The organism is Streptomyces diversicolor (genome assembly GCF_057537855.1).
Genome location: NZ_BAAJXA010000053.1, coordinates 1 through 55,708, shown reverse-complemented (window position 1 = coordinate 55,708; position 55,708 = coordinate 1). Strand labels below are relative to the sequence as shown.

Here is a 55,708-nt window from a genome sequence, read left to right as displayed (position 1 = left end):
TCCGGGACATAGCGGGCAGCGGTCTCGACGACCAGTCAGGAGGTTTCCGCGATGTCCGAAGCACCCGCCGCACCGCCCGCCGCGTCGGCTGACGGCGCCCCGGACGCGGGGGCCCTGCTGCTGCGCCCGCCCGAGCCCCGGGCCGGCTGGCGGCTGCTGCCCGCCCGGGTCGTCGCGATGTGCGCCGTCGAACTGCAAAAGCTGCGCCACGACCGCACCGAGCTGTACACGAGGGCGGTCCAGCCCGCGCTGTGGCTGCTGATCTTCGGTCAGACCTTCACCCGGATCCGGGCGATACCCACCGGCGGCATCCCCTACATCGACTACCTCGCGCCCGGCATCATCGCCCAGTCCGCGATGTTCATCGCCATCTTCTACGGCATCCAGATCATCTGGGAACGCGATGCCGGCATCCTGAACAAGCTCCTGGTCACGCCGACCCCGCGGTCGGCGCTCATCACCGGCAAGGCGTTCGCCGCCGGCGTGAAAGCGCTGATCCAGGCCGTCGTCGTCATCGTCATCGCCGCGCTGCTCGGGGTCGCGCTCAGCTGGAACCCGCTGAAGCTGCTCGGCGTCGCGCTGGCCGTGGTCCTCGCGTCCGCCTTCTTCTCCTGCCTGTCGATGACCATCGCGGGCATCGTGCTCAGCCGCGACCGTCTGATGGGCTTCGGGCAGGCGATCACCATGCCGCTGTTCTTCGGCTCCAACGCCCTCTATCCGCTGTCCGTCATGCCCGGCTGGCTCCAGGCGGTCAGCAAGGTGAACCCGCTGAGCTACGAGGTGGACGCCCTGCGCGGGCTGCTCCTGGACACTCCGGCGCACCCGGGACTCGACTTCGGCGTCCTCGCCGTGGCCGCCGCCCTCGGCATCGCCGCGGCCTCCTCCCTGCTCGGCCGGCTGGCTCGCTGATCGTGCCGCGGACGTGATGTGCGGCACGCGCCGCACCCCGCCTCGACGGCCCCTGAACGGATTCCCGCTGCGCAACGCTTGATCAGCGATCAAAGGGGGCGAATCACCTGCCCATGGCGTATTCCGCTCATTTGACAGTGCGCTGAGCGCACAGATAGACAGCAGCTCTCCGAGGCCGAAAGGGGCGCTGTGTACGAGCCGAACGTGGTCGGTGACTGGCAGGAGTACGACGAGCATGCCGGTCTGCGGGTCCGCGTCCACCGTCTGGAGAGGGCGCAGCCGCCGCGCGGGCGCGACGACGCCGCCGACGGACTGACGTACTTCAGCGTCCGGGTGACCGTCGAGAACCGGGGCGCGCGGCACTGCTCCGTGCAGCTGGAGGACGGCCAGATCGATGTCCGGGTCGGCCCCGACGGGGAGGGCGCGTTCATCGACTGGCGCAACTCCCAGTTCATCGAGGGCTTCGACGTCTACCCGCTGCGCCGGGTCACCGCCGTGCTGTACGCGGCGGGCGGCGAGGCGTCCCTGTCGCAGGTGGACGTCCAGGTGCAGCTGCGCGTCGACGAGGAGTGGACCGACCGCCGGCTGTGGGCGGGCGGCATCGGGCTGGCCGAGGGCCCGGCCGCGGCGGCCCCGGCGGGCGCCTGCCAGGGCGGCCTGGCCCACCAGGTGAGCACATTCCTGCGGGACCAGGCGGAGCCGGAGGGTGCCTGAGCGCCGCGGGTGTCAGTGCGGGATGCCGTCGATGATCTCGCGGGCGCCCTGCCGCAGCAGGGACACCGCCACCGAGGTGCCCAGGGTGGCGGCATCGAGCCGGCCCGCCCATTCGTGGGCGTTCAGCCGCGTCTTGCCGTCGGGGGTGAACACACACGCCCGCAGGGACAGCTCGCCGCCGCGGTCCACGCGGGCGTAACCGGCGATGGGGCTGTTGCAGTGCCCCTGCAGGACGTGCAGGAACATGCGTTCCGCCGTCGCCTCGCGATGGGTGTCGGGATCGCCGAGACCGCTGACGGCGTCGATCAGTTCGGCGTCGTCCTCGCGGCACTGCAGGGCGAGGATGCCCGCGCCGATCGGCGGCATCATCGTCTCCGGCGACAGCACCTCGCTGATCATGTCGGGCCGCCCGATGCGCTCAAGACCGGAGACCGCCAGCAGCAGCGCGTCCGCCTCGCCCGCGGCGAGCTTCGCCAGCCGCCGGTTGGCGTTGCCGCGCAGCGGCACGCACTCCAGGCGCGGATGGGTGGCGGCCAGCTGGGCGACGCGGCGCACCGCGGAGGTGCCGACGCGGCTGCCCGCCGGCAGTTCGTCCAGGGTGAGACCGCCCGGGTGCACGAGCGCGTCGCGGATGTCGTCGCGCTTCAGGAACGCGGCGAACACGGTGCCCGCGGGCAGCGGCCGGTCGGCCGGCACGTCCTTCACACAGTGCACCGCGAGATCCGCCCGGCCGGCCAGCAGCGCGGCGTCCACCTCCTTGGTGAACGCGCCCTTGCCCTCGACCAGGGAGAGGTCGCCCAGCCACTTGTCACCGGTCGTCTTCACCGGCACGACCTCGGTGCGCACCTGCGGGTACAGCGCCGTCAGCTCGGTGCGGACGCGCTCGACCTGGGCGAGGGCCATGGGCGAATCACGGGAGACGATACGGACGAGTTCCGGGACGGCCATGGACATACGATAGACCTTCTTCCCCCTCTCGCCGGCCCACCGCCGGGCGGTTCCCGGCCACCGCGCGGCCCGGTGCCGGTGGTGCCTCCGCGGCCACCGGGCGGCGGCCGGTCCGGACGGGGCCACGCCCCGCCGCGGCGGGGCGTGGCCCCGTCGGCTCAGGCGTACGGGTCGAAGGCGATGCCCGACGGCTTGGCCGAGGCGAGGTGGGAGGCGAAACTCGCGTCCTTCAGGCCGAAGTTGGCGCTGCCGAAGTCGTACGCGCTCAACTTGTCACGCAGCCCCGCCGGGTAGCCGTTCCAGCCGACCAGCGGCGGGTACTGCCAGGTGCCCTTGTGGTTCTCCGGCGGTTCGTCGTTGGAGTTGGCCAGCCGGAAGCAGTGCGTGCTGACGCCGTCCTTGTGGTACACGATCTTGGCGTGGGTGCCCTCGAAGCGCACCGAGGAGGCCGCGTGCACGGTGAACGAGCCGTGGTTGGACGTCGACACGTACTGCACCTGGCCGTTCTGCACCCACACCGCGACGTGCTCCCAGTCGTGCCGGTGGCCGCCGAGGCTGATGCCGGGTATCGCCTGGTCCTTCTCGAAGTACAGGCCGTACAGATAGGCGCACCAGCCGTTGTTGCACTTGTAGCGCGAGTAGGTGTTGGTGTCGTCCAGGTCGGAGGCGTCGCGGCAGTTGCCGTTGAGGGCACCGGTCGGGTTCAGACCCGGGTTGACGGTGCCGTCCGGCCCGATGGCGGCCGTCGAGTAGCAGCCGTCGGTGTCGTAGTCGAAGGCGGGCTGGTACGTCAGCTCCGCCGCCTCGGCGTTGACGGGCAGCGCCGGCGGCGGGGCGGCGAAGGCGACGGCGGGGAAGGCGATGACGAGGGCGGCGGCACCGGCCAGCCCGGTGAGCCAGCGCCCGGGCCGGATACGGAACGTCCGTGACGACACTGCGTCCTCCAACGACGGTTGGGGGTGGGGGAGTTCAGGATCGCGGGCGATCAGTACGTTGCCAAGAAGGCCCGGGCGTCCCACCGGTGAAGCCGCGCCCAACACTTGGCTCCCGGCACGCGCGTCACACGGCGTCGTCGGGCAGGTCGGCGGCCGACTCCTCGGGCGTGAGGTCCGGCCGCAGCCGGTACCAGGACGGCTGACGCAGCAGCCCCGCCCGGGTACGGGTGCTGTAGCCGACCTCGCCGACCAGCCGGGGCAGCACCCAGCGGGCCCCGGCGATCCGCGGGACGGGGTCGAAGGGGCACACGCCGGTCGCGGCGGCCCGCAGCAGCGCCGCCAGCTCCGCACGCTCGGACTCGCTCCAGCCGGTGCCCACCCCGCCGACGTACCGCAGCCGGCCGGCGGCGCGCTGGCCGACCAGCACCGCGCCGGGCAGCCCCGCGAGCCGCCCCTTGCCCGGCAGCCAGCCGCCGACGACGACGTCCGCGGTGCGCATGTTGCGGATCTTGATCCAGGCGCGGGAGCGCACACCCGGTTCGTACACCGAGTCCAGTCGCTTGCACACCAGACCCTCCAGGCCGTGCTCCCGGGTGGCCCGCAGCGCCTCGGCGCCGTGCCCGACCACGGCGGCCGGGGTGGACCAGTGGGGGCCGTCGAGCCCCAGGTCCTCCAGCCGTGTCCGGCGCCGTGCGTACGGCAGTGCGAGCAGCGGGCGGCCGAGGTGCGGCACGTCGAACAGCACGAGGTGGACGGGGATCCGGGCCGCCCGGCGCGCCGCCCGTTCGGGGGCGTGCGCCAGGCCCATGCGGCTCTGCAGCAACTGGAAGTCGGAGCGTCCGCGGTCGTCCAGGGCCAGCACCTCACCGTCCAGGATCGCGGGCGTGCCGCCCAGGGCGCCGCCCAGCGCGCGCAGTTCGGGGTAGGCGCCGGTGATGTCCTCGCCCGAGCGGGCGCGCAGCAGCAGGCTGCCGTCGCCGGGCAGATAGGCCATGACACGCTGGCCGTCCTGTTTCGTCTCGTAGGCCCACCGGGCGTCCTGGGCGGCGGGCGGCAGCGTGCCGGGGGTGGCGAGCATCGGCGGGATCGTCGCAAGGGTCGCGGTCACGGCAGAAGGTGTCGACCGCCTCCGGCCTGCTCACGCGCCTTTGCCCGCCGGTTCCCCTGAACGGGCCCGTCCCGGCGGCCGGCACACGGCGACGCCCGGCGTCCTCCGACTGGCGTGCCGGCGGGCCGAGTTGGGCCCGCGGGAGGCCGGGCCCGCGCCTCGCGCCGCCCCGCCCGGCCGGCCGGGCCGGAAGGCCCGGCACACGGCGTCCGACGGACCACGCGAACTCCTCGCGCTGCGCGAGGAGTTCCGCGGCACGGAAGCGACGGCTGCGCGGAGGCGATGGCTGCGCGGAGGCGATGGCGGCACGGTCGTGGGCGGGTACGCCGTCGGGCGCGGGGTCGTGGGTGGCGGGGCGGTTGTCGGGTGCGGGGCCGTGCGCATCGGGGCGGCTGTCGGGTACAGGGCGGCGCTTGGCGGGGCGGTGCGCATCGGGGCGGCGGCCGTCGGGCGCGGGATCATGCGTGGCGGGGAGGTTGTCGGGTGCGGGGCGGTGCGGGCGGGGCTGTGCGCATCGGGGCGGCTGTCGGGTGCGGGATCATGCGTGCCGGGGCGGCCCCCGGGCCGGTGCCGGGGGCGCACCGCCCCGGCGTCCGGGCCCGAGGGTGGCGCCGGTCCCCGTCCCCACGGGTCCGGCGCGCGGGGCCGCCTCCGCTCAAGGGCGGCCCCGGCTTGGAACGCCCCTCCACACACCGGGGAGGCGTCATGCTTGAGTTAGGCAACCATATGCGCCTTACTTGACTTACGCAAGCGAATGCCCCGCCCCTGGGCCGGGGCGCGACCCCCTGAACGCCACCCCTTCGGACACCCGGTTTCCGGCCCGTGGCGCGGGACGGCGGGCCCTCGTCCGGGCGGACGAGTCGGAGACCAGCGAACCGCCCGCCGCCTCAACGGAGTTGGCGGGCTACCGGGCGGGGGGCGCGGCCCTTGGGGCGGAGAGGGTGCGGCAGCCGGCGGAGCACCGGAGCCCGGGCGCTCGCCGTGGGCATGCCAGACATGGCGCTCCACCCATGGGGCAGGCCGCCGCGACCCGGCTCGCTGGGAAGTCGCCGCCTGACGGGCCCGGGGTGGGCGGCCGGTCGGGCCGAAGGTGCTGTCAGGCCGGTTCGATGGAGTGGGGCCGTCGACGGGCGGGGCGCCGGTCACCGCCCCGCACCGGCTCCCGCGGCCTCGTCGGAGGCGTCGATGTACAGGCCCGTGCAGGCCAGCCTGCCCTCCACCGCCGCGCACGCCTCCACGCCCCGGGACGAGGGCACCGCGAGCATCGGGCTGGTGTACCCGGTGGGGTCCGCGGCGGAATAGGTCGCCGACAGCACGTCCTGGCCGGCCCGCACGGACACCTCACGGGCCCGCGGCGAGCGCACCCGCACCTCCGACCAGACGGTTCCGCAGGCGGGCGAGTAGCGCAGCCTGACGTCGTACCCGGTGTCCGAAACGGCGCTCTCGGTGCGCGCGTCCCGGGCGCAGGCCGACGCGTCCGGCAGGGCGCCCCGGCATGACGCGGCGTGGCAGCGGGGTGCCGCCACGACGTTCTGCGCCCCCTGCGGCCCGTGCCGGTCGAAGACCGCGAAGGCGGCGGCCGTCGCGGCGGCCACGGCCAGCAGCGCGAGCGCCGACAGCGGCAGCCGCGGCAGTCGTGGCAGCCGGGGCCGCGGCGGGCGGGGCCGGCCGGCCGCCACGGGCGCCCCCGGGCACGGCGGGCCGTCGGCGGCGTCCCACAGCGCCACGACCGGGCCGGGATCGACGTCGGCGAGCCGGGCGAGCGCCTCGACGGCCGAGCGGGGCGGGCGCTGGAGGCCGGTCAGATACCGGTGCCAGGCGGACTTGCTGTACGGGGTGCGGGCGGCCAGTGCCGCCAGGCTCAGTCCCGTACGGTCCTTGAGTGCGCGCAGCCGCACCGCCAGCGGCTCGTCGGCAGAGGTGGGTCCGGGGGGTGGCGGCTGCCGCATGGTGCGTCCCTCGACTCCTTTTCCGCTATGGGCACTTCGCCCCTGATGTCGCCATGGCTTCCCGGCCGCATGGCGGCCCAACCGGTCTGGGGCACAAGAGGGGTGAGGTGGCGACAGACCGAAGGCCCGTTCGGGAACGCGGGGTTTCCGAACGGGCCTTCGGTGGTCAGGGCGTGCGGCGGGCCGGAGCCGTCAGCACCACGGCACGGCGGTGCCGACCCGCACATAGCGCGCGGAGACGTAGCCCTTGTGGTGCGCCAGCCGGTACCAGGTCCGGTTGCCCGAGACCCGCGAACCGTGCGTCTTGCAGGTGATCGTCACGAGCCGGTTGACGTGCCGGTGGCCGACCACGCGGTACCCGGTGCCCGGTCCGGAGCGGACGTTCAGCCGGACGTGGTGGGTGGCCACCCGTCCGTGGTGGGTGGTCACCCGTCCCGTGGTGGACAGGCCCTGCCGGTACGCGGTCCGCAGGGCGATGCCGTGCACCCGGTGCGTGGCGTGGTGCCGGTGGTGTCCGTGGTGCGAGTGGTGCCAGTGGTGGTGCCGGTGCTCGGCGCCGTGCCGCGCCGGGTTGTGCCGGGCGGGGGCGGGCAGCACTGACGAGAGGGCGGACTGGGCCGCGGCGGCCGGCGCGGGCAGCGGTGCCGTCCCGCCCGCGTCGGCGGCCGACGCCGCCGTGGGCAGCAGCGCGAGCACCGCGACGGTGGCCAGCAGGCCGCTCTTCACGGTCCGTCGGATCATGGAAACCTCCGGGCTGTCGTTCTCGTGACCACGAGCCGTGATCACGACAGCCAGCGTTTCCGTGACGGCCGGTCAGAATGCCGTTCCCGCGTCCCGCGGGACGCCCGGGACGTGCCCGGGACGGACCGCCCGCCCCCGCCGCGGCCACGGGTGCCGTGCGGGCCCTCCGAATTACTTGAGTTACGCAACGACATGGTAAAGTGCGAGCATGTCCACGAAACCGCCGCCCGGCGCTCCCGCCGCCTCCGCCGAGGTCGTCGAGATCGAGCGCGCGCTCTCGCGCATCACGTATCTGAGCACCCGGGCCCGGCAGCACGACCGGCTGATGGCGCTGGCCGGGGTGCCGCTGGACCGCGCCGCGGTGGCGCTGCTGCGGCAGATCGTGGACGCCGAGCCGCTGCGGCCCGGCGAACTGGCCCAGCGGCTCGGCGTCGAGGCGTCCCATGTGACGCGCACGGTGCAGCAACTCCAGAAGGCCGGCTATGTCAGCCGTGTCCCCGACCCGGACGACCGCCGCGCCCAGCGGATCGAGCTGACCGACGCCGGCCGGGAGGCCGTCGGCCGGGTCCGGGACGCCGGGGCACGGGGCATGCAGGTCGCGCTGGCCGACTGGACGCCCGAGGAACTGCGGCAACTCGCCACTCTGTTCCACCGCATGGTCGACGACTTCCTCGCCCACTCCGCCGACGACGACCCCACCGAACCAGGCGCCCCCCTGCCGCCACCCTGACGCGCCACCGCCACGAGGGCCGCGCCCCCGAAGGGACGCGGGAAACGGCGCGACCACCCCCGACGGCGCGGTAGACGAAGGGCGTGCCCGGCTCGCTGTCCCACCCGGCCGACCGCGCCGTGCGCCGTCACGAGGGTGGCGCCCCGAAGGGGCGCGGGGAACTGCGCGACCAGCCACGACGGCGCGGCAGACGAACGGCGTCCCCGCCCCGCTGTCGGCCGCGCCCAGCGCCCCGCTTGATGCGGGGCGCCGATGGGATCATCCTGGGGCATATGGAACACCTCGTGGCCACGGCGGTGATCGATGCCCTCGGGATCGTCACGGCGTGGAGCGAGGGCGCGCAGAAGCTGACCGGTCACCGGGCCGAGGAGATCGTGGGCAGGCCGGCGGCCCGACTGCTCGCCGAGCGGATGCCACCGGGGACCTTCGAGACGCAGACCGGGGTCGTCGCCCTGCGGCACCGCGACGGCCACCGCATGGAGCTGGCCCTGACGGCGTGCCCCGTGCTCGGCCCGGCCGGGCGGCCCGGCGGGCACGTGGTCACCGCGGCCCGGCCCGGACCCGCTCTGGCCGAGCACGCCTTCCAGCAGGCGTCCATGTCCATGTCGGTCTTCGACACCCGCCAGCGCTACCTCCGCCTCAACGAGAAGGCATGCCAGGTGCTCGGCATCCCCGAGGAGGCACTGCTCGGCCGGTACTACCCGGACACCCTGGAGGACACCGAGCACACCCGCGGCTTCCTCAGCCAGCTGCGCCGGGTCGCCGAGACCGGCGCGCCCGTCCGCTACGAGACCTTCACGGGCGCGCCCGCCCTGGACCGGGAGCAGGCCTGGGACATCGAGATGTGGCCGCTCAGGGACGCCTCGGGCGAGCTGACCGGCGTCGCCCTGGCCGCGTTCGACAGCAGCGAGCAGTACTGGGCCCGCCGGCGGCTGGCCCTGCTGAACGAGGCGGCGACCGGCATCGGCACCACCCTGGACGTCGTACGCACCGCCCAGGAACTGGTCGCCATCCTGGTCCCGCGGTACGCCGACTTCGCCAGCGTCGATCTGCTGGACTGGGTGCTCGGCACCGACGAGCAGCCCCCGCGGGTGCCGCACACGGACCTGGTGCTGCGCCGCGTCGCCCACGGCTCCGCCACACACGGCACCCCGGAGGCCGCCGTGCGCGTCGGGGACCAGGACCCCTGCCCGTCGTTCTCCCCGCCGGCCCGGGCCCTGCGCGAGGGCCGGGTGGTGTTCAGCAAGGGCGGCGACCCGGAGCTCGCCCGGTGGGTCGACGAACGCAACGCGCGCTCCCCCGAGGGCAGGCCGCACCGCAAGGGCGTCCACTCGATGCTGGCGGTGCCGCTGCGGGCCCGCGGCATCACACTCGGCGTCGCGGTTGCCGTACGCATGGGCCACCCGGAGGACTACGGCGGTGACGACGCCGCGTTCGCCGAGGAACTGGCCAGCCGCGCCGCGGTCTGCATCGACAACGCCCGCCGCTTCGCCCGCGAACGCCACACCGCACTCGCCCTCCAGCACAGCCTGCTGCCCAGCGGACTGCCCCCACAGGCCGCGGTGGACGTGGCCCACCGCTATCTGCCCTGCGGGTCGCTGGCGGGCATCGGCGGTGACTGGTTCGACGTGATACCCCTGTCGGGCAGCAGGGTCGCGCTGGTCGTCGGCGACGTCGTGGGGCACGGCATCCAGTCCTCGGCGACCATGGGACGGCTGCGCACGGCCGTACGGACGCTGGCCGACGTGGACCTCGCCCCCGACGAACTGCTGACCCACCTGGACGACCTGGTCACCCACCTCGCCGCGGACGGCGACGGCGGCGAGGTCGCCGAGTTGGGCGCCACCTGCCTGTACGCGGTCTACGACCCGGTCTCGCGCCGGCTGTCGCTGGCCGCCGCGGGCCACCCGGCGCCGGCCGTCGTACGGCCCGGCGCCGCCGCGGAACTCGTAGCACTGCGGGCCGGGCCGCCGCTGGGCGTCGGCGGTCTGCCGTTCGAGGCGACGGAGCTGGAACTGCCGGAGGGCTCGCTCGTCGCCCTGTACACCGACGGCCTCGTCGAGGGCCGCGACCTCGACGTGGACCGGGCGACCGGCAGGCTGCTGCGGGCCCTGACCACGCCCGCGGACACGACCGACGCCCTGTGCGACCGGCTGCTGAAGGCCGTCCTCGACGAGCAGCCCGGCGACGACGTGGCCCTGCTGCTGGCCCGTACCCGGGCGCTCGGCGCCGACCGCGTGGCCACCTGGGACGTGCCGCCCGACCCCGCGCACGTGGGCACCGCCCGGGAGGCGGTGATCGACCGGCTGACCACCTGGGGCCTTCAGGAGACCGCCTTCGTCACCGAACTCGTCGTCAGCGAACTGGTCACCAACGCGATCCGCTACGGCGCGTCCCCCATCCAGCTGCGGCTGATCCGCGACCGCGCGCTCATCTGCGAGGTCTCCGACGGCAGCTCCACCTCCCCGCATCTGCGCCGGGCGCACGCCTTCGACGAGGGCGGCCGGGGACTGCTGCTGGTCGCCCAGCTCACCCAGCGCTGGGGCAGCCGGCAGACGGGCGGCGGCAAGACGATCTGGGCGGAGCAGCCGCTGCCCGAGCAGTGATCACCGGGCCGGGGAGCCGTCGTCCGCGGCCACCTGGGCGAGGGTCCGGCCGGTGCGGACCGAGCGGGCCCGGCGCGGGTCGGGCGTGCCGTGCCCCGAGGACGTGCCCGGGCCCTTGCGGACCAGCAGCCAGGCGTCCTCCCCGTCGCGCCCCCGGAACCGGGTCAGCGCGTACTCGCCGCGCAGCTTGGTGCCGTGCAGCCGGAACGTGGCGTGCCCGTTTGCCAGCGAGCGGGCGAAGTCGACGGGCCGCCCGGCACGGTCGTGGCTGAGCGGTTCGTACGTCCCGCGGTCCCAGACGATCACCGTCCCGCCCCCGTACTCGCCCCGCGGGATGACGCCCTCGAAGTCCTCGTACTCCAGCGGATGGTCCTCGGTCGGCACGGCGAGCCGCTTGTCGCGCGGATCGCCGGACGGGCCCTTCGGCACCGACCAGGACTTCAGCACGTCGTCGACCTGCAACCGGAAGTCGAAGTGCATCCGGCGCGCGTCGTGGATCTGGACCACGAAGCGGGGCTGTTCGCCGCCGCGGGCCGCCGCGCCCCGCGGCTCACGGGTCCGCCCGAAGTCCCGCTTGCCGCGGTACGTCCGCAACCGGTCGTCGCTGCCCACGCGCGGCTCCTTCCATGCGTATGCCTCCGGCCGGGTACCCGCCACGACCCCGCTGACGCCAACCTGATCCGGACCGTCTTTCGCCATCGCCCGGGGGCGCCATCGCCGTGTGCGGCTGCGGGTGTGTCGTGGCTGGTCGCGCAGTTCCCCGCGCCCCTGACGGGGCGGGGTGTTCAGAATTCCTCGTGGGTTTCGGGGTCCCCGCCCAGGCGCCGGTGTGCGCGGTCCGCGATCGCGGACATCTGGGCGTCGCTCAGCTCGAAGCCGAACACATCCAGGTTCGCGCGCTGCCGGTCCGGGTCGGCCGACTTCGGAATGGGTACGGCGCCCAGCTGGACGTGCCAGCGCAGCACCGCCTGGGCGGGCGTCACCCCGAGCGCGTCGGCGACCGCCACCACGGCCGGGTCGGTGAGCAGCCGGACGTCCCGGCCGAGCGGGCTCCAGCTCTCCGTGACGATGCCCTTGCCCGCGTGGAAGGCGCGCAGGGCGTCCTGCGGGAAGAGGGGATGCATCTCGATCTGGTTGACGGACGGCAGCACCCCCGTCTTCTCCTCCAGTTGCCCGATGTGCTCGGCGGTGAAGTTGGAGACGCCGATGGAACGGACGAGTCCGTCCTCGCGCAGCTTGATCATGGCCCGCCAGGCGTCGACGTACTTGCCGACGCGGGGCAGCGGCCAGTGGATCAGATACAGGTCGACGTACTCCACGCCGAGCCGGCGCCGGGACTCCTCGAAGGAGGCCAGGGTCTCCTCGTACCCGTGGTGGCGGCCCGGCAGCTTCGTCGTCACCACGACCTCCTCCCGGGGCACGCCGCTGCTCGCGATGCCCCGGCCGACCCCCGACTCGTTGCGGTAGTTCGTCGCGGTGTCCACGAGGCGGTAGCCGGCCGCCAGCGCGCCGCGCACCGCCTCCTCGGCCTGGGCGTCGCTCATCGGCCAGGTGCCGAGCCCGAGGGCCGGGAGCGTCGTACCGTCGTTGAGCGGTTGCGTCGGAATGCTGATCACGGTGGGACCTTCCGTCGGCTGTGTCCTGCACCCAGCGTCACGGATAGGGTGGGCGGTGATCAACCGGACGGGTGGGACGGGGCCATGACGACGGACAGGGGCACGGGACGGCGGGCGGAACCGGTCGCCGGAATCGAGGTGCGACCGGTGGCCGGGCACATCGGAGCCGAGATCACGGGCGTCGACCTGGCGGCCGGCCTCGACGCCGCGTCGGTCGCCGTGATCCGGGAGGCGGTGCTGCGCTGGAAGGTGGTGTTCTTCCGCGGGCAGCGGCTGGACCACGCCGGCCATGTCGCCTTCGCGCGCCGGTTCGGCGAGCCGGTGGTGCTCGGGCGGCGCGGCAGCGCCTCGCCGGCCCGGTACCCGGAGGTGGAGACCACCGCCGACCGGCTTGAGCTGGGCGGCCGGTTCGGCATGGAGCACGAGGAGTGGCTGGACCGGCGCCGGCACACCCTGCTGCGCGGCTGGCACTGCGACCACGGGGCGCGGATCGACCCGCCCGCCGCGACGATCCTGCGCGCCGAGACCGTCCCGCCCTACGGCGGCGACACCACCTGGTCCAACCTGGCCGCCGCCTACGCCGGGCTGTCGGCGCCGGTGCGTGCCTTCGCCGACACCCTGCGCGCCGAGCACCGGCTCGGCGTCGGCTACCAGTCCCGCCCGGGCGACGACGCCTATCTGCGTCATCTGCTGGACCATCAGGTGGCCTCCGTGCACCCGCTGGTGCGGGTGCACCCTCAGACGGGCGAGCGGGTGCTGTACGTCAACGGCTACTACGTCGAACGCATCGTGGACGTCTCCCGGCCGGAGAGCGCGGCGCTGCTGGAGATGCTGCTGGCCCAGGCGGTACGGCCCGAGTACACCGTCCGCTTCCGCTGGGAGCCGGGCAGCGTGGCCTTCTGGGACAACCGGGCCACCATCCACCTCGCGCCGTCGGACAACGCCCATCTGGGCTTCACGCGGACCATGCACCGGGTCATGCTCGCCGGTGAGGTGCCGGTGGGCGTGGACGGCAGGCCGTCGGAGCCGATCACCGGTACCCGGCCCGGCCGTTGGTGAGTCAGGTGGCGGCCGGGCGGCCGAGCGCGGGGCCGAGCAGGGTCGCCATGTCGGTGAGGATCTGCACGTAGTCCTCGTGGTCGAAGGTGAAGGGCAGCGCGAACGCCACCTCGTCGACCTCGCGGTACGCGGCGTGCGCGTGCAGCCGTTCGGCGATCTCGGCCGAACTGCCCACCAGGTCGGGTGCGAACAGCAGCCTCGCGGGGCCCTGCGGGGACGCCGTGCGGGGCAGGCGCCGCGCCGCGTACTCGGCGTACTTGGCGCGCTGTGCGGGCGTCGCGGAGTCGGTGGGGATCACGACCAGGCCCTGGGAGACCCGGGCCGCGTCACCGTCCGGGTGATGGGCGCGGAACTCACGGATGTGGGACAGCTGGATCTCGGCGAAGTCCCGGCTCTCCTCGGGCTCCTCGGCCTTGACGACGCTGCTCGTCAGGAAGTTCATGCCGTGCTCGCCCGCCCAGCGCGCCGAGCGCAGGCTGCCCCCGCCGTACCACAGGCGGCTGCCGAGCCCGGGGGAGTGCGGCTGCACCACCCGCGAGAACACCTCGAACCCCTCGGTGCCGCCGAAGTCGGTGGCCGGTCTGCCACGCACGAAGTCCAGGAGTCTGCGCACCCGCCCGTGGCTGAAGTCCTCGGCGTCCGCGGTGTCCGGGTACAGGGCCTCTTTCACCTGGTCGTAGTGCATCGGCGGGCCCACGCTCACGCCCGGGTTGAGACGCCCGCCGGACAGGATGTCGACCGTCGCCAGGTCCTCGGCGAGGCGCAGCGGGTTCTCCCAGCCCAACGGAATGACCGCGGTGCCCAGTTCGATCCGGCTGGTGCGCTGCGAGGCGGCCGCGAGGACGGCGACCGGCGACGAGATGCCGTACTGCAGATGGCGGTGGCGCACCCAGGCGCTGTCGAAGCCCAGCCGTTCGCCCAGCTCGATGATCTCCAGTGTGGACTCGTGGCCCCGGCCCGGATCGGCCGCGTCGAACAGTCCGATCGTGAGGAAGCCCAGCTTGCGCAGCGGGCGGTCGGTGGGCGGCACGGGCTCCTCCGGCGGTCGTACGTCAGTTCCGTCCCGATTGTGGCAGGCGAACATTGCGGGCGTGTGATCACTTGGGGGAGTACGCCGGCGCGGCACAGGGGACGGTGGCTTCCGGCGGCGGCAGCCGCACCTCGGCGTGGTGGACGACACTGCCGTCACGACCCGCTGACGCGTCCCGGTCGGCGTCCCGCGCGGAAAACCGCTGCGCGCGCGGGACGCCGCACGTCAACTGAGGGGATCCAGCGTGAGGTACGCCTGCTGCGGGCCGCCGTCGTGCACCAGCGACTCCTGGTTGCCGACGTCGTCGAAGGCGAACGCGTACGCCTTGCCGTCGGCCATCTGCCCGTGGATGAGCCGCGCGTAGTGGTTCGTCACCCCGTCCTGGTAGAAGCCGCCCGGGCCGGTGTCGGGCTGGTTGGCGTTCGTCAGCAGCGTGGACCGGTTGAATCCCGCGCACAGCGTGCGGGAGATCGGGCCGCGCACCGCGTCGTTGGGCGCGTCCAGCAGCTTGTGGCAGCCGAACACGCTGTCCGCGTCCGGCTTCTGGAAGCTCGTCACCACCGCGCCGGAGCCGTCCGTGAAGTTCATGACGCCGCCCGAGACCCGGCCGTAGTACTTGGTGTTCGGCTGGTCGCCGAACGGCGTGACCGTGAGCGTCGAGGTGGCGTACTTGTTCCAGACCCGGCTCACGTAGTCGTCCATGACGGACGCGGGGAGCGCGCCGGTCTCCAGGCCGTGCCCGGGCGAGAGCGCACGCAGCGTGGTGCCGTCGGAGCGGGTCTGGATCAGGCCGCCCCAGCCGCCCGGCTGACCGCGCAGCCCGTCGAACACCCCTTTGTAGCCGCCCGGTTTGAGGTGACCGGTAGTGCTCACCCCGCCGTCCGCGCGCCGCACGCCGACCGCGTACGGCACCGAGAACATGTCGACCTGGGTGCTGTTGAGCCACAGCCCCGCGTCGTTGAGCGTGTACTCGGACCAGTTGAACAGGATGTCCCGGTTGGGGTCGCTGGGGTTCTGCACGGCCGGCTGCACGAGTCCGCCGGTGGTCAGCTTGAACACGAGCTTGTGGCCGTAGGAGAAGTAGATCCGGCCGGAGAACTTGGGGATCCGGATCGTCATCGACTGCCCCGCGGCGGGTCCGGCGATCGCCGCGTCGGGGGCGGGAGTCGGCGGGTTGCCGCCCGCGGGCCAGGCGTGGAACGTGCCGTTCGCGTCGGCCCAGCCCTGCTGTCCCGTGGACAGCTGGGTGCCGATGTCGTAGAGGTACACCGGGTCGGTGCGGCCGGAGTTGTTGGTCACCGTCAGGGTGATGGTGTCCGGTACCGCGGCGGCGGCCCGGTCCGGTGCGCCGAGCGCGAGCAGCGCGCCGACCAGGGCGGTCGCCGCCGTCAGGGACAGCGTGGGGCGCGTGAGTCGTACGAGCACTCTCCACCTCCGTGTGGGGTCGGGGTCGTACGGGCTTGGTCCGTACCTGTCTGAGAGCGCTCTCAGCGTTCCGTCGAGACGCGGTCATGTCAATGTGGCGAGCGAAGACCGCGGGTGCCCGTGGTGTCACGGGCCCCCGCGGCGGGGTTCACAAGGTCCGCTCCAGCAGGTCGAGCAGCGCGGTCCAGTGGCGCTCGTCCGCCTCCCGGTCGTAGGCCGGGGTGTCCGCCTGGGTGTACCCGTGCTGGGCGCCCGGGTAGACCTCGCACCGGTGCCGTACGCCCGCCGCGGTCAGCGCGTCCTCCAGCCGCCGGATCTGCTCCGGGGGCAGCGAGGAGTCCTGGTCGGCATGGCCGAAGTACGCCTCGGCGGTGATGCGTTCGGCGAGCAGGTGCGGGCTGTCCGCGTCCTCGGTGGCCAGCTGCCCGCCGTGGAACCCGGCGACCGCCGCGACCCGCCGCGGATAGGTCCCCGCGGTCAGCAGGGCCAGGCGGGCACCCATGCAGTAGCCGGTCACCGCGACCGGGCCGTCGGCCGCAAGCGGGCTGTCGGCGAGGAACCGCAGCCAGGCGCCCGCGTCCCGCATCGCGAGGCCGGGCGTCAGCGACCGCATGACCGGGCCGATCCGCCGCCAGACGGCCGGGTCCTGGGCCGGGTCGATGAACTCGGGCAACTCGACCACGGGGACGCGCCCGTGCCGGTAGAACACATTGGGCAGCAGAACCGTGTAGCCGGCCGTGGCCAGCCGGTCCGCCATCGACCGCAGATGCGGGCGCAGCCCGAACGCGTCCTGGAAGAACAGGACGGCCGGACGGGGGCGCTCGTCACCGGGATGGACCAGATAGGCGTCGGCGACGCCGTCCTCGGTCGGGATGTCCACGGTCGTTCCCTGTACGGCGGTCATGGCGTCGTCGCCTCCCTGCGGGGGGTGGTCGCCGGGGAACGGGGGGCGCCCCCGGCGGTGCGTGTACGGGCCATGCTGTCACGCGCGATCCGGACGGGACCGGCTCACTCGAAGCGGGCCGGGTCGCCCGCTCCCCGCCTGACCACCTCGGCCTCGCCACCGGAGAAGTCGACCACGGTGGTCGGCTCCGTGCCGCAGTCCCCGGAGTCGACCACCGCGTCCACCACGTGGTCGAGCCGGTCCTTGATCTCCCAGCCCTGGGTCAGCGGCTCGTCCTCGTCGGGCAGCAGCAGCGTGCTGGACAGCAGCGGTTCGCCGAGCTCGGCCAGCAGCGCCTGGGTGACCACGTGGTCCGGGATGCGCACGCCGACGGTCTTCTTCCTGGGGTGCAGCAGCTTGCGCGGCACCTCCCTGGTCGCGGGGAGGATGAAGGTGTAGCTGCCCGGTGTCGACGCCTTCACGGCCCGGAACACATCGTTGTCCACGCGCACGAACTGGCCGAGCTGCGCGAAGTCCCGGCACATCAGGGTGAAGTGGTGCCGGTCGTCGAGGCGGCGAATCGAACGGATCCGGTCCATGCCGTCACGGCTGCCGAGCCGGCACCCCAGGGCGTAGCAGGAGTCGGTGGGGTACGCGATGAGGGCACCCGAGCGCACCGCGTCGGCGATCTGCGCGATGCTGCGCGGCTGCGGGTTGTCGGGGTGCACGTCGAAGTACTTCGCCATCCGCCGAGCTTAAGCCGTCCCCCACTCCCTTACCCCCCGGCACCACCCACCCCCTGCCTCGCGCTGCGCGACGCGAGAACGGTGGAGGCATGGGGGAGGGCCGGTGGTGGCGCGGCGGGTGCCGGTGGGCAGCGGTGTGTGCGGCGGGCCGCCCGGTGCGGGAGCCGGGCGTGCGGGGCCGGGCCGGGGTCCGTGTCGGGCGGTGCGGGTGGTGGCGCGGCGCTGCGTGGCCGGGCGGCGCGGCGGAGGGGCGAGGGCGGCGATGCGTGCGGGGCCGGGCCGGGGTCCGTGTCGGGCGGTGCGGGTGGTGGCGCGGGGCTGGGTGGCCGGGTGGCGCGGCGGAGGGGCGAGGGCGGCGATGCGTGCGGGGCCGGGCCGGGGTCCGTGTCGGGCGGTGCCGGTGGTGGCGCGGCGGGTGCCGGCGGGCCGCGCGGTGCGGGAGCCGGGCGTGCGGGGCGGGGCGGGGTCCGTGTCGGGCGGTGCGGGTGGTGGCGCGGGGCTGGGTGGCCGGGTGGCGCGGCGGAGGGGCGAGGGCGGCGGTGCGTGCGGGGACGCGAGCCGAGCGGCCGGGGGCGGGCGGGTGCTGCTCGGATGTTCCCCGGCCGACGGTGAGCCGGACGCCCTCGGCTCCCGTTCGCGGGCGCGGACTCGGCTCACCCGTCGCCACCCCCGGCGGGCCACTGCCCCGGATGATCCCGTCCGCCTCTCCCGAACGGGGCTCACCCGGGCGCCCCGCGCCGCCTGCGCCGGCGGTTGTGGTTCCCGGCAGGCAGCCGTAGGCATGGCTCGGGTTCGGCGGGGAAGGCGACGGGCGTACCGCTCGGGACCCACCCCCCCGGCCCGAGTCGGTCGGCTCCGCCGGCGGTCCGTCCCCCGGGACCGCCGGCGGAGAACAAGGCCCCGGCCGCCGGGCAGGCGGGACGCGGGTCGCGCTTCGGGTAGCGTCGTTCTTCGTAGACCGAGGCCAACGGGATGGACGAGGGGAAGCGCTGGATGGCCGGCCTGGCGGACGAGGGCCCGCAGACACGGACGACGCACGGCGAGGACGCCGCCTGGGCCGGGGAACTCCTCGACCAACTGCGGTCCACCGGACGAGACCTGAGCCGGGTCGTCGACTGGCTCGCACGGAACGTGGACGGCACCGTCTGCCTGCGGGACGACTCCGGAGCCGTACTCGCCGGCGAACCGGTGCCGCTTGCCGACCCGCTGGTCGCGGACGTGGTGAGCGGCCGTATCTCGTCCGCCGCCCTGGCGGACGGCGGGCGGCACGTCCGCCTGGTCGCGGTGCGCCACCGCGGACCGTTCCGGGAGGCGACGGGCGTGCTGGCCGTGGCCCGCGCCACCCCCTTCGACCGGCGCAGCGCGGAGATGGTGACCCGCACCGCCCCGGTCGTCGAACTCCTGCTGCGCGAACGCGAACTGACGGCCGCCGGACGGCGGCTCAGCCGGGCCACCGCCGACCTGCGGCTGGCCATCCTGCAACTGCTGATGGTGGAGGACACCGTCGCCGCCCGCCGGGTCGCCGCCGGCCTGTGGCCCGGCCTGCTCGACACCGACACCGCCAGCGTGTACGTCGTCGAGGGTGCCGCCGAGGAACGGGACCGGCTCGTGGACGAGTGCATCGAGGCGACCGGCGGCCGGGCCCTCGTCGTGCGCTGCCCCGCGATGGACCGGCACGTCATCGTCCTCAGCCCCGCCGCCACGGCGGAGGAGCGGCTGCGCCCGCTGGTCCACCGCCGCCCCGGCACCTATCTCGGCGGCAGCGTCCGGCAGAGCCTCGCCCAGACCGCCCTCGCCTACGGGCAGGCCATCAGCGCCCTCGCCGTCGCCCACTTCCGCCCCGAGCAGGCGGCCGTCTACGCCGAACGCACCCACCCGGAGACGCTGATGGACCTCGGCGCGCTGCGCGCCTGGTCCGCCGACGTGCTGCGCCCGCTCGACACCCTGCCCCACCACACCAGGGCCGAACTGCTCGCCACCACCCGGCTGGGCCTGGAGTACACAGCGGTCAGCGCGGCCAAGGTGCTCGGCGTCAGCCGCAACACGGTACGGGCCCGCATGGACCGCGTCGAGGCGCTGCTGGACACCGACTTCTCCGACCTCGCCGTCCGCGCCACCGTCCACCTGGCGCTGAACATCCAGGCGGGCTGCGCCGTGCCCGGCGGTCCGGGACCGGCCGCGGGGGCGCCCGCCGTCCGGCTCGGCGCACTGCTCGCCGGCTCCGCGATCCGCGCCTGGGCCCATGACCTGCTGGACCGGCTGACCCACGACGGACGGGACCTGCGCGGCACCCTGCGCGCCTGGATCGGCGCCGGCGCGAACGCCGAACGGGCCGCCCAGGACCTCGGCGTGCACGCCCAGACGGTGCGCGAGCACGTCCGCAGCGCGGAACCCGTCCTGGAACGCCAGCTCCTCGCCTCGGGCAGCGACCTGTACGAGGTCGTCCTCGCCCACCTGGTGGTCGGTGACCTCCCCGAGCCCGTGCTGCGCCGTACGAAGCAGGATCAAAAACATCAAAAACTTTAAAAACGGGGTCAAACGGACTCGGCTGTGCACAGGTGAGTCCTCGCGGCGCCGCAGCGGGCACCGGCGCGATACCCCCACGGCCACTCGCGCACGTAAGTTCGGCACTCGATGGGGGCACGACCGGAACGGGGGACCGGTCGCGCCCCCACGGTGCGTTCCCCGCCGCACGGCCCGCCCCTGCGCCGGTGCGCGGCCCGGCTGCCGTCCGGGCACGGTGCCTCAAGCCCCTGAATCAGCAACCGAGTTGAGCCGTGGGCGGGCTCCCGGCGGGCACAGTCCACGCCCGGCCGGGGCACGCCGCCGGGTGGCGGTGCTGCCGTCCGCTTTCGGGTGACCCGGCAGCCCGGCGCCCGGGAGCGGGGCGGCGGATGCCCGACGATCGCATCGGCCGGGCGGAAGGACCCGCGCCCTCGTCCGCCGGGAGAACACCGTGCACATCCTGCTCGTGGCCAGCGCCTTCAACAGCCTCACCCAACGCGTCCACGCCGAACTGCGCGACCGCGGGCACACCGTGGCGGTGGAACTCGCCCTCCCCGGTCACCGCCTGACCGAGGCCGTCGACCGCCACGACCCGCACCTGGTCCTCGCCCCGATGCTCAGGACGGCGATCCCCGCCGAGGTGTGGACGGTGCGGCCCTGCCTCGTCGTGCACCCCGGCCCGCTCGGGGACCGCGGTCCCTCCTCGCTGGACTGGGCCGTCCACGAGGGCGCCGAGACCTGGGGCGTCACCGTCCTGCAGGCGGAGCAGGAGATGGACGCCGGCGCCGTGTGGGCGACGGTCGGCTGCCCGGTGCCCCCGGTGGCCAAGAGCGACCTGTACCGGGGCGAGATCGCCGACGCCGCGCTGGCCGCCGTCACCCTCGCCGTGGAGCGCTTCGCCTCGGGCACCTACCGGCCCGTACCGCAGCGGACCGGGCGCACCCGTCCCTATCTCGACCAGAGCGTCCGGCGGATCGACTGGGCCGCCGACTCCACCCGTACCGTCGTGCGCAAGCTGCGCGCCGCTGACTCTCGGCCCGGCGTGCTCGACGTCCTGTGCGGCGAGGAGTGGTACCTGCACGGCGGCCACCCCGAGTACCGGCTGCACGGCGCGCCCGGAGCCCTGCTGGCCACCCGCACCGGCGCGGTCTGCCGGGCCACCGCCGACGGCGCCGTGTGGATCCCCGAGCTGCGCCGCAGGCGGGCTGCGGGGCAGCCGCCCGCGGTCAAGCTGCCGGCGGTGACGGCCCTCGGGGACCGGCTGCCCGACCTGCCCGAGTTCGCGCCCGCGCCGACGGCGGACGCGGGCAGCCGCGGCTGGAGCGACATCCGCTACCGGGAGGACGGCGACGTCGGCTTCCTGGAGTTCTCCTTCCCCGGCGGCGCGATGAGCACCACGCAGTGCCGGCGCCTGCTCGCCGCCTACCGTCAGGCATGCGCACGCCCCACCACCGTGCTGGTGCTGGGCGGCCGACGCGACTTCTTCTCCAACGGCATCCACCTCGGCGTCATCGAGGCCGCCCCGGACCCCGCCGCCGAGTCCTGGGCGAACATCAACGCCATCGACGACCTCGTCGAGGCGGTCCTGACCACCACGGACCGGCTGGTCGTCGCCGCCCTCGCGGGCAACGCCGCCGCCGGCGGGGTGATGCTCGCCCTCGCGGCCGACGAGGTCTGGTGCCGCTCCGGGGCCGTACTGAACCCGCACTACCGGCTCATGGGCCTGTACGGGTCGGAGTACTGGACGTACACGCTGCCCCGCCGGGTGGGCGCGGCGGCGGCCGAGCGGCTGATGGCGGACGCCCTGCCGGTGAGCGCCGCGGGCGCCCTGCGGGCCGGCCTGGCCGACCGGGTGATCGCGTGCGCGCCCGGGGAGTTCGCGGCCAAGACGGCGGGGCTCGCGGCCCGGCTCGCCACGATGCCGGGGACACCGTCCCGGATCGCGGCCAAGAAGGCGGAACTGGACCGCCAGGAGTGCGCCGAGCCGCTGGCCGCGTTCCGGCAGCGCGAGCTGGCCCGGATGCGCCCCGTCTTCGACGACCCGGACGCCCCCTACCACGCGCTGCGCCGGGCCTTCGTACGCAAGCAGCGCCCGTCCGCCACACCGCCGCACCTCACCCGCGCCACCGGACCGCACACCGGCACCCGGCAAGGCGGCCTGACGAGGTCACCCGTCACTGGAACGGACCGCGCCGACCTCTCGTCGCCCGCGGACGCCTGATAGCAAGAAAAACACGGCGGCCGTAGTGCCGGCCGCCCTCTCCCTGCCTCACCTCCCCTACCTCCCCGAGGAGGCGGTCCCATGACTCCGGCCACGCCCAGCAGCGCCCAGGCGCCCACCGGCGGTGCACCCGCGGGCGAGACACCCACGATCCACATCCTCTGGATCAACGCCGGGCTGAGCTGCGACGGCGACTCGGTCTCGCTGACCGCCGCCATGCAGCCGAGCATCGAACAGATCGCGCTCGGTGTGCTGCCGGGGCTGCCGAAGGTCGAGGTGCACTGGCCCCTCATCGACTTCGACAGCGGTCCGGTCGGCGGCGCCGACACGTTCATCGAGTGGTTCTTCAAGGGGGAACGCGGCGAGATCGATCCCTTCGTGCTGGTCGTGGAGGGCTCCGTGCCCAACGAGGCGATCAAGCCCGAGGGGTACTGGTGCGGCTTCGGGGACAACCCGGAGACCGGCCAGCCGATCACCACCAGCGAGTGGATCGACCGTCTCGCGCCCAAGGCCCTCGCCGTCGTCGCCATCGGCACCTGCGCCACCTACGGCGGCATCCACGCCATGGCGGGCAACCCGACCGGCGCGATGGGCGTGCCCGACTACCTCGGCTGGAACTGGAAGTCCAGGGCGGGCATCCCCATCGTGTGCGTCCCGGGCTGCCCCATCCAGCCCGACAACTTCGCCGAGACGCTGACCTATCTGCTCTACCAGGCGGCGGGCTCCGCCCCGATGATCCCCCTGGACGACAAGCTCCGCCCGACCTGGCTGTTCGGCGCCACCGTGCACGAGGGCTGCGACCGGGCCGGCTACTACGAACAGGGCGACTTCGCCGAGGCGTACGACTCGCCCAAGTGCTCGGTCAAACTGGGCTGCTGGGGCCCCGTCGTGAAGTGCAACGTGACCAAGCGGGGCTGGATGAACGGCATCGGCGGCTGCCCGAACGTCGGTGGCATCTGCATCGCCTGCACCATGCCCGGCTTCCCCGACAAGTTCATGCCGTTCATGGACCAGCCCCCCGGCGCGACCCTGTCCACCAAGGCCAGCGGCGCCTACGGCCGGGTCATCCGCCGGCTGCGCGACGTCACCCGGCACACCGTCGACAAGGAGCCCAAGTGGCGCCACACCGGCGGCACGCTCACCACCGGATACCGGCCGCCGTGGTGAGCGCCCCGGGCGGCCCGCCGGCGGCGGCCCGTCCTCGACCCCGTCAGCACCTCCCGCAGCACCTCCCGCACCTCCCGCACCTCCCGCTCGCAGAAGGGCACGACTGACACGATGGCACCGACGACCAAGGCGGCCGGCGACGGTAGCGGCCTGATCGAGATGTCCTGGGATCCGATCACCCGGATCGTGGGCAGCCTCGGCATCCACACGAAGATCGACTTCAAGCAGAAGCGGGTCGCCGAGTGCTACAGCACCTCGTCCGTCTTCCGCGGCTACAGCGTCTTCATGCGCGGCAAGGACCCGCGCGACGCACACTTCATCACCAGCCGCATCTGCGGCATCTGCGGCGACAACCACGCCACGTGCTCGGTGTACGCGCAGAACATGGCCTACGGCGTCAAGCCCCCGCACCTCGGCGAGTGGATCATCAACCTCGGCGAGTGCGCGGAGTTCATGTTCGACCACAACATCTTCCAGGAGAACCTGGTCGGGGTCGACTACTGCGAGAAGATGGTCAAGGAGACCAACCCGGGCGTCCTCGAACTCGCCGAGCGCACCGAGGCACCGCACGCCGCGGAACACGGCTACCGCACCATCGCCGACATCATGCGGTCCCTGAACCCCATGGAGGGCGAGTTCTACCGCGAGGCGCTTCAGGTCAGCCGCTACACCCGGGAGATGTTCTGTCTGATGGAGGGCCGCCATGTGCACCCCTCCACGCTCTACCCGGGCGGTGTCGGCACCAACGCCTCCGTGCAGCTCTTCACGGACTACCTGAGCCGTCTGATGCGCTACGTCGAGTTCATGAAGCGTGTCGTCCCGCTCCACGACGACCTGTTCGACTTCTTCTACGAGGCCCTGCCCGGCTACGAGGAGGTCGGCAGGCGGCGCGTCCTGCTCGGCTGCTGGGGCGCGCTCAACGACCCCGAGCACTGCGACTTCACCTACGCCAACATGACGGACTGGGGCCGGCGGATGTTCGTCACCCCGGGCATCGTGGTCGACGGCAAGCTGGTCACCACCGACCTCACCGAGATCAACCTCGGCATCCGCATCCTGCTGGGCAGCTCCTACTACGAGGACTGGCAGGGCAGGGAGCGGTTCGTCACCCACGACCCGCTCGGCAACCCGGTCGACGCGCGCCACCCCTGGAACCAGCACACCATCCCCGCCCCGCAGAAGCGCGACTTCGACGACAAGTACAGCTGGGTGATGTCGCCGCGCTGGTTCGACGGCAAGGACCACCTCGCCCTGGACACCGGCGGCGGCCCGCTCGCCCGGCTGTGGACCACCGCCCTGGCCGGCCTGGTCGACACCGGCGGGGTGCGGGCCACCGGACACAGCGTCGTCATCAACCTGCCGCGCACCATGACCCGGCCCGAGACCACCTTCGAGTGGAAGATCCCGAAGTGGAGCAACGCGCTGGAACGCAACCGCGCGCGCAGCTACTTCCAGGCGTATGTCGCCGCCCTCGCCGTGCACTTCGCCGAGCAGGGCCTCGAAGAGGTACGCGCCGGACGCAACCGGACCTGGGAGAAGTTCGAGGTCCCCGACGAGAGCATCGGCGTCGGATTCACCGAGGCGGTCCGCGGCCTGCTCTCCCACCACATGGTGATCCGCGACGGCAAGATCGCCAACTATCACCCGTACCCGCCCACGCCGTGGAACGCCAGCGTCCGCGACCCCTACGGCACGCCCGGCCCCTACGAGGACGCCGTGCAGAACACCCCCATCTTCGAGGAGAACCCGCCGGACAGCTTCAAGGGCATCGACATCATGCGCACCGTGCGCAGCTTCGACCCGTGTCTGCCCTGCGGCGTCCACATGTACGTCGGCGACGGCCGCACCCTGGAGAAGATGCACGTGCCCACCGGCCTGAGCGGACTGGGCGGATGAGCCCCGCCACCGCACCGGCGCACGCGGAGCGGGCCGGCCGGCGCATCGAGGACGTCCTGGACCGGCTGGCCGGCACCACGGACCCGGCCGCCGTCGCCGCGGCCGAGGAACTGGTCCGCTCCCTCATGGAGTTCTACGGCGCGGGACTCGCCCGGATCCTCGAACTGCTGTCGGCCCCCGAGGACCGTCCGCGCGCCGAGGCCCTGTTCGGCGACGCGCTCGTCGCGAGCCTGCTGCTCCTGCACGACCTGCACCCCGAGGACCTGACCACCCGCATCGACCGCGCCCTGCACGGCCTCGACGGCGACGGGCGCGGCGTCCTTGATGTGCTCGGCTTCGACGAGGCGACCGGAACGCTGCGGCTGCGCGCCGTGTCCGGCGGGGGCTGCGGCTGCGCCGCCGGCGCACCCGATCTGCGCCGGGCCGCCGAGGACGCGCTCTCCTGCTTCGCCCCCGAGGTCACGGCCGTGGAGCTGCGCGCCGAGCCCCGCGCGAAGGAGCCCGCACTGCTGCAGATCGGCACCCGTCCCGGGGCCGGTGCATGAGCGCGACCTGGGCCCCGACGGCACCCTCCGGCCGCGGCCTGCGCCGGTTCCTGACCGAACGCCCCGCATCGCCCGAACGCTGCGGGCTGTGCGCGGCACCCGTGGCGGACACGGACCACCGCCACCTCGCCGACACCGAGCAGCGGTCCCTGGTCTGCGCCTGCCCGTCCTGCTTCCTGCTGATGCAACGGCCGGGCGCGGGCGCGGGCCGCTTCCGCCCCGTCCCCGCCCGCTACCTCACCGACCCAGGCCACCGGCTCGACGTCCGCGCCTGGGACACCCTGCGCATCCCGGTCTCCGTCGCCTTCGTCTTCCACAACACCGCCCTCGACCGCCTCGTCGCCCTCTACCCGAGCCCGGCCGGCGCCACCGAGAGCGAAGGGGCACCGCGGGCCTGGACCACGGTCCTCGGCGAGAGCGCCCTCGCCGGACTGCTCGAACCCGACGTCGAGGCACTGCTGCTGCGCCGCACCGCCGACGGCTGCGCCTGCTTCCTGGTGCCCATCGACATCTGCTACGAACTCGTCGGCCGCATGCGGCGGTTGTGGCAGGGCTTCGACGGCGGGGCCGAGGCCAGGGCCGCCCTGGACGCGTTCTTCGCCCGCGTCGAGACCCTGGCCCGGCCGGTCGCAGCCGAGGACCGGCCATGACCGAACTCTCCTTCACCTGCACCGGGGTGCGCGCCGACCGCTACGCTGCCGGGCCGACCCTGGTGTTCCGGCTGCGCGTGACCACACCCGGCGACGAACCCGTGCACGCCCTGGCCCTGCGCTGCCAGATCCGCATCGAACCCGCCCGGCGCGGCTACGACCGCGCCGAGACCGACGGGCTCGTCGACCTGTTCGGCGAGCCGTCCCGCTGGGGCAGCACCCTCCAGCCGGTGCAGTTCGCGCAGATCCCGCTGATGGTGCCCGGCTTCACCCGGGAGACCGAGACCGACCTCGTCGTGCCCTGCACCTACGACATGGACATCGCCGCCACCCGCTACCTCGCCGCGCTCGACGGCGGTGAGGTGCCGCTGCTGATGCTGTTCTCCGGAACGGCGTTCACCGGAGCGGGCGGCTTCCGCGTCGAACCCGTCCCCTGGGACCGGGAGGCCGCCTTCCGGATGCCGGTCGCGACCTGGCGCGAGATGGTCGAACAGCACTTCCCCGGCTGCGGCTGGATCCGGCTGCCCCGCGACACCATGAACGCCCTGCTGGCCCACCGCTCGCGCCGGGCGCTGCCCTCCTGGGAGGCGACCGTGCGGGACCTGCTCGCCCATGCCGTGCCCGCGCCGGAGTCCGCCCTGACCGGCACCACCGGAAGGACCGTTTCGTGAGCGTGACCGCCCTCGCCCCGCAGACCGAGGCGCGCCTCGCCCACGCCCGCAAGGTGGCCGACGCCGTCCTCTTCGAAGGCTATGTGCTCTACCCCTACCGGGCCTCCGCCGCGAAGAACCGGCTGCGCTGGCAGTTCGGCGTGCTGGTGCCGCCCGGCTGGGGCGCCGACCGCGAGGAACACGCCTTCCAGCACACCGAGTGCCTGCTGGAACCCAAGGAAGGCGCCATGCTCGCCGTCGAACTGCGCTTCCTGCGCGCCCGCCGCCGCACCGTCCAACGGGCCCGCCCGGACGGCGGCTTCGAGACCGTACCGGAACTGCGGCTGGCGGACCGGGTGCTGGTCCCCTGGGACGAGGGGATCGAGGAGCGCGTCGAGGCGGTCGTACCGGTCACCGGCCTCCTCGCCGGGGACGTCACGGTGCCCTTCGAGCGGCGCGCGGCCACCGAACACGAGACGGTCCGCGACCCCGAAGGCCGCACGGTCGGCCGGACCGTGCACCGGTACGAGGCGCTGGCCGGCCGGCTGCGCCTTTCGGCCCGCGAACTCGACGGCCCCTGCCGGGTGGTGCGGCTGACCGCCGTCGCCGAGAACACCGGCGACTGGACCCCGCCGGCCGGCCGCGGCGCCGACCGCGACGCGGCACTGCCGCGATCCCTGGTGGCCGCCCATCTCCTCATGGCCGTGGACCGGGGATCGTTCCTGTCGATGACCGACCCTCCCGAGTGGGCCCGGGGCGCGGTCGCCGCCTGCCGCAATCTGCACACCTGGCCGGTCCTGGCCGGCGAGCCGGGCCGCGCGGACGTGCTGCTGTCCTCGCCGATCATCCTGGAGGACCACCCGGCCATCGCGCCCGAGAGCCCCGGCGCGCTGTACGACGCCACCGAGATCGACGAGATCCTCGCGCTGCGCACCGCCGCCCTCACCGACGAGGAGAAGCGCGAGGCGCGGGGCACCGACGAGCGGGCCGCCGCCGTGATCGACCTGGCGGACTCGCTGCCGCCCGAGGTGCTGGAGCGGCTGCACGGCGCGGTCCGCGGCCTGCGCGAGGTGACCCGGCCCGCCGCCGGCACCGGACTTTCCGACGAGCACGGTGTGCCGCGGCCGGACACCCCGTGGTGGGACCCGGCAGGCGACGCGGGGTACGACCCCGGCCACGACAGCGTCCTCGTGGCCGGCCGGCCGGCGCACGCGGGCAGCCGCCTCGTGCTGCGGCCCGGGCCGCGCCGCACCGACGCCCAGGACCTGTTCCTGCACGGGCGCACCGCGACCGTCGAGGCTGTTCTGCACGACGTGGACGGCGCGGTGCACGTCGCGGTCACCGTGGACGGCGACCCGGGCGCCGATCTGCGCCGCGCACAGGGCCGCTTCCTGTACTTCCAGCCCGACGAACTCGCCTGGCCCGGGGAGCCCGCATGAGCGCGCGGCCCGCACACGGCCGGGTCCTCGTCGCCGGCGTCGGGAACGTCTTCCTCGGCGACGACGGCTTCGGCGTGGAGACCGCCCGCGTCCTGGCCGGGCGGCCCCTGCCCCGCCATGTCGAGGTGCTGGACGTCGGGGTGCGCGGAGTGCACCTCGCCTATCAACTCCTCGACGGGTACGACACGCTGATCCTGGTGGACGCCACCGCACGCGGCGGACCGCCGGGCACTCTGTACGTCATCGAGCCCGTGAGCGCCCCCGCGCCCGGCCCGGCGGACGCCGCGCCGGACGGCCACCGCATGACACCCGACGCCGTGCTCGCCCTGCTCGGCACCCTGTGCGCCCAAACCGGCGGGCAGCCCCCGCGCCGCACGCTCGTCGTCGGGTGCGAACCGGCCTGTGTGGCCGAGGGGATGGGGCTGAGCGGGCCCGTCTGCGACGCCGTACCGCAGGCCGTACGGCTCGTGGAGGACCTGCTGGGCGTGGACCGCGAGCCCGAGCCATGTCCCGCCGGCCGGCAAGGCCGCGACCTGAGGAGAGACCCGTGAAGAAGATCGTCTTCGGCGCCGTGGCCGCCGTGGCCGCCGTGCTGGTCGTACAGTCCCTGCCCGACCTGCGCCGCTACCTGCGCATCCGCCGCATGTGACCGGACGCGGGTGCGCGCCGGCCGGGTGGGGCGAAGGGGAGACCGGACAGCGTGCCGCAGAGCGAGCCGGGCACGTCGGCGCGCGGCGCCCGGGTGGGGGCTGCGGCAAACGACGGATGCGGGTGCGTCGCGGCGGCGTGCCGGATCTTCGGCCCGGTGCCCCGCCCCTCTAATGGGAGGCGGCCGTAGCGCGTCCGTGCGGCCGGCGCGCAGCGCACGTACGGTCCGCCGGGACGGAGGCAGATGCACGAGATGTCCATCGCGCTGGCGGTGATCGAGCAGGTGGCACAGGCGGCCGAACGAGCCGGTGACGTCAGCGCGGTGCGCTCGGTGCGGCTCCAGGTGGGCGAACTGGCCGGCGTGGTACCGGAAGCCCTCGCCTTCTCCTTCGAACTCGCCTGCGCCGGAACCCTGTTGGAGGGCGCCGAACTGGTCGCCGACGCGGTGCCCGGACGGGCCCGCTGCGCGCCCTGCGACCACGAATGGGCCGTCGGCATGCCGCCCCGGCTCGGCTGCCCGCGGTGCCGGGGCGCGACCACCGAGCTGTTGTCCGGCCGCGAACTGCGCATCGTCGGGGTGCGCTGGGAGGACGGCACGACGGCGGCAGCCACCCGTGAACCGAGCGAGGAGCGCTGAACCATGTGCCGTGCGGTGGATCTGCACCAGTCCGTGCTCGCCAGGAACGACGAGTCGGCGCACGCCCTGCGTGCCCGGCTCGCGGCCCGCGGCACCACGGTCGTCAACCTGCTCTCCAGCCCCGGCAGCGGCAAGACCGCCCTGCTGGAGCACGAACTCACCCTGGCCCGCGAGCGTTCCGTGCCGGTCGCCGCGCTCACCGCCGACCTGGCCACCGAGAACGACGCGGCACGGCTCGCCCGTTCGGGCGTCCCGGTCCGGCAGATCCTCACCGACGGGCTGTGCCATCTGGAGGCCCGGATGCTCGCCCGGCACGTCGAGGAGTGGCTGCCGCGGCCCACGCGGCTGCTGTTCGTGGAGAACGTCGGCAACCTCGTCTGCCCCGCCTCCTACGACCTCGGCGAAACCCTGCGGGTGGTCCTCGCCTCCGTGACGGAGGGCGAGGACAAGCCGCTGAAGTACCCCACCGCCTTCGGCCTCGCCCACCTGGTGGTCGTCACCAAGACCGACATCGCCGCGGCCGTGGACTTCGACGAGGAGGCGTTCCGCGCCCATGTCGAACAGGTCAACCCGGGCGTCGAGGTGGTGCTGACCTCGGTACGCGCTGGGCGGGGGCTGGGCGTCCTGCTGGAGCGGGCCCTGGCCGCCGCCGACGGCGTCCCGCCGCACACCCCGGTCATGGCCGCCCGCCCGCACGAGCACACCGGGCACGAACACCCGCATGTGCACGATGGGCAGGAGCGTGGCGGGCATGGGCAGGCCGGGCATGCGCCTGCCGGGCACGCGCACGCCGTGGTCCCGGTCCGCTCGTGAGTGTCACCGGGACGGCCGGCGCGACGGTCCTGCGTCGCCGGGTCACCGCGCGCGGCGTGGTCCAGGGCGTCGGCTTCCGGCCGTACGTCCATGCCCTCGCCACCTCGCTCGGCCTGACCGGACACGTGACCAACACCCCGGACGGGGTGGTCGTCGAGGTCGAGGGCGACCGCGCGGCCGTCGACCTGTTCTGCGCCCGCCTCGCGCCGAACGCCCCGCCGCTGGCCCGCGTCGACGGCGTCGACCACGAGGACGTAGCCGCCACCGGCGACGGCGCGTTCACCATCCTCGCCTCCCGGGCCGGCGGCCGGGCCGGCGCCCTGATCCCCCCGGACACGGCGACCTGCGCCGCGTGCCTCGGCGAACTGGCCGACCCCGCCGACCGGCGCCACCGCCACCCCTTCGTCAACTGCACCCATTGCGGGCCCCGCTTCACGATCGTCACCGGCCTGCCCTACGACCGGGCGCACACCACGATGGCCGGCTTCCCGCTGTGCCCGCGCTGCGCCCGCGAGTACGCCGACCCCGCCGACCGGCGCTTCCACGCCCAGCCCGTCGCCTGCCCGGACTGCGGCCCACGGCTGCGGCTGCTCGTCACCCGCCCGGGAAACGGCGGCGCCCCCGAGGAGGTCACCGACGCGGACCCGGTGGCCGAGGCACGCCGGCTGCTGGCCCGCGGGGCGGTTCTCGCGGTGAAGGGGATCGGCGGCTACCACCTGGCCTGCGACGCGACCGACCCCGAGGCCGTCGCGCTGCTGCGCCGCCGCAAGGCGCGGGGCGACAAGCCGTTCGCGCTCATGGCACGCGGCGCGGGCGACATCGAGCACCTGGTGTCGCTCACCGCCGCGGAACGCGAACTGCTCGCCGGCCCGGCCCGCCCGATCGTGCTGCTGCGCCGCCGCGCACCGGCCGGGCCCGCAGGGCCGCGCCCGGCCGAGCAGGTCGCACCCGGCAGCCCCGACCTGGGCGTCATGCTGCCCTACACCCCGCTGCACCACCTCCTGCTGGGCCTGCCGGGCGACCCCGAAGGGCCCCGGCTGCTCGTCATGACCAGCGGCAACGTCTCCGGTGAGCCGATCGTCACCGACGAGCGGGAGGCACTGGAACGCCTGGCGCACCTGGCCGACGCCTGGCTCACCCACGACCGGCCGATCCGGGTGCCGTGCGACGACTCCGTGGTGCGGCTGTGCGACGGGAAACCGCTCATCGTGCGCCGCGCCCGCGGCTATGCGCCGCTGCCGCTCGACCTGCCCGTCCCGGTGCGCCCGGCCCTCGCGGTCGGCGGCGACCTGAAGAACGCGTGCTGTCTCGGCGAGGGGCGGCGGGCCTGGCTGTCGGCGCACATCGGCGACATGGACGACCTCGCCACCCAGCGGGCCTTCGCGCGGGCCGTGGCACACCTGGAGTCGATCACACCGGTGCGGCCGGCGCTGCTCGCGGCCGACCGGCACCCCGGCTACCGCTCCGCCCAGTGGGCCCTGCGCCACGCAGCGGGACGCGAGGTGGTCCGCGTCCAGCACCACCACGCGCACATCGCCGCCGCGATGGCGGAGCACGGCCTCGACGGCACGCGGCGGGTGCTCGGCGCCGCCTTCGACGGCACCGGCCACGGCGACGACCGGGCGGTGTGGGGCGGGGAGTTCCTGCTCGCGGACTACGCCGGCTTCACCCGTGTCGGGCACCTCGCCTATGTCCCCCTGCCCGGCGGTGACGCCGCCGTGCGCCGGCCCTACCGCATGGCGCTCGCGCACCTGCGCGCCGCAGGGCTCGGCTGGTCCGCCGACCTGCCCTGCGTCGCCGCCTGCCCCGCTGTCGAACTCACGGTGCTCTCACGGCAGTTGGAGCGCGGCATCCACTGCGTGCCCACGTCCAGCATGGGGCGCCTGTTCGACGCGGTGTCCTCCCTGGCCGGCGTGTGCCACCGCTCCGGCTACGAGGCGCAGGCCGCCGTCGAACTGGAGGCCGCCGCGCTGTCCGCGCCCCCCGAGGACACAGCCGCGTACACCTTCGCCGTGGCCGGGGCCGCGCCGGCCGACGGCCCGCTGCGGGCCGACCCTGCACCCGTGCTGGCCGCGGTCGTCGACGATCTGCGGGCGGGCGTGCCCGCGGCGTCGATCGCGGCCCGTTTCCACCGCGCCGTCGCCGGCCTCGTCCACCGCGTCTGCCTGCTGGCCCGGGACCGGCACGGGGTGGACACCGTCGCCCTCACCGGCGGTGTGTTCCTCAACTCCCTGCTCTCATCGGCCTGCGCCGCGGCCCTTGCGGCGGACGGATTCACCGTGCTGCGCCACCACCTGGTCCCGCCCGGCGACGGCGGACTGGCCCTCGGGCAGCTGATGGTGGCCGCCCGCGCCGGCGGTCCGGACGGGACGACCCCCTGACGACCGACGCACGACCTGACAGCGAGGAGAGGCCCATGTGCCTGGCGGTACCCGGCAGAGTGCTGGACATCGACGAGCGGGACGGCACCCGGGTGGCCACCGTCGACTTCGGCGGCGTGGTCAAGGAGGTGTGCCTGGAATACCTGCCCGACCTGAAGGTCGGCGAGTACGCCATCGTGCACGTCGGCTTCGCGCTGCAACGGCTGGACGAGGAGTCGGCCCGGCGGACCCTCGAACTCTTCGCCGAACTCGGCATGCTCCAGGAGGAGTTCGGCGACCCCTGGGAGGCGGCCGCGGGCGCGGGCGGCGCGCACACGGGCGAGGAGGCCCACCGGTGAAGTACATCGACGAGTTCCAGGACCCCCAGCTGGCCCGGCGGCTGCTGGACGAGATCCAGGCGACGGTGACCAGGCCATGGGCGCTGATGGAGGTCTGCGGCGGCCAGACGCACTCCATCATCCGGCACGGCATCGACCAACTCCTCCCCGAGCAGATCGAGTTGATCCACGGCCCGGGCTGTCCCGTGTGTGTCACACCGCTGGAGGTCATCGACAAGGCCCTGGAGATCGCCGCCCGCCCCGGGGTGATCTTCTGCTCCTTCGGCGACATGCTCCGGGTGCCCGGGACGGACCGCGACCTGTTCCAGGTGCGCGGGGAGGGCGGCGACGTACGGGTCGTCTACTCGCCGCTGGACGCCCTGCGGATCGCGCAGCGGCACCCGGACCGCGAGGTGGTGTTCTTCGGCATCGGCTTCGAGACCACCGCGCCGCCCAACGCGATGACCGTCCACCAGGCCCGCAGGCTGGGCATCCGCAACTTCAGCCTGCTGGTCTCGCATGTGCGGGTGCCCCCGGCCATCGAGGCGATCATGCGTTCGCCGAGCTGCCGGGTGCAGGCGTTCCTCGCCGCCGGGCACGTGTGCACCGTCATGGGCCTCGGCGAGTACCCCGAACTGGCGCGGCGCCACCGGGTGCCGATCGTCGTCACCGGCTTCGAACCGCTGGACATCCTGGAAGGCGTACGCCGGACCGTGGCGCAGCTGGAACGCGGCGAGCACACCGTCGACAACGCCTACCCGCGGGCCGTGCGCACCGAGGGCAACCCGGCCGCGAAGGCCGTGCTGGAGGACGTCTTCGAGGTCACCGACCGCGCCTGGCGGGGCATCGGCGTGATCCCCGAAAGCGGCTGGCGGCTGTCCGGCAGGTACCGCGACTACGACGCCGAACTGCGGTTCCGCGTCGACGGCATCCGCACCCTGGAGCCGGCCGAGTGCCGCAGCGGCGAGGTGTTGCAGGGACTGCTCAAACCCCACGAGTGCGAGATGTTCGGCACCCGCTGCACCCCGCGCACCCCGCTCGGCGCCACCATGGTCTCCAGCGAGGGCGCCTGCGCCGCCTACCACCTCTACCGACGTCTTCGGACCACACCCGCGCCCCGGGAGGCGAGCCCCGTTGCCTGACACCACCGACACCCTGGACGTGACCGGCTGGACCTGCCCGGCCCCGCTGCGCGACCGGCCCCGCGTGGTCATGGGCCACGGCGGCGGGGGCACGCTCTCCGCGGAACTGGTCGAGCAGGTCTTCGCCCCCGCCTTCGGCGGTGCGGCCCTCGCCGAACTCGGCGACGCCGCGGCGCTCAGCCTCGGCGGGGTCCGGCTGGCCTTCTCCACCGACTCCTTCGTGGTGCGCCCGCTGTTCTTCCCCGGCGGCAGCATCGGCGACCTCGCCGTCAACGGCACCGTCAACGACCTCGCGATGAGCGGCGCCCGGGCCGCCTACCTCTCCTGCGGCTTCATCCTGGAGGAAGGGGTGGAGATCGAGACCGTCGCCCGGGTGGCCGACGCGCTCGGCGCCGCAGCGCGCACCGCGGGCGTGGAGGTCGCGACGGGCGACACCAAGGTGGTCGAGTCCGGGCACGGGGACGGCGTCTTCGTCAACACGGCGGGCATCGGCCTGATCCCGGCCGGTGTCGATCTGCGCCCGGCCCGGGTGGTGCCCGGCGACGTGGTGATCGTCAGCGGGCCGGTCGGGGCGCACGGCGTGGCCATCATGAGCATGCGCGAGGGCCTGGAGTTCGGGGTCGAGATCGTCAGCGACTGCGCGGCGCTCGGCGGCCTGGTGGCGGACATGCTGGCCGTCACCCCGGATCTGCACGTCCTGCGCGATCCCACCCGCGGCGGCCTCGCGGCCAGCCTCAACGAGATCGCGAGCGCGTCGGGCACCGGTGTCGCCATCGCGGAGCGCGCCGTGCCCGTACCGCCGGCGGTGGCCGGCGCCTGCGCCGTGCTGGGCCTCGACCCCTTCTACGTCGCCAACGAGGGCAAGCTGGTGGCGTTCGTGCCGCGCGAGCACGCCGACGCCGTACTGGCGGCGATGCGGGCGCATCCGCTGGGCGCGCAGGCCGCGATCATCGGTGAGGCGGTGGCCGAGCACCCCGGGATGGTGGTGGCCCGCACCGGCCTCGGCGGCACCCGGGTGGTCGACATGCCGCTCGGGGAGCAACTGCCGCGGATCTGCTGAGCGCCGCCGCGGATCTGCTGAGCGCCGCCGCGGAGCTGCTGAGCGCCGCCGCGGATCCGCCGGGCGCGCCCGGATCCGCCGAGCGCTTTCGGGCATGCGCGCCGCCGGGCTCAGCCGGGGTCCGGCGGCTGGAGCACGGACAGCGTGCCGTGTGCCTGGCGCAGCGCCACCTCCAGCGCGGCCGGGGCGTGCAGCGTGCCCGATCCGTCCGGCGGTACCAGCCACTCCATGAGCCCGGCCGGACGGTACGGCGGCGGCACCGCCACCCATGCGCCCTTGCTCGCGTGCCGCAGCCCGGCCCCGACCCAGCGGCTGCCCGGGTCCGGTGGCAGGAAGAAGCCGACCCGGTGGGCGCCGCCGTCCGCGAGCGTGGGGCCCGGCAGGGGCAGCGACGGGCTCCACAGCAGATCGAGGGTGAGCAGCCCCAACTCGTCGGGGACGCTGAGCACGTCCCAGTAGCGCCCCGCCTCCAGCAGGGCGATGCCGGCGCCCTGGTCCCACTCCCGCTTGCAGGTCCGGGGGTCGCAGGAGGCCGCCGCCAGCCACTCCACGCCCCGCATCCACGTCGCGTCCGTCATCTGCCGCTCCGGATGCCGGGCGCACGAGAGAACCGCACGCTGCGGCACACCGACCCGGCATATGCATCCTTGTAGATATTTCTATGCCGGGGAAGGGGTGGCGTGCCCTGGCGCTTTACGGCGCGTACGCTGCCCGCGTTCCGTCGTGATCCCGTCGTCTCCCTGTTCGAGGGTGGACCGGACGGCCGGGCCTTCCGGACGCCCCCCGAGGTCATCGCCGTGGACCTGGCCGGACCGGCCGGCCGGGACGCGCCGATAAGGTGGGGCGCAGCCGGGCCGACGGCGGGAGAGGACGAACGTGGACGAGATCGACCGGGCCATCCTGCGCGAACTGCAGACCGACGGACGCATCGCGTACGCCGACCTCGGCCCGAAGGTCGGCCTGTCCGCCTCGGCGGCCCGGCAGCGTCTGCAACGGCTGCTGGACTCCCGGGCGGTCCAGGTCGTCGGCGTCACCGACCCGATGGCCATGGGCGGTCAGGCCATGGCGCTGCTCGGCATCGGCGTGGACGGCGACCCGCGCGCCGTCGCCGACGAACTGGCCGACCACCCCGAGGTGATCTACGCGGTGCTCACCTCCGGCGGCTTCGACCTGTTCGCCGAGGTCGTCACCCCCGGCCCCAAGGACCTGCTCGACTTCGTCAACGACGTCGTGCGGCCGATCGACGGGGTACGGCAGATCCAGTCGTTCCCGTACTTCGCCATCCACACCCACCGCTTCCTGTGGGACGTCGGCTGAACCCCGCGCTCCGGCACGGGGCGCGGCTCACCGGGAGGGCAGCGGGGTGAGGACGAGCATGGTCGCGTCGTCCCGGACGGCATCGGCGTGCTCCAGGAGATCCGCCCACACACGGGAGGTCAGCGCGGCCGGGTCCCCGGCGGCGAGCGCACGCAGCCGCTCGGCCAGCGGATAGAACGCACCGGAGGCGTCCCGTGCCTCCCACACCCCGTCCGAGGCCAGGAACAGCCGGTCACCGGGCTCCAGACCCACGGTGACCTCCTTGGGCGGATCGAACCCGAACGGGCCGAGACCCAGCGGAATCCCCGCACTGACGCCGATCTCGCGGGCCTGCCCGTCGCGCAGCAGCACCGGCGGCGGATGCCCGCGGACCACGATCCGCACGTCACGGACGTCGACGGAGAACTCCAGCAGTACGGCGGTGGCGAACATCTCGGCGTGCCGCTCGCCCGCCGAATCCGCCGCCAGCCTGCGGTCCAGGCGGGCCGCGACGCCCTCCAGGTCCGGCTGGTCGAGCACCGCCTCCCGGAAGGCACCCAGCAGCGAGACCACGGTGGGCACGGTGACCAGCCCGTGCCCCTGCACATCGGCCATCACCGCCCGGACCCCGTACGGGCCGTCGCGCACGTCGAAGAAGTCCCCGCCGACCAGCGTCCCGCGCTGGGCGGCCCGGTACAGCCCCGAGCAGCCGACATCGCCGACCCGCGGGGGCAGCGGCGGCGCGATGGCCCGCTGCACGGCCTGCCCGACCGTACGCTCGGTGACCAGCTGCGCGTCCCGCCGACTGCGCACATAGGAGACGAACACGCTCAGCAGCACGACGAAGACGATGGTGAGCAGATCGGTGTTGCCCGGCCGGTTCAGATGAGTGGCCGGCACGTTCAGCACGACCACCACCAGGGCGCCCATGACCGCGGTGGCCAGCGGCCCGTACGACAGGACGGTGAGCGGCGGGATCGCCCCCAGCAGGAAACCGATGTCGAGCGCGTTGCGGCTGAGCAGGGTGGCCGTGGTGACGCACGCGAGCAGCGCCACGGGCAGCACCCGCACCCAGCGCGGCGGCGGCGCGCCCCGCAGCCAGTCACGCTCGTCCCGGTACCGGCGCCAGGGCCGGCCGCGGACCCTTCCCACACGCCCACGCTACGCCCGGCCGCGGCACCCGGCCGCCCGCGGGCCCCCCGGGCGGCGCGCGGGATCTCCGGGCCGCCGCCGGAAAAGCGGTGGACCCGGTGCGCGGCCCGCCCCTACGCTGGCACCGCACGCCCGAGACCCGACGGAAGGAGGCGAGTGCCATGTGGTCCGAGTTCACCCAGCGCTCCCTCCCCGCCACCCCGGCGTGCCACGTCTGACCTGGCCGGGAGCGCACCCGTACGCATCCCGGAGGAATCCATGACCGCTCCGGTCATCCAGACGCTCGACGAGCACACCGCCCACCTCTTCGACGCCCTGCCCGACCCGCTGCGCGCACGCGAGGCGCACCGGCTGACCCGGTACCGCCCCGACTGGAAGCGGGTGGCGCTGCGCGACGGCCGGGTGGTGGCGCGGGCCGCCTGGTGGGGCGGACCCGACGACGCACAGCCCCTCGTCGTCAACTGGTTCGACGTGGCCGAGGGCGAACAGGAAGCGGGGGCCGAACTGCTGCGGACCGCGCCCTGGCAGGTCGACGACCTCGAATTCAACCTGCCCGCCGGCTGGCGCGACGTACCCGCCCTGAAGGCCGCCGCCGAGACCCGCTTCGCCGCCGCCCGTACGGCCGGCTACCGGCTCTTCGTGGAGCGCTTCATCTACCGGTGGACGCCTTCGTGCGGGCTGCCCGCACGGCCGGGACGGCTCGTCTTCCGCCCCGAGCCCGACGACGCGGTGTTCCTTGACGCCCTGCGCCGCATCCACTCCGTCACCCTGGACGCCCATGCCCTGCGGGCCGTCGAGAAGGGCGGAGTGGAGCTGGCCGCCCAGGAGGAGATCGACTTCTTCCGCTGGTGTGCGTCGCCGCGCGAGTGGTGGCAGATCGCGTACACCCCGCGGGGCGAGCCCGTCGGCATCCACATTCCCGCGCACAACCCGGTGGGGCCCTGCATCGGGTTCATCGGCGTCCTCCCGGAACACCGCGGCCACGGCTACGCCTACGACCTGCTGGCCGAATGCACCCACTTCCTGGCGGGCCAGGGAGCGACGACCATAGCCGCGGCAACGGACCAGACCAACACCCCCATGGCAACCCACTTCACCCAAGCCGCCTACCCCGTCCTAAGAGAACGGACCCATTTCCGTCTCGCTCCCGAACCCGAGTAGCCCGCAGCCCCGACAGCGCCCCCGAAGGGACGCGGGGCTGTACCGATATGCGGCTCCCCCGCGCGGGCGCGACCAGCCACGACGGCGCCCCGAAGGGGCGCGGGGCCGTGTCGATATGCGGCTCCGCCGCGCGGGCGCGATCAGCCACGATGGCGCCCCGAAGGGGCGCGGGGAACTGCGCGATCAGCCACGATGTTGCCGCGGACGCCGGACGGCAGTTCGCGGCACATCCGGCGGAGCGCGTGGCACGGGCGGTGCGAGACCGCCCCCGAAGGGGCGCGGGGCCGTGTCGATATGCGGCTCCGCCGCGCGGGCGCGACCAGCCACGATGGCGCCCCGAAGGGGCGCGGGGAACTGCGCGATCAGCCACGATGTTGCCGCGGACGCCGGACGGCAGTTCGCGGCACATCCAGCGGAGCGCGTAGCACGGGCGGTGCGAGACCGCCCCCGTAGGGGCGCGGGGCCGTGTCGATATGCGGCTCCGCCGCGCGGGCGCGACCAGCCACGACGGCGCCGCAGCCGACGAACGACAGGTAGCGGCTCTTCGCAGCGGAGCGTTCAGCTGAGGGACAGCCCCCCGCCAAGGCCCCGCAGGGACTCCGCCGCGGCAAGTATCTCGCTCACCCGGAGGGCGAACGCGGCGTCGCACGGATGCGCTCTCCCCGTGCGCGCCGCGTCCAGCAGCGCGTCCACGGCCCGGCCGAAGGCCGGGAGGGCGCCGTCCGCGCTGTCCGGCAGCGTGCTCACCCCGGCCTCGCCGCGCAGTTCGACGGTGGCACCGGCCGCCGCCGGCGGCGCGGTCAGGCTGAGGGTCAAGGCGCTGGAGGCGCCGCCGAGATGGTCGAGGACGACATGCGCGGTGTCACCGGGCCCCTGCGCCGCCGCGCTCACTCGGCGCACATCGCCCAGCACCGGCAGCAGCACGGACAGGGCATGCGGGCCGACGTCCCACAGCGCGCCCTTCTCCCGGCGCCACGGCGACGCCCCGAACGGGCTGTCCGTCGTGAACACCGAGCCCAGCCACTGCGCCCGCGCGGTGAACCAGCCGCCCTTCTTCGCCGCTTCGGCGATCCAGGCGTCGGCCTCGGGCTGGAACCGGGTGGTGAAGAACACCACGGAGGCGACCTCGGCCCGCCGCGCGGCCTCGACGACCTCCCGGCCGAGCGCCACCGTGGCGGCGAGCGGCTTGTCCAGCAGCAGATGGCGCCCGGCGCGGGCCGCCCGCGCGGCGAGCGCGGCCTGCACGTCGGGCGGCAGCGCCACGGCGACCGCCTCCACGTCGGCGAGCAGGGCGTCCACGTCGGCGTAGGCCCGGGTGCCGTGCCGGCCCGCCAGTTCGGCGGCGGCGTCCGCGCGCCGCCCCCACACCCCGGTGAACTCCACCTCGTCGTGCCCGCTCAGGGCGGGGGCGTGGACCATCTGGGCCCAAGGGCCGGTGCCGAGCAGTCCGATGCGCATCGCGTCGCCTCTCCGGGGTGCCAACGTGACGACCGGCGCGGCCCGCCGGTCCTGGGTGAGGGTTTCACAGATCGTCCACGCGTGGACTTACCACGAGTACGGCCCAGTCCCTAGTATGTACTCCCTGTTATCACCGGCCAGTTGGCACAGTACGTACCGGGGGAGCGATGCAAGCGGGAAACCAGCCGTCCAGGGAGATCGACCCCGCGGTGCCGACGGCCGCGCGGATGTACGACCACTACCTCGGCGGCAAGGACAACTACGCGGCGGACCGGGCGGCGTGCGAAGAGCTGGACAAGGTGGTGCCGAGCACCCGGCGGCTCGCCGTCAACAACCGCCGTTTCCTGCGGCGCGTGGTGCGCACCCTGGCCCGGGACTACGGCGTCCGGCAGTTCCTCGACCACGGTTCAGGGCTGCCCACCCAGGACAATGTGCACCAGGTCGCCCAGTCCGTCGACCCCACCGCGCACGTGGTCTACGTCGACAACGACCCCATGGTGCTGGTGCACGGCCGTGCGCTGCTGGAGCAGGACGAGCGCACCGCCGTCATCCAGGCCGACATGCGCGACACCGACGGGATCTTCGGGCACCCCGAGACGCGGCGGCTCATCGACTTCAGCCGGCCGGTGGGCGTGCTCTTCGTCTCGGTGATGCACTGCCTCCCGGACAGCGAGACCGACGGCCCGCCGGCCCTGGCCCGGCGGGTGGCCGAGCGTCTGGCCCCCGGGAGCTTCCTGGTGATGTGCCAACTGGTCAGCGAGGACGCCGAGGTCCGTAAGTTCGTCACCGACTTCATGGACCAGACCACGCAGGGGAACTGGGGTCGGGTGCGGCAGGAGAAGGACGTCGCGGAACTCTTCGAGGGCCTGGAGATCCTGGAGCCCGGCCTCGTGGAGGTGTCGACATGGCGGCCGGACTCGGAGGTGGCACCGCGTCAGCTCACCCACGAGTGGATCGAGTTCGGCGGCGTGGGCCGCGTCGGCTAGCGGGGGACGCGCACCACGGAGGCGGGCCGTGCGCGCACGGCCCGTCAGGGGGCCGGGTAGCGTTCCGTCATGATCCGGTCCAGCAGGTCGACGGACTGCCGCGGCTGCAACGCCTCGTCGGCCAGCCGGTCCAGGACCACCCGGTACTCCTCGGTCTCGTCCCGGTCCTCCAGGAAGTTGGCGCTCCTGATGTGCTCCAGGTAGACCACATCGGGCAGATCGAGGCCGCCGAACCGCAGATAGGTGACCGGTATCGCGGGCGCCGACGCGTTGGTCACGTCCAGCGGCACGATCTGCAGCGTGACATGCGGGCGTTGGGCCATCCGCAGCAGATGCTCCAGTTGCTCGCGCATCACCTCGGGGCCGCCCAGGACGCGCAGCAGCACCGACTCGTCGATGATCACCCACACCTGGGGTGCGTCCGGGCGGTGCAGCAACTCGGTCCTGCGCATGCGCAGTTCGACGCGTCTGCGGACCTCGTTCTCGGGTGCCGTCGGAAGTCCGCGCCGTACCACCGCATGGGCGTAGTCCGGTGTCTGCAACAGACCGGGAACGTACTGGATCTCGAAGGTACGGATCGCGACGGCGGCCTCCTGAAGACCGACCAGCCGGTCGAACCACTCGGGCATCAGCCGCTTGTCGTACCGCTGCCACCAGCCCGGCTCACCGGCCCGCCGCAGCAGCCTCAGCAGGACCGAGGACTCGTACGCGTCCGTGCCGTACAGCGTCAGCAGGGCCCGCACATCGGCCTCGGTCGGGGGCCTGCGGCCCTTGCCCGCTTCGATGCGGGACAGCTTCGCCGCGCTGAAGCCGACGGCACGCGCGGCCTGTTCCTGGGCCAGATCCGCGTCCTCGCGGAACCCCGCCAGCTGGACGCCGACCAGCATTTTCAGCAAAGTCGGGGCGGGTTCGGCGCGGTCCAGATAGGGTTCGAGACGGGAGACGCGAGGGGATTCGGCTGACATCCTTGGCTCCCGGCAGACCGGCGACGGAGACCGTCAGACTAACGCACGCGGCGCACCTCGGCCCATGTCCTCGACACATGTGGGGCGTTGGGTTCCGGGCAGGGTGCGCCGCCGGGAGCGTGGCTACAGCAGGTTGTCGAACTCGCCGTCCTTCGCGCCCGCCAGGAAGGCGGCCATCTCGGCGGGCGTGTAGACGAGCGCGGGGCCGTCCGGGTCGCGGGAGTTGCGCATCGCGACATAGCCGCCGGACAGGGCCGCCAGCTCCACGCAGTTGCCCTCGGCATTGCTGCGCCTGCTCTTGATCCATCGCACGTCGAGCGAGCTGGCTCGCACGCCGTTCGGCACCGATGACATCACGGCCTCCTTGTGGGGTCCACCTCCCGCCCCCGGGGAGCGGACGCTCGCCTGTCGCGAGGCCGCCGGGGCGGGCCCCGTGTTCCTACCCACTTTTCGCGCAATTTCCCGTGCAATTGCACGCGGGCGTTGTCGGCGTGAATAATGGCCGCGACGCCGCTCCCGCCGTCGGCGTCCTGACCTGACCGCGAATCAGGGAGATGTCGTGTCATCGCCTGCGCCTCGGACCAACCCCTCCAGCACCGGGCGGACCGGATCCGCGACGTCCTCGCTCCGGGCGGCGACCGCGCCGCTCGCGGCCGTCGACGAGGTGCCCTGGCAGGAGTTCAAGGACTCCACCGGATCCGCCGAGGGCATCCCGCTGCTGCTGCACATCATCGCCCGCGGCGACGAGGACCGCGCCCGGCAGGCACTCGGCGAACTGCGCACCCGCATCTGCCAGTACGGATTCGTCGTGGAACAGGCCACGGCCGTCACCGTGCCCTTCCTGTGGGAACTGGCCCGACAGCCCCGCATCGCCTGCCGGGCCCAGATCATCGAACTCCTCGGCAGCATCGCGGCGGCACGCCAGTGGGAGGAGACGGCCGCCGTCTACCCCAAGCTGCTCAACCACCGGGAGAACCACGTGGTCTGGGAGCGCAACGCCCGGGAGGCCGTACGGTCCGGCCGGGGCCTGATCCGCCACCTGCCGCCGGGCGACGGCCCCGAGGTCGCCCGGGCCACCAGGGAACTGGCCCGCGCACTGGGGGAGTAGGCCCCCTCTCCGTCCTCGTCCGCCCGGAGGACGGCACCGGACAGCGGGTGCGGATCGGACGTAGGACGGCGACGGCTGGGTAGAGAGCGCTTGCCCGACCGTCCGGTCACCGGAGAGGAACCGTCGATGGCCCCGTCGTCGCCAAGACCCCTCGACCACCGCTACCGCGGCGAACACCCGTTGCGCACCCTGGCCTATCTGTTCCGCGCCGACCGCGGAAGGCTGGCCGGGGCCGCGCTCGTGTTCACCGTCAAGCACAGCCCCGTCTGGCTGCTGCCGCTGATCACCGCGTCCATCATCGACACCGTCGTACAGCACCAGCCCGTCGCACGGCTGTGGACCAGCACCGCGGTCATCCTGTTCATCCTGCTGGTCAACTATCCACTGCACGTGCTCTATGTCCGCCTGCTGTACGGCAGCGTGCGGCGCATGGGAACCACCCTGCGCTCGGCGCTGTGCACCCGCATGCAGCAGCTCTCCATCGGCTACCACTCCCGGGTCAGCGCCGGCGTGCTCCAGGCCAAGGTCGTACGCGATGTGGAGACCGTGGAGCAGATGGTGCAGCAGACCGCGGAGAACGGGCTCGGCGCACTGACCGTGCTGACCGGCGGACTGGTCATCATCGCCGTCCGCACCCCTGAGTTCGTCCCCGTCTTCCTGGTCGTCGTGCCGGTCGCCGCGCTGCTCGTGGCCCGGCTCCGGGCCCGGCTGCGCACCCACAACGAACGGTTCCGGCACGAGGTGGAAACGCTGTCCACCCAGGTCACCGAGATGACCCGCCTCATCCCGGTCACCCGGGCACACGGACTGGAGAACAAGGCGCTGCGCCGGATGGACGGCACCCTCAGCCGCCTGCTCACCTCCGGGCTGCGCCTGGACCTGCTCAACGGCCGGTTCGCCTCGCTCGCCTGGGTGGCCCTCAACGTCGTCGGCGTGCTCGTACTGGCCGGCGCGGCGCTGATCTCCTACTACGGCCTGTGGGGGGTCAGCGCGGGCGACATCGTCATGCTCAGCGCCTTTCTGACCACCCTGACCAACTCGACCACCACGCTCGCGGCGCTGGCCCCCGTCATCACCAAGGGGTTCGAGTCGGTCCGCTCCGTCGGCGAGGTCCTACAGGCCCCCGAACTGGAGGACAACGAGGGCAAGCGGGAGGTCACCGCGGTACGCGGCGCGATCACCTTCGAGAACGTCGGCCTCGCCTACGACGACGACCGCGGGCGGCCCGCCGTACGGGACTTCGACCTCGCGGTGCGGCCCGGCGAGACGATCGCCCTCGTCGGCGCGTCCGGCGCGGGCAAGTCCACGGTCCTGAACCTCGTCATCGGCTTCATCCGGCCCACCTCGGGCCGCCTCCTGCTCGACAGCCGGGACATGAGCGGCCTCGATCTGCGCACCTACCGCAGGTTCGTGTCGGTCGTGCCCCAGGAGTCGATCCTGTTCGAGGGCACGGTCCGGGAGAACGTCGCCTACGGCATGGACGAGGCGGACGAGGAGACGGTGCGCACCGCGCTGCGCGACGCCAACGCCCTGGAGTTCGTCGAGCGGCTGCCCCACGGGCTCGACACCATGGTCGGCGAGCGCGGCGCCCGGCTCTCCGGAGGCCAGCGCCAGCGCCTCGCCATCGCCCGCGCGCTCATCCGGGACCCGCGGGTGCTGGTCCTGGACGAGGCGACCTCGGCGCTGGACACCCAGTCCGAGGCGCTTGTCCAGCAGGCCCTCGCACGGCTGGTGCACGGCCGCACCACCTTCGTGGTGGCGCACCGCCTGTCCACCGTGCGCGGCGCCGACCGGATCGTGGTGATGGCGGGCGGCACGATCCGCGAGATAGGCCGGCACGAGGAACTGCTGCGCCGCGGCGGCGCCTACGCGGACCTGCACCGCGGGGCCGCCTGACCGAGGTGCGCGCGCCGCCGTGCCCTGCCGAGCCCCAAAAAGGGGAAGCAAGGGGGAATGAACCTCTGTTTCCCGGGCATACGCAGCGCATAACACGAGAGAGGGGCATACACGTGCCGGTCCCGGAACCCAAGGCCGTCAGAAAGCTGCTGACCCGTTACGCGTCGCTGCGGATCGCCCAGGCCGAACGGCCGACACCGGCGGCGGCGCGGGACCTGGCGGAGGTGACCCGCACCCTGTGCGCGATGACGGGCACCGCGGACGTCCGCGAGGCCGTCGCCCGGGCCGACGCCCTGCTGATCAGGGCGCGCGGCACCGGCGAGGAGAGCGGACTCCCGCTCGCCGGATGACGGCCGCGCCGCCCGCCCGCGCGGCCCTCGCCGCGGACGCGACGTCAAGCCCTGCGGGCGAACCTCCACCAGGACCGCACCAGGACCGGCGCCGGTCCTTACACTCGTCAGCTGTGCCCATGTCCATGGGCCGTGCTCGGAAAGGCGCTTTGACGGGTGTTCCAGGATTCCCCCATCTACGACCGGCTCGTCGCGGAACGCGGCGACGTACCCGCGGGAGTACGCGCAGAGGCCGACCGCCTGCGCAGGGAAGTGGAGGCGGTCATGCTGCCGCTGCGGTCGCCGCGGGCGCCGAGTGCCGCGCTGCCGTCGCCCGCGGTCCCGCCCTCGCAGTGGCAGCGCGTGCACCCGCTGCCGGGCCCCTGAGTCCCCACAGCCGCGCGGCGGCGCCACGCGATCGGCGGGCCCTCACGGCGCCGGCCTCGGTTCTTCGTCCGACGAGGAGGTGCCGTCGGGCGCGGACGCCAGCCACTGCGCGATGGCGCGGGCGATCGGCTGGCCGGTGTCCATCTCGACGAAGCCGAACTGGCCCGACTGGTTGCACTCAAGGAACCACCAGATGCCGTCCGCGTCCTCGGCGAAGTCGAACGCCCCGTAGGCGAGTTCGGCGCCGCTGAGATAGGCGTGGACGGCCGTCGCGACCCGCGGGGGCACCTCCACTGCGCTCCACGGGGACAGGGACGGGGCGAACCGCACGTCCACGTCGTCCGGGTCGGCGTCCGGCTCGATGGGCTTGCGCGCGGCGAACAGCCGGCCGCCGACGGCGGTCAGCCGGATGTCGGCCCGCTTCGGCACCCTGCGCTGCAGCAGGGTCGGACCGAACGCGACGGCCGAGAAGTCGGTGTCCGGCGCGACCCTGCTGGTCGGTACCGCCCGGGGCGGCTCCTTGGGGTGCGCGCCGGAGACGGGCTTGACCACGAGATCCGGGAAGCGCTCGGAGAACTCCCGGGCGGCCTGGGGGAACGTCGTGATCAGGGTGGCGGGCACGGGCAGCCCGCTGCGCTGCGCCAGCCCGAGCTGCCAGGGCTTGTGACGGGCCCGCCGGGCGGCGTCGGGATGGTTCATCCAGCGTGCCTCGGTGCAGCGCAGCATGCCGTACAGGGCTTGGGACGCCTCCTCGGTGAGCCAGGCCGACGGCTGGGCCGCCCGGGCCGCCGCAAGGCCCGGTCTGCGCACCCAGACGGAGCGCAGACCGCTCATGCTCACCAGCCGGCCGGCGACGGACAGATGGCCGTGGCAGACGCCCCGCACGTACTCGCCGGACAGGGCGACCCCGGTGGTGAGATCCGCTGGATCGAGGCGGACCACGGGCACCCCGGCCTCATTGAGCCGGAGGACCACCATGTCCGCCGTCACGTCCTCTTCACTGGTCAGAATGAGCACGGTCATGGCGAGAGCTCGCGGTCAGTCGTCGAAGTGCGTTTTGGAGCCGGCCGTGGAGGTCGTGGTCCCCAGCGCTCTCAGTGTCGCGTGGTCGGTCGCGGCGACGCGGCCGTCGGGGAGCACGTTCAACTGCAGTCCGGAGTCGTACATGTACGGAATGGTGACATCCAACTGCACAGCCGGTCGGGCGTAGTTGAGCGTGAACGGTTGCATGGTCTCTCCCTGTTTCAGCTTCCATGCACTTATACGATTCGAACGCCTGGTTGGTTTCCTTACTCTGTGTGATCTCCGTCCGAATTAAGGCCGTATTAAGGAAGCGGCGTGGCGGCGTTCCCCGGAAGCCATGGACAGCGCATGGGAAGCACACCCCCGCCCGGCACATGACGCCGCCGTGAGGGCCACCGCGACGCCGCCTCAGGACGCCAGGAGCCGCCGGGCGATCGCGAGGGCCTGGTCCGCGTAGCCGCGCCCGAACAGCACCGCGTGGACCAGCAGCGGGAACAACTGGTGCAGCCCGACGCGTTCGCGCCAGCCGTCCGCCAGGGGCGTGGTCTCCCGGTAGCCGTCGAGGACCCGCTCCAGGTGGGGACAGCCGAACAGGCGGAGCATCGCGAGGTCGGTCTCCCGGTGCCCGCCGTGCGCGGCCGGGTCGATGAGCCGGACGTGACCGTCGTCGCCCCACAGCACATTGCCGTGCCACAGGTCGCCGTGCAGCCGGGCCGGGGGCTCGGCGGGGCCCGCCAGCAGGGGCAGCCGCTCGCAGACGCGGTCGAGGACGCCGGCCTCGTCCCGGCCGAGGGTGCCGGCGTCGGCCGCGCGGCGCACATAGGGCAGCACCCGGTGCTCGGCGTACCAGGACGGCCAGTCGGCACCGGGGACGTTGCGCATCGGGGCGAGCCCGATGTACGCCTCCTCGGGGCCGCCGGGCGGCGGGCAGCCGAACGCGGGCGCGCCGGCGGCGTGCAGGCCGGCCAGCGCGCGGCCGAACCGGACCGCGGCGCCGATGTCGGGCCGCCCGGCCGGGACGCGGTCGAGCACCAGCCACCGCGCGTCATGGCCGCGCACGGCCGGCAGCCGGACCGTGTCCGCGGCGGCCAGCCAGCGCAGCCCGGCCACCTCGGCGGCGACGGCGCGCGGTGCGTCGGCTCGTTTGACGACCACGACAGGCCCGCCGTCGAGACGGACCTCGCTCAGCGTGCCGGACAGCGAACGCTCCCGCGTCGCCGCTCGCCCGGTGAGCCGGGCCGCCGCGGCCCGCGGTCCCTCGCCGCCGTGCACCATGAGCCCAGGGTAGGTGGTCGCGCCGGCCCGGCCGCAGGTCGAGAACGTGCGGTCCGGCCCGGCGAAGGCCAAGGTCCGATCGCCGGGCCGGCCGGCCGCCCGGTCGCTCGGGCCGATGGGCGATTTGCCGAACCGGCAACATCGCTCGGCGGCGGAAACCGGCTCCCGCATGATCGTGCCAGCAGTCCCCGAACGTCTGGGAGGAACCATGCCGCAGAACACCGCCGCGCACGCCGTCCATCGTCTGGTGCCGTCCCCGGCGGGCCGGACCCACCTGGTGGAACAGGGAACCGGGCCGCTGGTGCTCCTCGTGCACGGCTTCCCGGAGTCCTGGTACTCCTGGCGCCGCCAGCTGCCCGCGCTGGCCGCCGCCGGCTACCGGGCCGTCGCCGTGGACGTGCGCGGCTACGGCCGCTCCTCCAAACCCGCCGAGGCCGGCGCGTACCGGATGCTCGACCTGGTGGCGGACAACGTCGCCGTGGTGGAGGCGCTGGGCGAGCAGTCCGCCGTGATCGTCGGGCACGACTGGGGCGCCACCATCGCCGCCACCTCGGCGCTGGTCCGTCCCGATGTCTTCAGCGCCGTGGGCCTGCTGAGCGTGCCCTACACCCCGCCCGGCGGCCCGAGGCCCAGCGAGGTGTTCGCGGCGATGGGCGGCCCCGAGGAGTTCTATGTCTCCTACTTCCAGGAGCCGGGCCGCGCCGAGTCGGAGATCGAACCCGATGTGCGCGGCTGGCTCGCGGGCTTCTACGCCGCACTGTCCGCCGACACCATGCCCGCGCCCGGAGCGCCGGATCCGCACTTCGTCGCCGCGGGCGGAAGGCTGCGCGACCGGTTTCCCGCCGGTCGTCTGCCCTCCTGGCTGGGCGAGAACGAACTCGACGTCTACGCGGCGGAGTTCGAGCGCACCGGACTGACCGGCGCACTGAACCGCTACCGCAACATGGACCGGGACTGGGCCGATCTCGCCGACTTCCACGGCGCCCCCGTCACCCAGCCGTCGCTGTTCGCCGGCGGCGCTCTGGACGCCTCCACGACCTGGCTCTCCGACGCGATCGAGGCGTTCCCGCACACCCTGCCCGGCCTGACCGCCTCGCATCTGCTCGACGGCTGCGGCCACTGGATCCAGCAGGAACGCCCCGAGCGGATCAACACCCTGCTGACGGAATGGCTCGCGCAGGTGTCCCCGCGCCGGTGACGACTCGCTCCCACCGGGGGCGTGCCGTCACCGGTTCACCGGGTGACGGACGGGTGCCGCGGACCCGGCCTCGGGCGGGTGCGCGTCCAGGACGGGTCGGCCGGGCAGGGCTCACCCGTGCCGCGGGCCCGGCCGTACGCCGGGGCGACCGGGCGGGCGGAGCGCCATGGGCGCGGGTCAGGGCTGGGTGGGCAACGGTCCATGGGCTGGGCGTCCTTCGGCCGAGTGGGGGGTGGGCCGGCCGGGTCGGGGGGCCGGTGACGGGGCGGTGCCCGCGCCCGTCGCCAGCTCGGCCCAGACGACGCGTGCGGACCGGTGGGTGCCGGTGACGCCCCAGTCGAGGCTCAGCGCCTCGACCAGCAGGAGTCCGCGGCCGCTCTGGTCGTCCGGGTCCGGCCGCCGGGGCGCCGGCAGCGCGGCGGCACGGTTCTGGTCCTCGACCTCGATGCGCAGCCGGTCCGCGGTGCTGTGCAGCCGGCAGGCGATCCGTTCGCTGGCCGAGTGTGTGACCGCGTTGGTGACCAGCTCGGAGGTGACGAGGACGGCGTTGTCCCGTACCTCGTCGTCGGTGCCCCAGTTGGTCAGCAGCGCCCGCACGGCCCTGCGCGCCGCGCCGACCGATGCCGGGGTCGCGGGCAGGTCGAACGCGTGCGCGGGGCCGTGCGGTTGAGCCCCGGAGGCGAGCGGGTCGGGGCCGTCGGGCCCAGGGAGTCGACCGGCATGCTCGCCTCCGGGTGGTCTGGTGGAACCCGCCGACTGCGGCGGGCGGTGCGGCCACGGGGCCGCGTGCGGGCTCGCGGACCTGTCGCCGCCCGGCTGCGGCGCCGACCGCCAGGCCCTGGGCGGTGCGGCACCGCCGGACCGGTCGTCGGGCGGTCGGTCCAGTGGCTGGGGGAGCAAGGGCGCAGTCATCGCCGTACGCCTTTCGTCCGGCCTCGCTGAGTGGGGGTCTCTCGGTCGTGGATCGGTCGGCCGCACAGCACGATCGGGCGACAACGCGCGCCGGATGACGCCCGATTGCAGCCCAATCTCCCCCAACTGGACTGTTCCGCCTGCTCATTCGGTGAGCCGAGTCAGTGGGTCCACTGTGACATCCGCCAACATCTGCTCGCAACCGGCAAGTTGAAATTTGCAAGTGGTGGCGTGCATGCTGCATGCGTCAACAAGTGATCGAATGAGGCGCCGGAATCGACCGCGTGAGACGGTGACCCTGGAACCTGGTACGAGGGGGTAAGCGTGACCGCGGAGACCGACTGGGGCGGCGCCCCTTCCGTCCTGCGCATGATCCTCGGGCGTCAGCTGGAGGAACTGCGCAACCGGGCCGGTCTGACCTACGAGGAGGCGGGCGCCGCCATCGGCGTCAGCCACTCCACCATCCGCCGGATGGAGGCCGCCAAGGTGGCCCGGCTGCGGCTGGCCGACGCCGAGAAGCTGCTGCAGACCTACGGCGTGACGGACCGGGAGGAGATAGAGACCTTCCTGCAGTCCGTGCGCGAGGCCAACAAGCGCGGCTGGTGGCACACGTACCGCGACGTCATGCCGGACTGGTTCGCCGCGTATCTGAGCCTGGAGCAGGCAGCGCTGCACATCCGCGCCTACGAGAACGAGTTCGTCCACGGGCTGCTCCAGACCCCGCAGTACGCGCGTGCCCTGCTGAGCGCCGGCAATCCGCACGCGTCGGCGGACGCCACGGAGCGGCGGGTCGCGCTGCGCATGCGCCGCCAGGAACTCCTTGTGCGCAAGGCGCCGCCGCGGGTGTGGATCGTGATGGACGAGACGGTGCTGCGCTGGCCGGTGGGCGGTCCCGACGTGATGCGCGCGCAGATCGACCATCTCATCGAGGTCAACCGGCTGCCGCAGGTGACCCTGCAGATCATGCCGTTCGCCAACGGCCCGCATCCCGCCATGCGGGCCGGGGCCTACCACCTCTTCCGGTTCCGGGCACCCGAACTCCCCGACATCGTCTACCTCAACGGCCTGGTCGGCGCCGTCTACCTGGACAAGAGCGACGACGTCGTGGTGTACCGCGAGTCCCTGGACCGGTTGGGCGCCCAGGCGGCGCCCGCCAGGAAGACCGAGGCCGTCCTCGGTGCGATACGCAAGGAGCTGTAACGTGCACCACCCCATACACAACGGCATGCCGTCCCGGGAACTCGGCGCGCGCGGCTGGACCAAGCCGTGGAGCGACGACGCCGGCGGTGCCTGCGTGGAAGTGAAGAAGCTCGCCGACGGACGCGTCGCGGTGCGCCAGTCGACCGACCCCGACGGCCCGGCGCTGGTTTTCACCCCCCGCGAAATGACCAGCTTCCTGACGGGTGTGAAGTCGGGTGACGCCGACTTCCTCCTGTGAACCGCCTTGTTATAGCTGCGTTGTAGCTGCTTGTTCCATCGACCCCCTGCTGCATCCCCGACCCGAATGGGAGACACGGCGTTGCCCGACAACGGATGGCCGGCCGACCGCATCGACACCGAGAACGCCCACTCCGCCCGGATCTACGACTACATCCTGGGCGGCAAGGACTACTACCCCGCTGACAAGGAGGCGGGCGACGCCATGGCGCAGGAGTGGCCCGCCCTGCCCATCCACATGCGCGCCAACCGGGACTGGATGAACCGGGCGGTGCGCTGGCTCGCCGAGGAGGCGGGCATGCGCCAGTTCCTGGACGTCGGCACCGGCATCCCCACCTCACCGAACCTGCACGAGATCGCGCAGGCGGTGGCCCCGGAGTCACGGGTCGTCTACGTGGACAACGACCCGATCGTGCTCACCCTCTCCCAGGGGCTGCTGGCCAGCGCCCCCGAGGGCAGGACGGCGTACATCGAGGCCGACTTCCGCGACCCGGGCGCCATCCTGGACGCCCCGGAGCTGCGCGAGACCCTCGACCTCGGCAAGCCGGTGGCGCTCACGGTGATCGCCATCGTCCACTTCATGCTCGACGAGGACGACGCGGTCGGCGTCGTGCGCCGGCTCCTGGAGCCGCTGCCCTCCGGCAGCTATCTGGCGATGTCCATCGGCACCGCCGAGTTCGCGCCCGAGGAGGTGGGCCGCGTCGCCCGCGAGTACGCGGCCCGGAACATGCCGATGCGGCTGCGCACCATCGACGAGGCCCACGAGTTCTTCGAGGGCCTCGAACTGGTCGAGCCGGGCATCGTCCAGGTCCACAAGTGGCACCCGGACGGCGCGGGCGAGAAGGGCATCCGCGACGAGGACATCGCGATGTACGGAGCGGTGGCCCGCAAGCCGTGACCCGCCGGGGCCGGGACCCGCCGGGTTCCGGCCCCGGTCAGCGGGTGGCGGGCCCGGGACCGGTGCTCGGGCGGATCCCGCCCGTCTCGATGACCCTCACGTGCCGCCGCCCGCGGGCCGCGGAGGTGCGGTGCAGGACGACCACGGCCGCGTCGTCGTCCAGACGCCCGCCGGTGTGTGCGACCAGATCGCGCCGCACATGCTGGACGAGGGTGTCCGGCGGGGCGTCGCACCACCGGGCGACCCGCTCGGCCAGCGGGTAGAAACGGCCGTCGGCGTCGCGGGCCTCCACGACGCCGTCGGTGTACAGCAGCAGGGTGTCGCCCGGTTCGAAGGGGATCTCGTCCAGCTCGCGGGCGGCCGGCCCGCATCCCCCCGGTGTCAGCCCGCAGTCCTGGACCCCCAGGGGCGGCGAGGGATGCAGCGTCGGCACGGTGATCCCGCGGCCCTGGCAGAGCAGCAGCGGCGGCGGATGACCGCAGGTGGCCATCCTGACCACCGGGTACTCCTCGGGGATCTCCACCAGCAGGGCGGTGGCGAAGCGCTCGCCTGCCTCCTCGGGCGGCTCGAAGTCGGCCGCGTAGCGCTGGACGCTCTGCTCCAGGGACTCGGCCAGGTCCGTCAGCACGGGACGCCGGTGGGCCGCCTCCCGGAAGGCCCCCAGCAGGGTGGCGGCCTCCCCGATCGCGGACAGCCCCTTGCCGCGCACATCGCCGATCAGCACGCGTATCCCGCCGAACGCACGGGTGGCCGCGTAGAGGTCGCCGCCGATCTGGGCCTCGTCCTCGGCCGCCAGGTACAGGGAGGCGATCCGTACGAACCCCAGCTGGTCCGGCAGCGGCCACATCAGGACGTGCTGGGCGGCCTCGGCCACCGAACGGACCCGGACCAGCTGCGCGTGCCGCCGGTCCCGGATCGCGCAGTAGATCACGACCAGCACGGACAGCACGGTGAGGGTGATGAGCTGCACGATGCGGTTGGCGGTGGCCAGTTCGCCGTGCAGCAGCCCGATGAGGCTCTGGGCCACCACGGTCATCGCCCCGACCGCCGCCGTCGTCCGCGGGCCGGCGAACGACGCGGTCAGCGCCGGGGCGATGACCAGCGCGGAGGCCAGGTGGAAGTCCTGGGGCGAGTGCACCTCCACCACGGTGATCGCGGCGATCAGCGCGACCGGAAGCAGCAGCAGCGCCTGACTCGACTGCCATGGCTGCCGGAGACCCGTCGCGCCCTGCCGGTCACCCATGTCATCCAGCGTGCCCCACCCCGGGCCGGTCGGCCATCCTTGCCCGCCCGGGTCCCTCGGGCCGGCCCGGCTCAGTGCCCGTGGTCCGCCGTCGCACCGGGCCGCGCCGTCCCCGAACCGTGCGCCTCGGCCCCGGCCGTCACCGTGAACGCCGCGGTCCTGACCACGCCCGCGTGCCGGAAGTCGAGGAAAAGCCGGTAGGTTCCGGCGGTCGGCGCCGTCGCCGTGAAGGAGATCTCCGGTCCCGGCCGGGTCCTGCCGTCCCCGGGCTCGCCGTTCGGATGCACATGCAGATAGGCGAGGTCACCGGACCGCAGCGCCACCAGATGCCCGTACGCCTCCAGGTAGGGCTCCAGGTCGCGCACCGGCCTGCCGTCCTTGGCGACTTCCAGCCGCAGCTCGCTCGGACGGCCCGCGCTCAGAGCGCCACGCAGTGTCACCTCGTAGCCGTCCACCCGGGCGGTGCGGCCCGGCGCCCAGGTCCGCGCCGAACGGTCCCCTCCGGTGGCCGTGAGGTCGGCCCCGAGGGTCAGTCCGTCGCCGCCGCGGGGGGTGAAGTCGGCGAAGACCCGGTATTCCGTCGCCTCGGGCAGTGCGACAGGGACCGACCAGGTGCCGTCGGCCGCGCGCACGGGGTGCAGATGCCGGTAGACGGTCAGGTCCCGCGAGGCGACGATCAGGTGCAGTTCCTTGCCGTGCTCCCGCTCGTACGCGGTGACGGCGCGGCCGGTCGCGTTCTCGACGATCGCGAACCGGAGACGGTCGCCGCGGCCCGCCTCGACCGTCGGGGTGCGCAGGGCGAGGGTGTATCCGCCCTCGGAGGCGTGCAGCCCGCCGGGCGGCGCGGACTCATGGGCCCCTTGCGCCGGATGGCTCCGCCGTGCCGGACCGTGGCCCCGCTCGTGCGCGCGGGGCGCCCGGTCGGACGCGGGGGCCACCTCGCCGAGGCCGCTGCCCAGGCCGTAGGCGGTGCCGAAGGTCGCGGCGAGCGCGGCGGCGAAGACGGTGATCCGCAGTCCCGTGTGCATGGGTGCCCTCCTGGGCTCACGGCCGCCCGGTCGGCGGCCCGACTGCGCTAGAAGGTACCCCCTGGGGGTATGAAGTCCAAGCCCTTTCCGCCCTTGAACTCGGATACCGGGTGGGGGTATAGATTTGATCGCGCCTTCATACCCCCACCGGGTATGGGACCGCACCCAGTGACCCGATCTCGGAGGACCCATGTCGAACTGCTGCACCCCCGACGGAAGCTGCCACGCCCCGGCCGGTACGACGGCCGTCTACCAGGTCGACGGCATCGGCGGCGCCCACTGCGAGGGCGTCGTCGCCGACGCCGTCGGCGCCCTGGACGGGATCACCGCCGTGGCCGTCGAGGCCGGCACCGGCCTGGTCACCGTCACCACCGCGGGCGAGCCCGGCGGGGACCTGGACGCACTGATCACACGGACCGTCGAAGCCGCCGGCTACGACGTCGTCCGCCGCCTGCCCGCCTGACCCGCCCCACCGCGCCGAGGGGG

Annotated in this window: 56 protein-coding genes (1 of these 56 cut by a window edge); 34 read left to right on the top strand and 22 right to left on the bottom strand. The window is 73.7% G+C overall.

Annotated elements, in window-relative coordinates; all coding sequences use genetic code 11:
- The 3 genes from AC27LF_RS39755 to AC27LF_RS39745 form a co-directional block, all read left to right on the top strand.
- A protein-coding gene (locus AC27LF_RS39755) for an ABC transporter ATP-binding protein (protein ID WP_479665015.1) crosses the window boundary here: on the top strand, positions 1-92 show its 3' end. 769 nt of this gene lie to the left of the window's left edge; the window shows 92 of its 861 coding nt (coding positions 770-861); its start codon lies off the left edge, out of view; the stop codon is at positions 90-92.
- The gene (locus tag AC27LF_RS39750; RefSeq protein ID WP_479665016.1) at positions 52-909 is read left to right on the top strand and encodes an ABC transporter permease; all 858 of its coding nucleotides are present in this window, start codon (positions 52-54) and stop codon (positions 907-909) included. The genes AC27LF_RS39755 and AC27LF_RS39750 overlap by 41 nt, the downstream gene beginning before the upstream one ends.
- Positions 910-1,098: 189 nt before the next feature.
- Positions 1,099-1,623 carry a hypothetical protein gene (locus tag AC27LF_RS39745; RefSeq protein WP_479665017.1) on the top strand — a complete coding sequence of 175 codons (525 nt, stop codon included), beginning with the start codon at positions 1,099-1,101 and terminating at the stop codon, positions 1,621-1,623.
- A 12-nt stretch (positions 1,624-1,635) separates the two neighbouring features.
- On the opposite strand, the gene hemC is transcribed toward AC27LF_RS39745, so the two are convergent.
- The 5 genes from hemC to AC27LF_RS39720 form a co-directional block, all read right to left on the bottom strand.
- Positions 1,636-2,577, bottom strand: coding sequence for a hydroxymethylbilane synthase (gene hemC / locus AC27LF_RS39740; protein ID WP_479665018.1), 942 nt, complete (start codon positions 2,575-2,577; stop codon positions 1,636-1,638).
- 152 nt (positions 2,578-2,729) lie between these two features.
- Positions 2,730-3,506: an NPP1 family protein gene (locus AC27LF_RS39735; RefSeq protein WP_479665019.1), complete on the bottom strand. Its 777-nt coding sequence runs from the start codon at positions 3,504-3,506 to the stop codon at positions 2,730-2,732.
- A 124-nt stretch (positions 3,507-3,630) separates the two neighbouring features.
- Positions 3,631-4,584 (bottom strand): ATP-dependent DNA ligase, encoded by a 954-nt coding sequence (locus AC27LF_RS39730; protein ID WP_479665023.1) that lies wholly within the window; start codon positions 4,582-4,584, stop codon positions 3,631-3,633.
- A 1,172-nt stretch (positions 4,585-5,756) separates the two neighbouring features.
- Positions 5,757-6,563 (bottom strand): helix-turn-helix domain-containing protein, encoded by an 807-nt coding sequence (locus AC27LF_RS39725; protein ID WP_487227836.1) that lies wholly within the window; start codon positions 6,561-6,563, stop codon positions 5,757-5,759.
- 192 nt (positions 6,564-6,755) lie between these two features.
- Positions 6,756-7,304, bottom strand: coding sequence for an SH3 domain-containing protein (locus AC27LF_RS39720; protein ID WP_479665072.1), 549 nt, complete (start codon positions 7,302-7,304; stop codon positions 6,756-6,758).
- Positions 7,305-7,512: 208 nt separating this feature from the next.
- On the opposite strand from AC27LF_RS39720, the gene AC27LF_RS39715 reads away from it, so the two are divergent.
- On the top strand, positions 7,513-8,034 hold the full coding sequence (locus AC27LF_RS39715) for a MarR family winged helix-turn-helix transcriptional regulator (protein ID WP_479665073.1): 522 nt from the start codon (positions 7,513-7,515) through the stop codon (positions 8,032-8,034).
- A 272-nt stretch (positions 8,035-8,306) separates the two neighbouring features.
- Positions 8,307-10,640: an ATP-binding SpoIIE family protein phosphatase gene (locus tag AC27LF_RS39710; RefSeq protein ID WP_479665074.1), complete on the top strand. Its 2,334-nt coding sequence runs from the start codon at positions 8,307-8,309 to the stop codon at positions 10,638-10,640.
- Here AC27LF_RS39710 and AC27LF_RS39705 read toward each other — a convergent pair whose 3' ends face one another.
- Together AC27LF_RS39705 and AC27LF_RS39700 are read right to left on the bottom strand one after the other, a co-directional pair.
- The gene (locus tag AC27LF_RS39705; protein WP_479665075.1) at positions 10,641-11,252 is read right to left on the bottom strand and encodes a DNA polymerase ligase N-terminal domain-containing protein; all 612 of its coding nucleotides are present in this window, start codon (positions 11,250-11,252) and stop codon (positions 10,641-10,643) included.
- Between the two features lie 173 nt (positions 11,253-11,425).
- Positions 11,426-12,256 (bottom strand): aldo/keto reductase, encoded by an 831-nt coding sequence (locus AC27LF_RS39700; protein ID WP_479665076.1) that lies wholly within the window; start codon positions 12,254-12,256, stop codon positions 11,426-11,428.
- An 84-nt stretch (positions 12,257-12,340) separates the two neighbouring features.
- On the opposite strand from AC27LF_RS39700, the gene AC27LF_RS39695 reads away from it, so the two are divergent.
- Complete coding sequence (locus tag AC27LF_RS39695) at positions 12,341-13,315, top strand: TauD/TfdA dioxygenase family protein (RefSeq protein ID WP_479665077.1); 975 nt, start codon at positions 12,341-12,343, stop codon at positions 13,313-13,315.
- A gap of 1 nt (position 13,316) precedes the next feature.
- Here AC27LF_RS39695 and AC27LF_RS39690 read toward each other — a convergent pair whose 3' ends face one another.
- The 4 genes from AC27LF_RS39690 to AC27LF_RS39675 form a co-directional block, all read right to left on the bottom strand.
- Positions 13,317-14,345: an LLM class flavin-dependent oxidoreductase gene (locus AC27LF_RS39690; protein ID WP_479665078.1), complete on the bottom strand. Its 1,029-nt coding sequence runs from the start codon at positions 14,343-14,345 to the stop codon at positions 13,317-13,319.
- Positions 14,346-14,570: 225 nt separating this feature from the next.
- Complete coding sequence (locus AC27LF_RS39685) at positions 14,571-15,770, bottom strand: glycoside hydrolase family 64 protein (RefSeq protein WP_479665079.1); 1,200 nt, start codon at positions 15,768-15,770, stop codon at positions 14,571-14,573.
- Between the two features lie 148 nt (positions 15,771-15,918).
- On the bottom strand, positions 15,919-16,674 hold the full coding sequence (locus AC27LF_RS39680) for a dienelactone hydrolase family protein (RefSeq protein WP_479665080.1): 756 nt from the start codon (positions 16,672-16,674) through the stop codon (positions 15,919-15,921).
- Between the two features lie 104 nt (positions 16,675-16,778).
- Positions 16,779-17,399, bottom strand: coding sequence for an L-threonylcarbamoyladenylate synthase (locus AC27LF_RS39675; RefSeq protein WP_487227837.1), 621 nt, complete (start codon positions 17,397-17,399; stop codon positions 16,779-16,781).
- Between the two features lie 993 nt (positions 17,400-18,392).
- Here AC27LF_RS39675 and AC27LF_RS39670 point away from each other — a divergent pair.
- The 16 genes from AC27LF_RS39670 to hypE all read left to right on the top strand — a co-directional run bounded on the left by AC27LF_RS39670 (position 18,393) and on the right by hypE (position 35,470).
- Entirely contained in the window at positions 18,393-19,925 is a 1,533-nt protein-coding gene (locus AC27LF_RS39670; RefSeq protein ID WP_479664607.1) for a helix-turn-helix domain-containing protein, read from the top strand.
- 430 nt (positions 19,926-20,355) lie between these two features.
- Positions 20,356-22,125 carry a hydrogenase maturation protein gene (locus AC27LF_RS39665; protein ID WP_479664605.1) on the top strand — a complete coding sequence of 590 codons (1,770 nt, stop codon included), beginning with the start codon at positions 20,356-20,358 and terminating at the stop codon, positions 22,123-22,125.
- Positions 22,126-22,206: 81 nt separating this feature from the next.
- The gene (locus AC27LF_RS39660; protein WP_479664604.1) at positions 22,207-23,292 is read left to right on the top strand and encodes an NADH-quinone oxidoreductase subunit B family protein; all 1,086 of its coding nucleotides are present in this window, start codon (positions 22,207-22,209) and stop codon (positions 23,290-23,292) included.
- A 111-nt stretch (positions 23,293-23,403) separates the two neighbouring features.
- Positions 23,404-25,188, top strand: a complete 1,785-nt coding sequence (locus tag AC27LF_RS39655; protein ID WP_479664603.1) for a nickel-dependent hydrogenase large subunit — start codon at positions 23,404-23,406, stop codon at positions 25,186-25,188.
- Positions 25,185-25,733, top strand: a complete 549-nt coding sequence (locus tag AC27LF_RS39650) for a hypothetical protein (RefSeq protein ID WP_479664602.1) — start codon at positions 25,185-25,187, stop codon at positions 25,731-25,733. Before AC27LF_RS39655 ends, AC27LF_RS39650 begins: the two co-directional genes overlap by 4 nt.
- On the top strand, positions 25,730-26,383 hold the full coding sequence (locus AC27LF_RS39645) for a DUF5947 family protein (protein WP_479664601.1): 654 nt from the start codon (positions 25,730-25,732) through the stop codon (positions 26,381-26,383). The genes AC27LF_RS39650 and AC27LF_RS39645 overlap by 4 nt, the downstream gene beginning before the upstream one ends.
- On the top strand, positions 26,380-27,054 hold the full coding sequence (locus AC27LF_RS39640) for a DUF6084 family protein (RefSeq protein ID WP_479664600.1): 675 nt from the start codon (positions 26,380-26,382) through the stop codon (positions 27,052-27,054). The genes AC27LF_RS39645 and AC27LF_RS39640 overlap by 4 nt, the downstream gene beginning before the upstream one ends.
- Positions 27,051-28,472: a hypothetical protein gene (locus AC27LF_RS39635; protein ID WP_479664599.1), complete on the top strand. Its 1,422-nt coding sequence runs from the start codon at positions 27,051-27,053 to the stop codon at positions 28,470-28,472. Before AC27LF_RS39640 ends, AC27LF_RS39635 begins: the two co-directional genes overlap by 4 nt.
- Positions 28,469-29,023 carry a hydrogenase maturation protease gene (locus tag AC27LF_RS39630; RefSeq protein WP_479664598.1) on the top strand — a complete coding sequence of 185 codons (555 nt, stop codon included), beginning with the start codon at positions 28,469-28,471 and terminating at the stop codon, positions 29,021-29,023. Before AC27LF_RS39635 ends, AC27LF_RS39630 begins: the two co-directional genes overlap by 4 nt.
- Positions 29,020-29,121 carry a DUF6893 family small protein gene (locus AC27LF_RS39625; RefSeq protein ID WP_479664597.1) on the top strand — a complete coding sequence of 34 codons (102 nt, stop codon included), beginning with the start codon at positions 29,020-29,022 and terminating at the stop codon, positions 29,119-29,121. The genes AC27LF_RS39630 and AC27LF_RS39625 overlap by 4 nt, the downstream gene beginning before the upstream one ends.
- A 243-nt stretch (positions 29,122-29,364) precedes the next feature.
- A complete protein-coding gene (locus AC27LF_RS39620) occupies positions 29,365-29,757 on the top strand; it encodes a hydrogenase maturation nickel metallochaperone HypA/HybF (protein WP_479664596.1) in 393 nt (130 codons plus the stop codon).
- Between the two features lie 3 nt (positions 29,758-29,760).
- The gene (gene hypB, locus AC27LF_RS39615) at positions 29,761-30,570 is read left to right on the top strand and encodes a hydrogenase nickel incorporation protein HypB (RefSeq protein ID WP_479664595.1); all 810 of its coding nucleotides are present in this window, start codon (positions 29,761-29,763) and stop codon (positions 30,568-30,570) included.
- Positions 30,567-32,951, top strand: coding sequence for a carbamoyltransferase HypF (gene hypF, locus AC27LF_RS39610; protein ID WP_479664594.1), 2,385 nt, complete (start codon positions 30,567-30,569; stop codon positions 32,949-32,951). Before hypB ends, hypF begins: the two co-directional genes overlap by 4 nt.
- A gap of 35 nt (positions 32,952-32,986) precedes the next feature.
- Positions 32,987-33,289, top strand: coding sequence for a HypC/HybG/HupF family hydrogenase formation chaperone (locus AC27LF_RS39605; protein WP_479664593.1), 303 nt, complete (start codon positions 32,987-32,989; stop codon positions 33,287-33,289).
- Entirely contained in the window at positions 33,286-34,410 is a 1,125-nt protein-coding gene (gene hypD, locus AC27LF_RS39600; protein ID WP_479664592.1) for a hydrogenase formation protein HypD, read from the top strand. The genes AC27LF_RS39605 and hypD overlap by 4 nt, the downstream gene beginning before the upstream one ends.
- Positions 34,403-35,470, top strand: a complete 1,068-nt coding sequence (gene hypE, locus AC27LF_RS39595) for a hydrogenase expression/formation protein HypE (RefSeq protein WP_479664591.1) — start codon at positions 34,403-34,405, stop codon at positions 35,468-35,470. The genes hypD and hypE overlap by 8 nt, the downstream gene beginning before the upstream one ends.
- 110 nt (positions 35,471-35,580) lie before the next feature.
- On the opposite strand, the gene AC27LF_RS39590 is transcribed toward hypE, so the two are convergent.
- Positions 35,581-36,048 carry a hypothetical protein gene (locus AC27LF_RS39590; RefSeq protein WP_479664590.1) on the bottom strand — a complete coding sequence of 156 codons (468 nt, stop codon included), beginning with the start codon at positions 36,046-36,048 and terminating at the stop codon, positions 35,581-35,583.
- A 298-nt stretch (positions 36,049-36,346) separates the two neighbouring features.
- Between AC27LF_RS39590 and AC27LF_RS39585 the strand changes: the two genes are divergently transcribed.
- A complete protein-coding gene (locus AC27LF_RS39585) occupies positions 36,347-36,787 on the top strand; it encodes an Lrp/AsnC family transcriptional regulator (protein WP_479664589.1) in 441 nt (146 codons plus the stop codon).
- A gap of 27 nt (positions 36,788-36,814) precedes the next feature.
- Here the strand turns inward: AC27LF_RS39585 and AC27LF_RS39580 are convergent, their stop codons facing one another.
- Positions 36,815-37,918 carry a PP2C family protein-serine/threonine phosphatase gene (locus tag AC27LF_RS39580; RefSeq protein WP_479664588.1) on the bottom strand — a complete coding sequence of 368 codons (1,104 nt, stop codon included), beginning with the start codon at positions 37,916-37,918 and terminating at the stop codon, positions 36,815-36,817.
- Positions 37,919-38,176: 258 nt separating this feature from the next.
- On the opposite strand from AC27LF_RS39580, the gene AC27LF_RS39575 reads away from it, so the two are divergent.
- A complete protein-coding gene (locus AC27LF_RS39575) occupies positions 38,177-39,079 on the top strand; it encodes a GNAT family N-acetyltransferase (protein ID WP_479664587.1) in 903 nt (300 codons plus the stop codon).
- Between the two features lie 558 nt (positions 39,080-39,637).
- On the opposite strand, the gene AC27LF_RS39570 is transcribed toward AC27LF_RS39575, so the two are convergent.
- Positions 39,638-40,537: a Gfo/Idh/MocA family protein gene (locus AC27LF_RS39570; RefSeq protein WP_479664586.1), complete on the bottom strand. Its 900-nt coding sequence runs from the start codon at positions 40,535-40,537 to the stop codon at positions 39,638-39,640.
- Positions 40,538-40,704: 167 nt separating this feature from the next.
- On the opposite strand from AC27LF_RS39570, the gene AC27LF_RS39565 reads away from it, so the two are divergent.
- On the top strand, positions 40,705-41,523 hold the full coding sequence (locus AC27LF_RS39565) for an SAM-dependent methyltransferase (protein ID WP_479664585.1): 819 nt from the start codon (positions 40,705-40,707) through the stop codon (positions 41,521-41,523).
- A gap of 44 nt (positions 41,524-41,567) precedes the next feature.
- On the opposite strand, the gene AC27LF_RS39560 is transcribed toward AC27LF_RS39565, so the two are convergent.
- Together AC27LF_RS39560 and AC27LF_RS39555 are read right to left on the bottom strand one after the other, a co-directional pair.
- Positions 41,568-42,488, bottom strand: coding sequence for a helix-turn-helix domain-containing protein (locus tag AC27LF_RS39560; protein WP_479664584.1), 921 nt, complete (start codon positions 42,486-42,488; stop codon positions 41,568-41,570).
- A 123-nt stretch (positions 42,489-42,611) separates the two neighbouring features.
- Complete coding sequence (locus AC27LF_RS39555) at positions 42,612-42,842, bottom strand: DUF397 domain-containing protein (protein WP_479664583.1); 231 nt, start codon at positions 42,840-42,842, stop codon at positions 42,612-42,614.
- Positions 42,843-43,047: 205 nt separating this feature from the next.
- Here AC27LF_RS39555 and AC27LF_RS39550 point away from each other — a divergent pair, with 205 nt between their 5' ends.
- The 4 genes from AC27LF_RS39550 (at position 43,048) to AC27LF_RS39535 (ending at position 46,208) form a co-directional block, all read left to right on the top strand.
- Positions 43,048-43,596 (top strand): hypothetical protein, encoded by a 549-nt coding sequence (locus AC27LF_RS39550; RefSeq protein WP_479664582.1) that lies wholly within the window; start codon positions 43,048-43,050, stop codon positions 43,594-43,596.
- Between the two features lie 126 nt (positions 43,597-43,722).
- Positions 43,723-45,492 (top strand): ABC transporter ATP-binding protein, encoded by a 1,770-nt coding sequence (locus tag AC27LF_RS39545; RefSeq protein WP_479664581.1) that lies wholly within the window; start codon positions 43,723-43,725, stop codon positions 45,490-45,492.
- A 113-nt stretch (positions 45,493-45,605) separates the two neighbouring features.
- Positions 45,606-45,842, top strand: a complete 237-nt coding sequence (locus AC27LF_RS39540) for a DUF5133 domain-containing protein (RefSeq protein WP_479664580.1) — start codon at positions 45,606-45,608, stop codon at positions 45,840-45,842.
- Between the two features lie 156 nt (positions 45,843-45,998).
- A complete protein-coding gene (locus AC27LF_RS39535; RefSeq protein WP_479664579.1) occupies positions 45,999-46,208 on the top strand; it encodes a hypothetical protein in 210 nt (69 codons plus the stop codon).
- 42 nt (positions 46,209-46,250) lie between these two features.
- Here the strand turns inward: AC27LF_RS39535 and tgmB are convergent, their stop codons facing one another.
- From tgmB to AC27LF_RS39520, 3 genes are all read right to left on the bottom strand, one after another.
- Entirely contained in the window at positions 46,251-47,231 is a 981-nt protein-coding gene (gene tgmB / locus AC27LF_RS39530; RefSeq protein WP_479664578.1) for an ATP-grasp ribosomal peptide maturase, read from the bottom strand.
- Positions 47,232-47,246: 15 nt separating this feature from the next.
- Positions 47,247-47,438: a putative ATP-grasp-modified RiPP gene (tgmA, locus tag AC27LF_RS39525; protein WP_479664577.1), complete on the bottom strand. Its 192-nt coding sequence runs from the start codon at positions 47,436-47,438 to the stop codon at positions 47,247-47,249.
- 201 nt (positions 47,439-47,639) lie between these two features.
- Positions 47,640-48,506 carry a fructosamine kinase family protein gene (locus AC27LF_RS39520; RefSeq protein WP_479664576.1) on the bottom strand — a complete coding sequence of 289 codons (867 nt, stop codon included), beginning with the start codon at positions 48,504-48,506 and terminating at the stop codon, positions 47,640-47,642.
- A 208-nt stretch (positions 48,507-48,714) separates the two neighbouring features.
- Between AC27LF_RS39520 and AC27LF_RS39515 the strand changes: the two genes are divergently transcribed.
- Positions 48,715-49,704 carry an alpha/beta hydrolase gene (locus AC27LF_RS39515; protein ID WP_479664575.1) on the top strand — a complete coding sequence of 330 codons (990 nt, stop codon included), beginning with the start codon at positions 48,715-48,717 and terminating at the stop codon, positions 49,702-49,704.
- Positions 49,705-49,881: 177 nt separating this feature from the next.
- Here the strand turns inward: AC27LF_RS39515 and AC27LF_RS39510 are convergent, their stop codons facing one another.
- Complete coding sequence (locus AC27LF_RS39510; protein WP_479664574.1) at positions 49,882-50,616, bottom strand: ATP-binding protein; 735 nt, start codon at positions 50,614-50,616, stop codon at positions 49,882-49,884.
- 324 nt (positions 50,617-50,940) lie between these two features.
- On the opposite strand from AC27LF_RS39510, the gene AC27LF_RS39505 reads away from it, so the two are divergent.
- The 3 genes from AC27LF_RS39505 to AC27LF_RS39495 all read left to right on the top strand — a co-directional run bounded on the left by AC27LF_RS39505 (position 50,941) and on the right by AC27LF_RS39495 (position 52,951).
- Positions 50,941-51,816, top strand: coding sequence for a helix-turn-helix domain-containing protein (locus AC27LF_RS39505; protein ID WP_479664573.1), 876 nt, complete (start codon positions 50,941-50,943; stop codon positions 51,814-51,816).
- A gap of 25 nt (positions 51,817-51,841) precedes the next feature.
- Entirely contained in the window at positions 51,842-52,054 is a 213-nt protein-coding gene (locus AC27LF_RS39500) for a DUF397 domain-containing protein (RefSeq protein WP_479664606.1), read from the top strand.
- A gap of 81 nt (positions 52,055-52,135) precedes the next feature.
- On the top strand, positions 52,136-52,951 hold the full coding sequence (locus AC27LF_RS39495; RefSeq protein ID WP_479664572.1) for an SAM-dependent methyltransferase: 816 nt from the start codon (positions 52,136-52,138) through the stop codon (positions 52,949-52,951).
- 37 nt (positions 52,952-52,988) lie between these two features.
- Here AC27LF_RS39495 and AC27LF_RS39490 read toward each other — a convergent pair whose 3' ends face one another.
- Both AC27LF_RS39490 and AC27LF_RS39485 read right to left on the bottom strand, forming a co-directional pair.
- Positions 52,989-54,194, bottom strand: coding sequence for a PP2C family protein-serine/threonine phosphatase (locus AC27LF_RS39490; RefSeq protein ID WP_479664571.1), 1,206 nt, complete (start codon positions 54,192-54,194; stop codon positions 52,989-52,991).
- A 71-nt stretch (positions 54,195-54,265) separates the two neighbouring features.
- Positions 54,266-55,222: a carbohydrate-binding protein gene (locus tag AC27LF_RS39485; RefSeq protein ID WP_479664570.1), complete on the bottom strand. Its 957-nt coding sequence runs from the start codon at positions 55,220-55,222 to the stop codon at positions 54,266-54,268.
- A 190-nt stretch (positions 55,223-55,412) separates the two neighbouring features.
- Between AC27LF_RS39485 and AC27LF_RS39480 the strand changes: the two genes are divergently transcribed.
- Entirely contained in the window at positions 55,413-55,685 is a 273-nt protein-coding gene (locus tag AC27LF_RS39480; protein WP_479664569.1) for a heavy-metal-associated domain-containing protein, read from the top strand.
- Positions 55,686-55,708: the final 23 nt, after the last annotated feature.

Bases quoted from the DNA above. Each gene is read 5' to 3' on its own strand.
- AC27LF_RS39510 (WP_479664574.1), bottom strand. From the start codon at position 50,616: ATGACTGCGCCCTTGCTCCCCCAGCCACTGGACCGACCGCCCGACGAC.
- AC27LF_RS39655 (WP_479664603.1), top strand. From the start codon at position 23,404: ATGGCACCGACGACCAAGGCGGCCGGCGACGGTAGCGGCCTGATCGAG.
- AC27LF_RS39620 (WP_479664596.1), top strand. From the start codon at position 29,365: ATGCACGAGATGTCCATCGCGCTGGCGGTGATCGAGCAGGTGGCACAG.
- AC27LF_RS39570 (WP_479664586.1), bottom strand. From the start codon at position 40,537: ATGCGCATCGGACTGCTCGGCACCGGCCCTTGGGCCCAGATGGTCCAC.
- AC27LF_RS39695 (WP_479665077.1), top strand. From the start codon at position 12,341: ATGACGACGGACAGGGGCACGGGACGGCGGGCGGAACCGGTCGCCGGA.
- AC27LF_RS39710 (WP_479665074.1), top strand. From the start codon at position 8,307: ATGGAACACCTCGTGGCCACGGCGGTGATCGATGCCCTCGGGATCGTC.
- AC27LF_RS39605 (WP_479664593.1), top strand. From the start codon at position 32,987: ATGTGCCTGGCGGTACCCGGCAGAGTGCTGGACATCGACGAGCGGGAC.
- AC27LF_RS39575 (WP_479664587.1), top strand. From the start codon at position 38,177: ATGACCGCTCCGGTCATCCAGACGCTCGACGAGCACACCGCCCACCTC.
- tgmB (WP_479664578.1), bottom strand. From the start codon at position 47,231: ATGACCGTGCTCATTCTGACCAGTGAAGAGGACGTGACGGCGGACATG.
- AC27LF_RS39560 (WP_479664584.1), bottom strand. From the start codon at position 42,488: ATGTCAGCCGAATCCCCTCGCGTCTCCCGTCTCGAACCCTATCTGGAC.
- AC27LF_RS39750 (WP_479665016.1), top strand. From the start codon at position 52: ATGTCCGAAGCACCCGCCGCACCGCCCGCCGCGTCGGCTGACGGCGCC.
- AC27LF_RS39520 (WP_479664576.1), bottom strand. From the start codon at position 48,506: ATGGTGCACGGCGGCGAGGGACCGCGGGCCGCGGCGGCCCGGCTCACC.
- AC27LF_RS39490 (WP_479664571.1), bottom strand. From the start codon at position 54,194: ATGGGTGACCGGCAGGGCGCGACGGGTCTCCGGCAGCCATGGCAGTCG.
- AC27LF_RS39660 (WP_479664604.1), top strand. From the start codon at position 22,207: ATGACTCCGGCCACGCCCAGCAGCGCCCAGGCGCCCACCGGCGGTGCA.
- AC27LF_RS39480 (WP_479664569.1), top strand. From the start codon at position 55,413: ATGTCGAACTGCTGCACCCCCGACGGAAGCTGCCACGCCCCGGCCGGT.
- AC27LF_RS39590 (WP_479664590.1), bottom strand. From the start codon at position 36,048: ATGACGGACGCGACGTGGATGCGGGGCGTGGAGTGGCTGGCGGCGGCC.
- AC27LF_RS39715 (WP_479665073.1), top strand. From the start codon at position 7,513: ATGTCCACGAAACCGCCGCCCGGCGCTCCCGCCGCCTCCGCCGAGGTC.
- AC27LF_RS39565 (WP_479664585.1), top strand. From the start codon at position 40,705: ATGCAAGCGGGAAACCAGCCGTCCAGGGAGATCGACCCCGCGGTGCCG.
- AC27LF_RS39680 (WP_479665080.1), bottom strand. From the start codon at position 16,674: ATGACCGCCGTACAGGGAACGACCGTGGACATCCCGACCGAGGACGGC.
- AC27LF_RS39720 (WP_479665072.1), bottom strand. From the start codon at position 7,304: ATGATCCGACGGACCGTGAAGAGCGGCCTGCTGGCCACCGTCGCGGTG.
- AC27LF_RS39500 (WP_479664606.1), top strand. From the start codon at position 51,842: ATGCCGTCCCGGGAACTCGGCGCGCGCGGCTGGACCAAGCCGTGGAGC.
- AC27LF_RS39650 (WP_479664602.1), top strand. From the start codon at position 25,185: ATGAGCCCCGCCACCGCACCGGCGCACGCGGAGCGGGCCGGCCGGCGC.
- AC27LF_RS39675 (WP_487227837.1), bottom strand. From the start codon at position 17,399: ATGGCGAAGTACTTCGACGTGCACCCCGACAACCCGCAGCCGCGCAGC.
- AC27LF_RS39630 (WP_479664598.1), top strand. From the start codon at position 28,469: ATGAGCGCGCGGCCCGCACACGGCCGGGTCCTCGTCGCCGGCGTCGGG.
- tgmA (WP_479664577.1), bottom strand. From the start codon at position 47,438: ATGCAACCGTTCACGCTCAACTACGCCCGACCGGCTGTGCAGTTGGAT.
- hypB (WP_479664595.1), top strand. From the start codon at position 29,761: ATGTGCCGTGCGGTGGATCTGCACCAGTCCGTGCTCGCCAGGAACGAC.
- AC27LF_RS39640 (WP_479664600.1), top strand. From the start codon at position 26,380: ATGACCGAACTCTCCTTCACCTGCACCGGGGTGCGCGCCGACCGCTAC.
- hemC (WP_479665018.1), bottom strand. From the start codon at position 2,577: ATGTCCATGGCCGTCCCGGAACTCGTCCGTATCGTCTCCCGTGATTCG.
- AC27LF_RS39725 (WP_487227836.1), bottom strand. From the start codon at position 6,563: ATGCGGCAGCCGCCACCCCCCGGACCCACCTCTGCCGACGAGCCGCTG.
- AC27LF_RS39485 (WP_479664570.1), bottom strand. From the start codon at position 55,222: ATGCACACGGGACTGCGGATCACCGTCTTCGCCGCCGCGCTCGCCGCG.
- AC27LF_RS39645 (WP_479664601.1), top strand. From the start codon at position 25,730: ATGAGCGCGACCTGGGCCCCGACGGCACCCTCCGGCCGCGGCCTGCGC.
- AC27LF_RS39555 (WP_479664583.1), bottom strand. From the start codon at position 42,842: ATGTCATCGGTGCCGAACGGCGTGCGAGCCAGCTCGCTCGACGTGCGA.
- AC27LF_RS39730 (WP_479665023.1), bottom strand. From the start codon at position 4,584: ATGCTCGCCACCCCCGGCACGCTGCCGCCCGCCGCCCAGGACGCCCGG.
- AC27LF_RS39515 (WP_479664575.1), top strand. From the start codon at position 48,715: ATGCCGCAGAACACCGCCGCGCACGCCGTCCATCGTCTGGTGCCGTCC.
- AC27LF_RS39670 (WP_479664607.1), top strand. From the start codon at position 18,393: ATGGCCGGCCTGGCGGACGAGGGCCCGCAGACACGGACGACGCACGGC.
- AC27LF_RS39545 (WP_479664581.1), top strand. From the start codon at position 43,723: ATGGCCCCGTCGTCGCCAAGACCCCTCGACCACCGCTACCGCGGCGAA.